This is a genomic window from Polyangium jinanense (assembly GCF_028435265.1).
GTDB classification, from domain to species: domain Bacteria; phylum Myxococcota_A; class Polyangia; order Polyangiales; family Polyangiaceae; genus Polyangium; species Polyangium jinanense.
The window spans coordinates 1-57,671 of the sequence record NZ_JAGTJK010000004.1; the positions used below are offsets into that span (position 1 = coordinate 1).

The following is a 57,671-nucleotide window of genomic DNA, read 5'->3' on the forward strand; positions in this document are numbered from 1 at the left end:
CTTCCAGGCACTCTTGCACCGGCTGAGCGGGCAGGAGGACATCGCGGTAGGCACGCCGATCGCGGGCCGCACGCAGAAGGAGCTCGAAGGGCTGATCGGGTTTTTCGTGAACACGTTGGTGCTGCGCGCCGATGTGGGCAATAATCCGCGGTTTGTCGACCTGCTGGCCGAGGTAAAAGAGACGACCCTCGACGCGTATGCCCACCAGGACATCCCCTTCGAGAAGCTGGTGGAGGAGCTCGCGCCGACGCGTGATCTTTCACGGCAGCCGCTCTTCCAGGTGATGTTTGTCCTGCAAAACACGCCGACGAGCGCGCTCGCCGCAGGCGACTTCGAGGTGGCGCCGGTCGAGCTGGAAGGCGCGGAGGCGGCCCAATTCGACCTCACGCTGAATCTGACGGAGCGAGGGGACACGCTCGAAGGGGCGCTGGTGTACGCGAAGGACCTCTTCGACGAGGATACCATTGCGCGGATGGGCGAGCGGCTCCAGCTCCTGCTGCAAGGCGCGGTGCGCTCCCCCGAGGCGCGCGTGGCGGACCTGCCGCTCGTGACGGAGCCCGAGACGCGTCAGTTCGCGCAATGGAACGACACCGGCGCGCGCTATCCGGACGACGCATGCATTCACGAGCTCTTCGAGGCGCAGGTCGATCGTACGCCTGATGCCCTGGCCCTCTTGTTCGAGGGCCAGCACGTCACCTATGCCGAGCTGGATCGCAGGGCAAACCGGTTTGCCCACGTGCTGCGCGCGCGAGGCGTCGGCGCCGAGAAGCGCGTGGCGGTGTGCTTGGAGCGCACGGTCGACCTGATCGTGGCGCTGCTCGGCATCCTCAAATCCGGCGCGGCCTACGTCCCGCTCGATCCGGCCTATCCGCGCGAGCGCCTCGAATACATGCTCGCGGACAGCGGCGCGCGCCTCCTCCTCACGTCACGTGCGCTCGTCGGGGCTTTCCCGGGAGCAGGCGCGCGCGCGTTGTGCCTGGATGACATCGTCACGGAGGACGATTCCGACGGAGGTGAGCGATTGCAGGCCGGCGCGCGCGGGGAGAACCTGGCCTACCTCATCTACACGTCCGGCTCGACGGGGCGACCGAAGGGCGTATCGATGACCCACCGGAGCGCCACGCAGTTCCTGCGCTGGGCGAACGAGGTGTTCTCGCCCGCGGAGATGCGCGGCGTGCTGGCGGCGACGTCGGTGTGCTTCGACCTGTCGATTTTCGAGATGTTCGGCCCGCTCACGATGGGCGGCGTGGTGGTGCTGGCTCCCGACGCGCTCGCATTGCCGACGCTGCCCGACCGCGACCACGTGACGCTGGTGAATACCGTCCCGTCGGCGATGGCGGAGCTCGTACGGATGCAAGGGGTGCCGGGCTCCGTGAGGACCGTGAACCTGGCGGGCGAGCCGCTGCCGCTGTCGCTCGCAGAGCGGGTTCACGAGCTCCCGTCCGTGGAGAGGCTCTACAACCTGTACGGGCCGACCGAGGATACGACGTATTCGACCTTCACGCTCGTGCAGCGAGGGGCGCGCACGGCGCCGACGATCGGCCGGCCCATCCGAGGGACGAGGGCGTACGTGCTCGATCCGCAGATGCGAATCGTGCCCGTGGGCGTGCGCGGGGAGCTTTACCTCGCGGGGGAAGGCCTCGCGCGGGGGTATCTCGATCGTCCAGGCCTCTCGGCCGAGCGATTCTTGCCCGATCCGTTCGGGCCCGAGGCCGGCGCGAGGATGTATCGCACCGGGGACATCGCGCGGTGGCTGCCCGACGGGACGCTGGAGTATTTCGGCCGAGCGGATCACCAGATCAAGCTGCGCGGCTTCCGCATCGAGCTCGGCGAGATCGAGGTGGCGATGAGGTCCCATCCGGGGGTCCGGGACGCGGTGGTCGTCGCGCGCCACGATCGGCTGGTGGCGTATCTCGTGGCCGATTCGGAGCCACCTCCCGCGCCGTCGTCGCTGCGCGAAAGCCTCCGGCGGCTGCTCCCGGAGTACATGATCCCCGCCGCTTTCGTGGCGCTCCCGGCGTTGCCGCTCTCGCCGAATGGCAAAGTGGACCGTGGGGCGTTGCCGGAGCCTTCCCACGCGCCCGTGGCGGGGAGCGAAGGTGATCCTGGGCCGAGGAGCCCGGTGGAGCAGACGCTGGCCGATGCATTCGCGGAGGTGCTGCGGCAGCCGCGGGTGGGAGTGTACGACGATTTCTTCGCGCTAGGAGGCCATTCGCTGCTGGCGACGCAGCTCGTGTCGCGGGTGCGTGCGGCGCTGGGCGTGGAAGTGCCGCTGCGCGCGCTGTTCGAGGCGCCGACGGTATCGGGCCTCGCGGAGCGTATCGAGGTGGAGCAGCGGAAGGGGGGCATGGTGCTGCCGCGGGTGACGCGGCAGGATCGAGAGGGCGAGCTGCCTCTTTCGTTCGCGCAGCAACGGCTGTGGTTTCTGGATCAACTGGCGCCGGGCAGCACGGCGTACCACATGCCGTTCGCGCTGCGGCTTTCGGGCGAGCTCGACGTGGAGGCGCTACGCAAGGCATTCGAGGCGCTGTTGCATAGGCACGAGGCGCTGCGGACGACGCTGGAAGCGGTCGAGGGTCGAGCGACGCAGAAGATTCATGCGCCGCGCGCCTTCGAGCTGGGCCTGGACGATCTGTCGACAGCTGAGGATCCCGAGTCGGCCGCGTACCGCGCCGGCGCCGAGGAGGTCCTGCGTCCGTTCGATCTCGCGGCCGGTCCCCTCATCCGGGTGCGCCTCTTCCGGCTCCGAGACAGGCATCACGTGCTGGTGATGGTGATGCACCACATCGTCTCGGACGGTTGGTCGATGGGCGTGCTGATGCGGGAGCTCGTGGCGCATTACGAGGCCGCGCGCGCCGGGCGTGCGGCAGTGCTGCCCGAGCTTCGTGTGCAGTACGCCGACTATGCGTTGTGGCAGCGGAGCTGGCTATCGGGCGACGTGCTAGAGCGGCAGCTCGGGTACTGGCGTGAGCAGCTCGCGGGCGTGGCGCCGCTGGAGCTGCCCACGGATCGACCGCGCCCTGCCGTGCCGAGCCATCGTGGAGCGAGCGTGAAGGTCTCGCTGGGCGCTGAGCTCACCGAGGGGCTGCGCGCGCTCGCGCGGCGGCAGGGCGTGACGCTGTTCATGGTGCTGCTGGCCGGGTTTCAGGCGCTCTTGCACCGGCTGAGCGGGCAGGAGGACATTGCGGTAGGCACGCCGATCGCGGGCCGCACGCAGAAGGAGCTCGAAGGGCTGATCGGGTTTTTCGTGAACACGCTGGTGCTGCGTGCCGATATGGGCAAAAACCCGCGGTTCGTCGACTTGCTCGCCGAGGTGAAAGAGACGACGCTGGACGCGTATGCCCACCAGGACATCCCCTTCGAGAAGCTGGTGGAGGAGCTCGCGCCGGCGCGTGATCTTTCACGGCAGCCGCTCTTCCAGGTGATGTTTGTCCTGCAAAACACGCCGACGAGCACGCTCGCCGCAGGCGACTTCGAGGTGGCACCGGTCGAGCTGGAAGGCGCGGAGGCGGCCCAATTCGACCTCACGCTAAACCTGACGGAGCGAGGGGACACGCTCGAAGGGGCGCTGGTGTACGCGAAGGACCTCTTCGACGAGGATACCATTGCGCGGATGGCCGAGCGGCTCCAGCTCCTGCTGCAAAGCGCGGTGCGCTCCCCGGAGGCGCGCGTGGCGGACCTGCCGCTCGTGACGGAGTCCGAAACGCGCCAGTTCGCGCAATGGAACGACACCGGCGCGCGCTACCCGGACGACGCATGCATTCACGAGCTCTTCGAGGCGCAGGTCGATCGTACGCCTGACGTGCTGGCCCTCCTGTTCGAGGGCCAGCACGTCACCTATGCCGAGCTGGATCGCAGGGCAAACCGGTTTGCCCACGTGCTGCGCGCGCGAGGCGTGGGGCCGGAGGCGCGCGTTGCGCTTTGCCTCCCGCGGTCCGTCGACCAGATCGCGGCGCTCCTCGGGATCCTGAAGGCCGGCGGGGCCTACGTCCCGCTCGATCCGGCCTATCCGCGCGAGCGCCTCGAATACATGCTGCGCGACAGCGGCGCGCGCTTGCTCATCGCCCGCGGAGAGCCCGGCGAACGCCTCGCGGCGCCGGGCTGCGCCCTGCTCGACCTCTCGCAGCTCGACGCGGCGAGCGACGCGCGAATCCAGGGCGGCGCGCGGCCGGACAACCTCGCCTACATCATTTACACCTCGGGATCGACGGGCAAACCCAAGGGGGTCTTGCTGGCTCACCGCGGGGCGTGCAACCTGGCGGAGACGCAGCGCCGCCTCTTCGGGTTGGGCGAAGGCGCGCGGGTGCTGCAATTCTCGCGGACGAGCTTCGACGCGTCCGTCTTCGAGTTGCTCTTGGCGTTGCCCGTGGGCGGTTGCCTGGTGCTGGCGCGCGCCGAGGCGCTCCAGCCAGGCGGCGGCCTCGCGTCGCTGATCGAGGAGCGTGCGATCGACGCGGCGCTTTTGCCCCCGTCCGCGCTCGCGGTGATGCCGGAGGTCGCCGCCGCGCGGCCGCGCTTGCTCTGGGTGGGCGGCGAGGCTTGTCCCCCGGAGGTCGCGCGGCGCTGGTCGCAGGGCCGCCGGCTGATCAATGCGTACGGCCCGACGGAGATCACCGTGTGCGCGACGATGTTCGCCCACGAGCCCAGCGAGGGCAGCTTGCCCATCGGGCGGCCGCTGCCGAACATGCACGTCTACGTGCTGGATCCGAGCCTGCGGCCCGCCCCGCTCGGCGTCCCGGGCGAGCTCTACATCGGCGGCGTCGGCCTCGCGCGCGGCTACGAGGGGCGTCATGGGTTGACCGCGGAGCGGTTCTTGCCGGATCCCTTCGCGCCCGGGCTCGGCGCTCGCATGTATCGCACGGGCGACCGCGCGCGGTGGCTGCCGGGCGGTGACCTCGAGTTCCTCGGCCGCGTCGACGAGCAGGTGAAGCTCCGTGGGTTCCGGATCGAGCTAGGCGAGATCGAAGCCGCGCTCGCCGCGCACCCGGGCGTGCGGGGCGCGGCGGTGAACCTGCGCGGCGACCGGCTCGTGGGGTATGTCGTGGCCGATCCGGAGCGCGCGCCGTCGCCGTCCGAGCTGCGCGACCACCTCGCGCGCCTGCTCCCCGATTACATGATCCCCGCGGCCTTCGTCACGCTGGACGCCCTGCCACTCTCGCCGAGCGGCAAGGTCGACCGACGCGCCCTGCCGGAGCCCGCCCCTGCGCTTCGTGCCGAGGCGCCGCGGCGCTCCCTCGATCGCCTCGAATTCGAGCTCGCGGCCCTCTGGGAGGAGCTGCTCGGCGTGCGCGGCGTGGGCCCCCGGGACGACTTCTTCGCCCTCGGAGGCCACTCGCTGCTCGCCGCGCGGCTCGTCGCCCGCGTCGAGAGCCAGATCGGCCGCAAATTGCCGCTCGCACGGCTGCTACGCGGCGCGACAATCGAAGAAGTGGCCGCCGTGCTCCGCGAGGACGGCGAAAGGCCGCGCTCGCCTCTCGTCACATTGCAGCCCCGTGGCGAGCGCCCCCCCCTTTATTGCGTCCACGCCATCGGCGGCTCCGCGCTCTCGTACCTGGATCTCGCGCGGGCCCTCGGGGACGAGCAACCTCTCCATGCCTTGCACGCCCGCGGGCTCGATGAGGGGGAGCCCGTCGACGACGTGGTGACGATGGCCCAGCATTATGTGGATGCTTTGCTGGAGACGCATCCCGGGGGAGCCATTCGGCTGCTCGGCTGGTCCTTCGGCGGCCTCGTGGCCTTCGAGATGGCCAGGGAGCTTTCGGCGCGCGGGGTCCCGGTCGAAGAGGTCATCCTCGTCGACACCCATTTGCCCTCGCGGATGCAGGATCCGGGCGACGTCTCGCTGGCCCTCCTCTTCGCGCGCGAGCATGGCATGACCCTGTCGAGCGAGGAGGAGTGCCGCCTGCTCGTGGCCTCTCCGGCCGAACGCGACGCCCGGCTCGCGGCGCTGGCCGTCGAGCAGGGGATCTTCCCCGCAAGCATGGCGGAGACCATCCTTCGTCGCACGCTCGGCGTCTACGAGGCGCACCTGCGGGCGCTGCGCACGTACGTGCCCCGCAATGCCGCCGTGCGGACGTCGCTCCTTCGCGCGACGGGCGCTCTGGCCGTCGAGGAGGACGTGTCCTCCTTCAAGGATCCCACCGGCGGCTGGAGCGAGCTCGTCCCGACGATTACGACGTGGGACCTGCCCTGCGATCATTTCAGCGTCCTGCGCCCGCCTCTCGTCGACCACGTCGCGAAAATCGTGCAAGGTGCACCACGGTCTTCTTGAAGGGAGGATTGACTCATGACGTATAAAGCTTACTGCCTGATGCCGCTGCTCCTCGGAGCCGTCCTGCTCGGATGCTCGGATCCGGATTCGACGCCTCCTCTTGCGGTGGGCCCGCTCGGCGACCGCGCGGATCTCCCCGTGGATGCCCGGATCCGGATCGACGGCCTTTCGGCCCCCGTGGATATCGTGCGCGACGACCAGGGCCGCCCGCACATCTATGCGTCGACCCTCGCGGACGCCATGCGCGCCGAGGGGTACATGGTCGCGCTCGATCGCACGGTCCAGCTCGATCTGTTCAGGCGTCACGCGCTCGGCACGACGGCCAAGTATTTCGCGACCATCAATCCGGCCGCCATCAACCAGGACATCGGCCTGCGGACCGTGGGCGTGAACCGTATCGCCGCCGCGCAATACGCGTCCATCCAGGATCCCCAGGCGAAGGCCCTCCTGGAGGCGTACGCCGACGGCATCACCCAGGCGTTCCGCCGCTTGCGTAGCGGAGAGATCCCCTTGCCGGCAGGCATCACCAATTACCCGCTCGAGGCGCTCGTGGATTGGACGGCCATCGATTCGCTCGCGGTCGCGCGCCTCCGCATCTATCAGCTCTCCAACCAGGGGACCGCCGAGACGTTCTACACCAACCTGTTCGCCGATCTCGGCAAGACGTTCCCCACGGACAGCCCCGATCCTTCCATCACGAAGCGCGCGGGCATGATCCAGGACCTCTGGCTTTTGGCGCCGCGCGAGCGCGTGTACACGTCCTCCTCTACACCGCAGAGCCCGAGCCCGAAGCCTGGGCCGCCCAAGCCACCCGCCAATGCGCGGGAGCGCTTGCCTGCGTCGAGTGACGCCTTCTTCCGCATTCTTACGGAGTTCAACGAGCGGCTCTCGCCCGACGGATTCGGATCGAATACCTGGGCCATCTCTCCCTCGCGCAGCGCCACGGGCCATGTCCTGCTCGCCAGCGATCCCCACCTCGGGCTCGGCGCGCCTTCGACCTTCTGGCCCGTCGCGTTGCACGTCGGCGCGACGGGCGAGGGGCTGCACGTCTCCGGTGTCGCGTTCCCCGGCGTTCCTGGGATCACGCTCGGCCACAACGAGCACATTGGCTGGGGCTCCGCCGTCGCCGGGTACGACGTCACCGACGTATACACCGAAGAGCTCACGCCCGATGGCAAGGCCGTGATGTGGAAGGGAGCGCCCGTGCCCCTCGAGTTCGTCGAGGAGATCATCGAGGTGCAGGGCAGCGAGCCGATTGTGTACAAGCTCCCGATCGTCCCGCACCACGGCCCGATCGCGCCGACCATCGAAAATGGAAAAATCCTCCCCATCGATCCTGCGGCTGGCGCCGTCTCGGTGCGCTGGACGGGGCACGCGGCGACCCACGACCTCGAGGCGCTCTTCACCCTCATGCTTGCCAAATCGGTCGACGAGGCGCGCACGTCGCTCGAGCGATTCGAGGTCGGCGCGCAGAGCTGGGTCGTCGGCGATACCACGGGCAACATTCTCTGGACCTCGCACGCGCGTGTCCCCAAGCGTGCCCCGGGCGCTCTCTCGTGGGATCCCACGACGGGCACGGGCAACCTGCCTTGCCTCGCGCTCCCCGGCGACGGGACCGCGGAGTGGGAGGACGACATCCCCGGAGACATGATGCCGTGGGGCAAGAACCCCGAGAATGGGTACATCATCGCCGCAAACAACGATTCCTGGGGCGGCACCGACGACGGCGACCCCACGAACGACAAGTTCTCGGACGGCACCCCGGCCTACCTCGGCTGCGAATTCGACATCGGCTTCCGGGCGTCACGCATCAAGACGCTCCTGGAAGGCGCCAAGGCGCCCGTCACGCCCGAGGATATGGCGACCTATCAGGGCGACGCGCGGTCGAACCTCGGCGCCCGCCTCGCGCCTTTCCTGGTCGAGGCCATCACGCGCGGCGAGGCGGAGCGCGCCACGCCCGGCACACACCCGGATCTGACGGCCGTGGTGGCGGATCCGGCCTTCGCGCCGGACCGCGTCGCCGCAATCAAGGCCGTGCTTCAGCAATGGGGGACGGAGGCAGATTACCTGGCCGCCGCGGGGATCGATCAGGACACGGGCGAAATGCTCTCCGACGCGGAGGGGGCGCCAAAGGTCGTCGAGGCGCGAGCCGCTCGGGCCACGCTGATCTTCAACGTCTGGCTCATTCGTCTCCTCCGGCGCACGTTCGGCGACGAGTACGTCCGCGCCGGTCGCGAAGAGGGCATTCCGCGGGCGATGCAGCTCGATGGCATCCTCCACCTGGTCGAGGACGACCATGCTTCCTTCGCGACGCTCGACCCCGCGACGAGCGACAGCGCCCTGTGGGACGACATCGACACCCCGGCGGTCGAATCCCGCCACGAGCGCGCGCTCCGGTCGCTGCTCGACGCCATCGCGTGGCTGGACAAGAACGCGACAGAGAGCAAGGCTGTTTGGGGCGCGCACCACAAGGTCACGTTCGCTCCGCTCACGCCGATGTGGATCGAGATGCACATTCCTTCCGCCCTCGATCCCGTCTTCAAGACGGGTTTCCCGCGCCACGGGGACCTGCTCGCCGTGGACGCGAGCGATTTCACCACGTCTTGGGCTCTCGACGACTCGCCCAATTTCACCTACGCGGTCGGCGCCGCGCAGCGCTTCGTCATGGATCTCGACCCGACCGGCCCGCGGTCTTGGAATGCCATCCCTGGCGGGAATGTCTGGGACCCCGCGAGCCCCCACTTCCGCGACGGCGCGGATCTCTGGCGCCGGAACCAGACGCGCGCCGTGCCCTTCCGCGTGGAGGACGTCGTGGCCGCCAAGGAGTCGAGGCACGTGCTTTCGACGCAGTGACGGGACCTCCCGGCCGAGCCGTTACTCCAGCTTGGGCAGGACGAGCGTCTCCCCCACGGGTGGCATCGTGATCCTCGAGAGCCGCTGGTCCTGAAAACTCAAGAATCGCAGCTTCGGATCATCCAGCGAGCGGTCGAACGTGAACCGCACGCGCACCGGGACTCCCTCCCGCGCCTCCACCACCTCTGCCTCGAACGCACCGGTGCGCACGCGCGCACCGGCGGGCACGACGGCGCGTCGCGACCGGAACACCCGCTCCTGAAAGCTCTCGAGCCACGGCCCGCGGGTCGACATTTCGAGGACGGACGGGCCCACGCGCGCGACGTCGTGCTCGTGCGGCGACAGGGAGAGGGTCCACCAGCGGTGGACGCGGGCGCCGCTGAGCATGGTCCGCGTCACGCCCCCCCAAGGGCCGATGATGGGATCGGGCGCGCGCAGGACGACGACGTCAGCGGCGGGATCGTCCTCGACCGGCGCCGATCGCAAGGCGTCGTCGCGAGATCGTCCGAAATTCGCGAATTTCGTCGTGACGTAGGGGATGAGCGCCGCCGGCACGAGGAGGTGCATGACCCCGAGCACGACGGCGACCGCCCCCCAGGCGACGCGCCGCTTCCGTGGTTCCCCGAGCGCCTCGCGCGCCACCCGGTAGCCGTAGCGAAGCACCACGGCAATGCAGGGCGCGATGCCGATGGATGGGATCAGCAGCACGCGTCCCGAGAGGACGCTGGCCAGCGAAGGGAGGATGGCGACGATCGCCCCGATGCCGAGCGCCCCGAGGAGGGCGCGCTCCTCGCGGGACACGCTCGGGAAGGCCTTCCGGCCGAGCGCGACGAAGACGGCCACCGCCGCGAAGCCGATGGCGATCAGGAGGTACGCGGCGCCGGACGCGCCCGTCGGGATCCCCGCCAGCAAATCCGAGAGCAGCAGCGGCAAGCTGTGCACGTGCCGCAGCGCATACCGGAGTGGATCGTCGACCGGATCGGCGTAGTTGCCCGATCCACGAATGCCTCGCTGGTACAGAACATAAAGGACGAAATAAGCCGCCGTGATGGCCACGGGGGCCGCGGCGCGTCGGAGCCGCGCGCGCAGCGGCGCGTCGCGCGAGAGCTCGACCGCGACCATCAAAGGCAGCATCTGAAGCGCGCCCTCGCCGGCGACGAACGATCCTGCAAAAAGAAGCAAGCTCGCGGCCCGCGCGCGGCGGGGGGCGGCCTCGGAGGGCCGCAGCGCGAGCGCGAGCGCGAGCGTCCCGAGCGTGGCGGAGATGAGCAGGTGGCGGCCGCAGACCCAGCTCACGGCCTCCCAGTGGCCCTCGTCGAGCGCGAAGAGCGCGAAGGAAAGGAGCGCGATCGATGGCTCGAAGGCGCGTCGATAGAGCGTCCAGACCGCGGCGAGCAGCGCCGCGAACCAGAGGAGCGAGTGCACGTGTGCGCCGAGGGGTTCGAGCCCGAAGAGCGTATGGTCGAGCAAGAAGGACGCGCTCGCGATCGGGCGAAAGAGCGCGAATCGGAAATCGGGCTGCGTCCACCATGGCAGCGCGCCGTCGTGGATCAACCGGCGCACGTCCTCGGCCTGCCCGCTCGACAGGCGATACAGATCCAGGGGGCGCGCGTTCGAGATGTCGTATCCCTCGAGCGCCGCCATTCCCACCCAGTCATCCTCGAAGAAACCGCCGCGCAGCGCAGGCGAATACAAGGCGAGCGCGAGCAAGGCGACGGCGAGAGGCAAGAACCGCCATCGCCAGCGTGGCCCGCGCGCGCCCTCGGACGCGGGCGGCCGTCTCGACGCGTTCATGGCTGGTCCATCGGGGGCAGGACAGGTGCGCCGGCGGCGGCCTTGGGCGTCGATCCGGCGCGGAGCGTCGCGTCGGCTGCGAGGCGGCCGTCCTCGAGCTTCACCACGCGGTCAGCCAGATCGAAGTAACGATCGTCGTGCGTGATGGCGACCACGGTTTTCCCTTGGCTGCGCAGCTCCGGCAAGAGCTCTCGATAAAATACGTCCTTGAATTGAGGATCCTGGTCCGCGGCCCACTCGTCGAACAGGTAAATGGGCCTGTCCTCCAGGTATGTCGCCAGCAAGGCCAGCCGCTTGCGCTGCCCCTGCGACAGCGCGGTGGTCGAGAGGGCGCCGCCCACCACGGCCACCTTCTTGTCGAGAAGCAGCCGCGCGAGATAATGCTTGACGCGCGTCTCCCGCTGCGCGGGCGAGAGCCCGAGCAAGACGTCGAACACGTGGAAATCGGAGAAAATCGCCGAGAAGAGCTCGCGGTAGTCTTCCCGGTCGGCGTCCGAGACGGGCCGACCGTCGAGCTGGATTTCGCCTCCCTCCGGGGTGTACAGGCCCGTGATCAGCTTGGCCAGAGTCGTCTTCCCGCTGCCGTTGCCTCCCACCACGAACACGAGCTCGCCGCGCCGCAGCGTCAGGTCGATGGGGCCGAGGGTAAAACCCCCCTCTTCATTCTCTCGGTGATACGTGTGCGTGACCTTCGACAGCTCGATGACCTCGAAGGCGCGCGGCGCCTCCGGGGGTTCGGCACGCGGCGCAAGATTTCGCTCCGTGCTGAGCGACAAGCCGAGCTTCTCGATCTTCTGCACGGCGACCTCTCCCTGCCCGATGACGGGGATCATGTCCATGATCGCCCCGAGCGGCTGCTGGATGTACAGCGTCGCCAGGGCATAGCCGGTGAGCGTCGCGCGATCGAGCGGGACCCAGCGCTGGTAGACGAACACGAGCACGCCGAGAAAAACGAAGAAAAACAAGAGCCCCCAGGCGCTCGATCCCGTGAAGAAGTTTTGGCTCTTCACACCGAGCCGCTGCATTTTTTCGATCGTCGGCACGAGGTGCTCGTCGAGGAACGCCCCGCGGCGTCGGCGGTGCAGCTTGAGCTCCTTGATGCCGCTCACGAGCGATTGAAATTGCTTGAACACCGTGTCCTGCACGTTGCGCCCTTGTTCGAGGAGGCGCATCGCGTGGATCGTCGGGATCCAGTACGTCACGAGCCCGACGACGATGCAGGCGAGCATGACGCCGAGCGCGCCCAGGGACAGCCAGGCGAGGTACGACAGCGACGCCAGGATCACGATCACGTTCGTGAAGAAGAACGGCAGGATCGAGAGCCCCGTGCCCGCCGTCACCACGCCCTCCATCAGCGCGCCGAGAACGAGGTGCGGGCCTTGCTCCTCGAGCGATCGTAATGGCGCGGCGAGGATACGCGACGCGAGGTGATGGCGCATCTCGAGCAGCGCCCTGTGGCGGACCCAGGTCAAGAGAACCTGCGAAGCCACCCGCGTGACGAGCGCCAGGGCCGCGACGGCGACGAACTTCACGCCGAGGTCCCCGAGGCGCCCCTCGTCACTGGCCAGCGCCTCGTTGAGCAGCGCCACCAGCGCCGCGAATGCGGCGCCCGAGAGGAGGCCACAAAGGACCGAGAGAACCACGAGCCCGAAGGACTGCCGGAGGAGTAGCTTGACGAGCCTCATGACGATTGCATTCTTTCCCGTGGAAATCGAGCAGCGCGGCCCGATCCCCCGGCCACGTGGTCCGCGCGCCGCGCGGGCATGGGGAGAACCTTGCGTGCCCCGCGGGGCCCGTGGTAGGTTGCGCGCATGGCGACGAGCGTGCTGGATGACGACAATTCGAACTTTATCGTGGTCGTGAACCACGAGGAGCAGTACTCGATATGGCCCGTCGAGCGTGAGATCCCTGCCGGGTGGCGCGCCGTGGGCAAGACGGGCAAGAAGAGCGAGTGCCTCGAATACATCGAGCAAGTCTGGACGGACATGCGCCCGCTCAGCTTGAGGAAGCAGATGGAGGCCGCCGCCGACAAATCGAGCTGACGCCGCCTGGGCGAGCCATGCTCACGATCCCGAGGCGTCGCGGTCGATGAAGTGCGTGACCTGCTCGGGCCAGCCACGTGGGTCCATTCCCTTTTGGCTCAGAAAACCGTAGACCCAGCGCTCGATGCCGAAGCCCATGCACGCCGTCTCCGCGGCCGTGCCGTCGTGGTGCCGGATGTCGTAGACCGACGCATAGAACTCCCGGTGCAGGTTGAACGAGGACGCAGCCACGTCCATGTCGCGGTGGGGAATCCGCAGCATCAGCTCGTATTTGACCTCCCCGAGCCGCTGGTAGACGATCTTGTTCGTGTTCTCGCTGAGGAAGAAGGGATCGTTGGCGAGCTCCAGTCGGGCCGTCAGATCCAGCGCCTCGCAGAGATCCATCGCCGCGTCCATGACCTCCTGGCGGAGCGCCTTCAGCCGGTCGAAGGCGCCCATGAACACGATATCGCGGACCTGGAAGTCCCACAGGCGAGCGAGCGCGTCGTAGGGGGTGGTCTCATGGCGGAAGACATGATTCTGCATGGTGACGCGCAGGACCTCGCCCTCCGGGATCCGCGCGCCGCGATGCTGACCATAACAAGGAAGGCAGACGGCGGGCTTGAGCGCGTGCGTGACGGTCTGGACGCGCGCGCGTAGCTCCTCGACGAGCCGCCCCTCGTTTTCGTTCGCGGAGCGCGCCACGGACTCGATGATCGGTAGATCCTCGGGCAGGTGCGTGCAGAACGTGACGTGCTGCGGGAAATGGCCGAAGTAGCCGACCTCCTCGAGAATCCGCATGGGCAAAAGGACCGGATAGTGGCTCTCCTTCGCGTGAAAGCGGCGCGAGAGGCGGAGGAAGGTGCGTTCGAAGAATCGAAAGAGCGCGAGCACATCCCCGCGGAGGGCCACGAGTCCCGGGTCCAGCGCATGGACGTCAGGGGACGCCATGAGCGCGTCGTCGCCGTCGAGGCCGATCACGCGGGACGCGGTGCATTCACGAAGGATCTTCGTCCGGTACGCGCGCGGCTTGTTCATGCGCTCCTCGATGCAGCTGCGTCGGCAGAGCCGAGCTTCGCGATCATGATCTCCAGCATCTGGGTGCTCCCCTCGATGATCTCCATGATACGCGCGTCCCGGAGGTACCGCTGGATGGGGTATTCGCTGCCGCAGCCGTTCGCGCCGTGGATCTGGAGGGCCTGGTTCGCCACCTCGTTCAGGACGGTGGACGCCTGGTACTTGGCGATCATCGCCTCGTACGACGCGGTATGCAGGCGCTCCGCGCGGGCGTGGCCGGCTCGCCAGCAGAGCATGCGCGCGCTCTGGACGCCGACGATCATCCGCGTGAGCAGCCGCTGGATGAGCTGAAAGTCCTTGAGCGGCGCGCCGAACTGCTTTCGCTGGTCGGTGTACGCGAGGCTCGCGTCGAGGCAAGCCTGGGCCTGGCCGACGCAGGACCACGCGAGGTTGTACCGCCCATTGTCGAGGCCCGCGCTCATCACGTGGGAGATGCCGAAGCCCTGCGTGCCGATCCGATGCGCCTTCGGGACGCGGCATCGATCGAGCACGAGCCTCGCCAGCATGTAGCCCCGGCAGCCGAGAATGCCTTGAATGGGCGTCCTGGAGAACCCCTCGGCGTTGGCCGGCACGAGGAACGCCGTGGGCGCGTCGCCCACGCGCGCGAAGAGGACGAACACGTCCGCGATGGCTCCGCAGGTGATCCATTGCTTGGTGCCGGTGAGCAGGTAATCGTCGCCGTCCACCTCCGCCGTGGTCTCGACGAGGGCGTCGCTCCCGACGTTCGGCTCGGTCAGCGCGAAGGCGGCAAGCAGCTCGCCTCGGGTGAACCGAGGGAGCCACGCTTGCTTTTGCGCCGCCGTGCCCCAGCGCGCGAGCGCGGACGTCGCCATGTGGTGGACGTTCACGAGCCCCTGGATCGAGGCGCTCTCGTATCCGAGCGCCTCGTGCATCAAGCCGCGCACGATGGGATCGGCGTGGCGCCCGCCGAACTCCTCGGGCAGGCCGCTCGCAAGATATCCCTCGCGCGCGAGCGCCTCGACCACCGACCTCGGGATCCGCTCCTCGCGATCGACGAGCTCCGCGTGCGGCGCGACCTCCTCCTTGGCGAAGCGCTGGAACGTACGGCGCGCGAGCTCTTGCGCCTCGGAGAGCGCGATCTTCACGCGCCCTCCGCGTTTGCCCGGGGCCCGTCGCCCGACGATTTGCGCTCCACGAGCGCGGCGATCGCGTCGATGCTGCGGAAGTTGTCCATCTCGAGGTCGTCGGGCCCGATCTCGACCTCGAAGCGCTTCTCGATGAACTCGACGAGCTGCATGGCGAACATGGAGTTCACGAGCCCCATCGTGAAGATATCGTCGCTGTCCTTCACGTCCACGCCCCGGACGTGCCGCGAGAGGAACGCCTTCACATCAACCTTGATCGTGCTTTGCGACATGTACTTGTGCTCCTTATGAATAAGCGTTTGCGTGGCCAGGATCCCGGCCTCAGACATCGTATTGGTAGAAGCCGCGGCCGCTCTTGCGGCCGAGCAGCCCTTGATCGACCATCTGCTGGAAGAGGGGGCAGGGGCGGTATTTGTCGTCCTTGAACTCTCGGTGCAGCACCTCGATGGAGTAAAGGACGGTATCGACCCCGATCAGATCCGCGGTCGCCAGCGGGCCCATCCGGTGGTTGAAGCAGGTCTGGAAGAGGCGATCGATGTCCTCAGCCGAGGCGACGCCCTCGTGGAGCAGGAACACCGCCTCGTTGACGGTCAGCATCATGACGCGGTTCGTGACGAAGCCGGGCGAGTCCTTGACGACGATGCATTGCCTCCGCATCTGCGTGGTGAGCTGCTTGGCGGCGCCGAGGGTGTCCTCGGCCGTGGCCTCGCCGCGGATGACCTCGATCATCGGCATGAGCGGGACGGGGTTCATGAAATGCATGCCGACGATGCGCCCCGGCTTCGAATAAAGGGCGGCGAAGCGCGCCATCGGGATGGCCGAGGTGTTGACGGCGACCGGCACGGGGGGCATGTCGAGCTGGTCGAGACGAGCGTGCAGCTCCTGCTTGATTTCCCATTTCTCGGTCACGTTCTCGACGATGAAATCCGCCGCGCGGAGGGGCGCGAGCTCCGTCGTGGTCTCGATCCGGCCGAGCGTCTCCGCGTCGTTCGCGTCCGGGCCTGTCGGCGCCCCCGAGGAGCGCGCCTGCAGGAGGCGGTACATGCGCAGGTTCTTCCGGATGTTCTGGCGGGCCTTCCGTAGCTGCTCCTCGCTCACGTCGTTGAGGATCACCCGGTGCCCGCTCTCGGCGAGGGCATGGGCGACACCCGTGCCCATGACGCCAGCACCCAGGACACCAATCGTCTTCATTTGCATCGAGCCTCCTCCGGGAAACGTGCCAACCACGCCGCGAACTCTGCTCGCCTCCGCGGGCCGCTGCGTGGCAGCTCGCCTTGTGGGAGGGGAATCGAAGTGGAGCCCCCAGCGCTTCGGCGCTGTTTTGTATATGAGACTACGGTTCGAGTCCAGAGGAAAATGAGGCGGTCTTCGGTGGAACCTCACGGTCGCATGCGGCGAGGGCGCGAGGAGAGAACCGGGGGTGCGGGGGTTGGAATGACAATCGCGTCGAGGTACCTCTGCACCTCTTGTGATGCGCAGTGAATGAACCTTTCGCGACGATCAGAAGCAGGATGGGGGCGGCTTTGTAGGCTTTGACGCTCGAATCGTATCCCGTCCCCTCGAGCCCAGCGACGACCGACGCGCTGGCGGTCGCTTAGAAGATGCGAGCGTCGAGCTTCTGGCCGGACGACGACGACCGCTCCTTGGAGACCGTCGCGAACAAGCTTCGCCATGCCGAACAATCTCTATCGTACCCGTCGTTTTTTGGGTCACCCGACTTCGTGGGCGGTGGGCTCGGAGCGCTCCTCTTTCAAGCACACGAGACTGGTGCCTCTCCGATCCACGCCCACGTCGTTGATCTGTTCCGTTGCGCGGTAGACCAGCCGCCGGTTCATCCCCTGCAGCACGTAGAGCTCGCGCACGCCGCCGTCCTCGGTCGCCCCCACGTGGTCGCCTACATGGTGCACGGAGCCCGACGAGCGCCGTCGCGGACACTTGCTCGAGCCCCCAGTGCCCGCCGGTGCCGTCCGTGGTCACGAGAGCCGGGCGAGAGTTCGTCTGGACGAACCGAGAGGGTTGAAAAAAACGACCGGCAGGTTCGACGGCCGAGCATTCGCCCCTTGAGTTTGACCGCGGAGGGGTGTACGAGGCAAACAGGCCTGGAGGCAGACCCGAGAGGAGTACGATCATGGCGACGTCCCGCCGGAAACCGTTCATCTTCTGGACCCGTGGTCAAACCCGCGGTTTTTCCTTCGGCCTGCGGCGAACCTCGGTGCTTCGTCGGGGAGGACCGCATGCGACCGCTTGACGTCCCGATCGGGGTCTCGGACTTCAGGGCGCTGCGCGAGGGGGGCCGGTACTACGTCGACAAGACGGAGTTGATCTGTGACGTCCTCCGGGCGCCGCCGCAGGTGCTTTTGTTTCCTCGGCCGAGGCGGTTCGGCAAGTCGCTCAACCTGTCGATGCTCAAGTACTTCCTCGAACGGAGCCCGGAGGACCGGCGGCCGTTGTTCGAGGGGCTCGCGGTCATGCGGGATTCGGACGCCCTCGCGCATTTCCAGCAGTACCCGGTCATCTACACGCGCCTCGGCACCGTGTGGGCCCGTGATCGCGAGGAGGCGCGGCAGACGCTCCGCGAGGAGGCCCGGCGGATCTACGAGGCGCATTCCTATCTCCTGACCGAGGACGCGCTCACGCCGCACGAGCGCGCGCGTTTCCTGGAGATTTTCGAGCGTCGCGCGGACGAGGCCCTTCTGTGCTCGGCGCTGGAGGATTTGTCACGGTACCTGCACCGGTATCATCGCAAGCGTGTGGTCATCCTCGTGGACGAATACGACGCGCCGCTGCACCTGTCCCAGATGCACAGATCGTTCGTCGATACGGTGGAGCTGATTCGAAAGTTCCTTCATTCGGGGATCAAGGACAATCCCCACCTGTTCAAAGGCGTCCTGACGGGCATCCTTCGGGTCTCCAACGAAAGCATCTTCTCGGGCCTCAACAACGTCGTGACGTATTCGATCCTCTGTTCGGAATGCGCGACGTCGTTCGGGTTTACCGAGGAGGAGACGACGAAGATCCTTCGCGACGCCGGAACGTATGATCAGATCGAACAGGTGCGCCAGTGGTATCAGGGGTATCTGTTTGGCGGGCAGTCGATCTTCAATCCATGGTCCGTGCTGAATTTCGTGCGCCAGAAGGACGTGCGGTTCCTCGACTACTGGGCGAGGGAGAGCCCGAACGACATCTCCGAAGAGCTGATCGTCCGGTGGTTCTCCGAATGTTACGAGGACTTCGAGAAGCTGCTGCGCGAAGAAGCCATCGAGAAACCCATCCAGGACCATATCGCGCTGCGGGACGCGACGAACCACCAAGAAACGGTGTGGAGTATCCTGGCGATGGCCGGCTACCTGCGGGCCGAGGTGATCGCGCAGCGCGAGGAAGACCAAGATGGCGAGCCCCTCTGCAAGCTCTCGTTCCCAAACCGAGAGGTCAAGGGGAGGTTCACGCGCATCTTCAAGCGGTGGATGGATGCGGGCATCAGTGGTAACCGGGGGCTTGATCAGCTCGCGCTCTCCCTCTTCGAGGGGAACGCGGAGCGGCTCGCCATTGTCTTGGAGGGCTTCCTGATCAGGTTTTCGAACCACGATCGCGCCCTCAAAGACATCGAAGCGCACTATCACATCTTCCTGATGACATTGCTCCTCCCGCTGGAAGAGCGGAGTTTCGAGGTGAGATCGAACCGCGAATCGGGGCACGGGCGATACGACGTGATGCTGACCCCGAAGAGGCCGGGTTTGCCTGGTGTGGTGATGGAGTTCAAGGTCCTGCCGGCGCGAGGCTCCAAGCTCCCCAGCAAGGAGAAGGTCGAAGCTACGCTGGAGACCGCGCTCTTGCAGATCGAGACGCTCGCGTATGCACAGGAGCTCTACGAGCGAGGCGCGAAGCCGATCCACGAGATCGCGGTCGTGTTCTCGGGCAAGCGCGCCTGGGTACGTTCGCGTCGTGCACCACCCAGGCGTTTGCCTTCACGGTAGCAGCACATCTCCGGCTTTAAAGCCGATTGCACCTCGCTCCCGCCACGAGTAATCCCACCTCATGGCATCTTCTCTCGAACAGATCCCCGTCCACACCATCGATGGCCGTCCCTCCTCGCTTGGCGTGTACACCGGCAAGGTTCGCCTCGTCGTCAACGTCGCCTCGCGGTGCGGGCTCACGCCGCAGTACGAGGCGCTCGAAGCGCTTTATCGTAAGTACAAGGACCAGGGCCTCGAGGTCCTCGCCTTTCCCGCGAACGAGTTTGGCGCGCAGGAGCCTGGAACGAACGCCGAAATCCAGTCGTTCTGCTCCACCTCGTACGGCGTCACCTTCCCGCTCTTCTCCAAGATCGTCGTCAAGGGCGAGGGCCAGCACCCGCTCTACCGCGAGCTCACCTCGGCCAAGCCCGAGGCGCGCGCGCTCCCGGGCAGCGATTTCAGGGCGAGGCTCATCGGCTACGGCATCGACCCGGGCGCGCCGCACGAGATCCTCTGGAACTTCGAGAAATTCCTCATCGATCGCAACGGCCAGGTCGTCGACCGCTTCTCGCCCGACGTCCCGCCCGACGCCGAGCTCATCGTGTCTGCGATCGAGCGAGCGCTCGCGTAGGCGTGAAAGCAAAACCCTTCTCATCGTAGGAGACGGTTTGTCATGACTCACCCCGCACTCACTCCGGGCGCTGTCGCCGTCGTCACGGGCGGCGCCTCTGGCATTGGGCTCGCTGCGGCGAAAAAGTTCGCGTCGCTCGGCCTTCGTGTCTGCATCGTCGACCTCGGCGCCGATCGCCTCGCACGGGCGCGTGAGGCGGTCGTGGCGGTGGCGAAGGGCGGCGACGCCGACGTGATGACCTCCGAGACCGACGTCAGCCGCGTGGAGGCGCTCGTCGCGCTCGAAGACGCCGTCACCGCGCGGTTTGGCGGGACGAACGTTCTCATGAACAACGCCGGCATCGGGCCTCGAAGCACCGTGCTCGGACCTTGGGAGAGCTTTTCGCGGACGCTCGAGGTGAACCTCTATGGCGTCATTCACGGCACGCAGGTGTTCGTGCCCCGGATGCTCGAGCGAGGGCTTGCGGGCCTCGTGATCAACACCGGCTCCAAGCAAGGCATCACCACGCCGCCGGGCAACCCGGCGTACAACGTCTCCAAGGCCGGCGTGAAGGTTTTCACCGAGGCGCTCGAACACGAGCTTCGCAACACGCCAGGCTGTCAGATCCGGGCGCACTTGCTCATCCCAGGCTTCGTCTTCACCGAGCTTACCGCGTCCGGTCGGACCGAGAAGCCCGCGGGGGCGTGGACGCCGGAGCAGACGATCGACTTCATGATGGAGCGTCTTGGCCAGAATGAGTTCTACATTCTGTGCCCGGACAACGAGGTGCCGCGCGAGCTCGACGAGCGCCGTATCCTCTGGGCGGCCGGCGATATCGTCGAGAACCGCCCGCCGCTCTCGCGGTGGCACCCCGACTTCGCCGAGGCATTCAAGACGTTCGCCTCGGCGAAGAAATAGCACGGTGTCGTCGAGCGCGATCGCTCGTCGAACCTTGACGGCAACTTCACCTACACCGTAACCTTACGGATGCAACGCATCGGTGTTCGGGTTTCGGGGGGCTGACATGTTGAAGGACACGCCGTCGGGGAGCTCGTCCCATTTCGCCTCGGGAGCGTGGTCTGCTCTCGATGCGCTCACGGATCCGGTGGCGCTCGTCGACGCGCGTGGGGGAATTCGTTACGCCAACCTCGCCTGGTATCGGCTCGCCGACGACGCCGAGCCGGGGCCGCGGAGCCGCGAGCTCGCCACATCCACGCCCCCGGATGCGATGCTCGACATTCACGAGACGAACCGAGAGGCCATGCGCGCTGGCATCGCCGAGGTGATCGCGGGCAGACGCGCGCGCTTCGACCTGGAGCTCGGCACGTGCGTTGCGGCGGACGAGGCCGAGCGGTGGTTTTCGCTCGTCGTCACGCCGTGCCCGGTCGACCCGGAAGGCGGGGCGCTCGTCCATCTTCGCGACGTGACCGCGCAGAAAAAGACGGAGAGCGCGCTCCGCGCGAGCGAGGAAGGTTTGCTCTGGGCCCAGGAGATCGGAAGAATGGGCAACTGGGACTGGGACATTCCCACGGGGGGCTTGACCTGGTCCGACCAGATCTTCCGCATCTTTGGCTACGAGCCGCAGAAGTTCGACGTCAGCTATCAGGCGTTCGTGAACACGATTCACCCCGACGATCGCGACATGGTCGTGGTGGCCGTGAACAAGGCCGTGAACGAGCGCGCCCCTTACAGCATCGAGCACCGCATCGTGTTGCCGACGGGCGAGGTCCGCGTCGTCCACGAGCAGGGCAAAGTCTTCTACAGCGATTCGGGCGCGCCGCTGCGAATGCTCGGCACCGTGCAAGATGTCACGGAGCGCAAACAGTCCGCCGATATCATTCGCTTCCAGGCCGTGCAGCTCGAGCAAGAGCTCGCGGCGCGCGAGGAGGCCGAGCGGGCGCGTACGGCCTTGCAGGACGAGGTGATCCGCGTGCAGCGCGCGCTCCTCGAAGAGCTGTCCACGCCCCTCATCCCCATCCGCGAGGACATCATGGTGCTGCCGCTCATCGGCGCCATCGACGCTCGCCGCGCCGATCAGATGCTGGAGACGGTGCTGCATGCGGCCGTGGCGAAGCAGACGCGCGTCGTGATCATCGACATCACCGGCGTCAGGCAGGTGGATACCCACGTCGCCAATACGCTCATGCGCACGGCGCAGGCGCTCGGGCTCGTCGGCGCGCAGGTCGTGCTGACGGGGATCCGGTCGGACGTCGCTCGGACCTTGGTCGAGCTCGATGTGCCGCTCACATCGCTGGTCGTTCGTGGCACGCTGGCGAGCGGTATCGCCTACGCCACGGGTCAGGCCGGAAAACGGCGCTGACGCCGGCCGGATCGGCTCACATCTGCCGGCGTCGTCCCTTCGCCTCACGGCACGCCGGCGCCACGCCGAGCACCTTTTCGAGGGCCGCCTCTGCGATCCGACCGAGCGCCTCGCGCTCCATCCCCGTCTTTGCGAGGAACTCCATCCCCTGATGGACCGCGAGCAAGAGCCGCCCGAGCTCGCGCGCGTCGGTGTCCGGCGCAAGGTCGCCCTCGCCCCGCGCCTGCTCCACAAGCTCGACGAAGAGGTCCTCCAGGGCTGCGAACGTCTCCCGCGCCCGCGTCCGCACCTCGGGGTCGTGTGATGCGAGCTCCGCGGTGCTGTTGACCAGCAAACACCCGCGCGTATCGCCGAGGGTGGTTTCGGGCGGTCGAGCGGCGGCCTGGAAGAGGTTTCGCAGGCGGTCGATCGCCTTCGCCTCGCTGCCGAGCGCGGCGCGCATGACCTCGAGGCGCCAGGCGGCGTAGGCGTCGAGGACGGCGAGGAAGAGCTGGCGCTTGTCGCCGAACGCCGCGTAAAGACTGCCCTTTCCGAGCCCCGTCGCCCGCATCAGGTCGTCGAGCGACGTCGCCGCGTACCCCTTCTCCCAGAACTGGTCCCGCGCGGCCTCGAGCACCTGTTCCACCTCGAACTTACGTGGACGACCCATACTTCTCTCTATGGTACTTGACCGATCGGTCCACAAGTCTCATACTGGACCGAGTGGTCAACAACGCCGACACGAACGACCTCGTCGTCGGCGACCCAACCTACCACGTCGGCGCGCGTGCCCGGCGGACCAAACCGAACAAAGAAACTGGAGAATGATCATGGGCGCACTCGAAGGAAAAGTTGCCGTCGTCACGGGCGGGAGCACGGGCATCGGATTCGCCGCGGCCAAGCGATTCGCCGCGGAAGGCGCGCGCGTTTTCATCACGGGCCGGCGTCAAGCCGAGCTCGACGCGGCGGTCACGGCGATCGGGACGAGCGCCATCGGCGTCCGCGCCGATTCGGCGAACCTCGCGGATCTCGACCGGCTTTATGCCATCGTCGGCGAGCAGGCGGGCCGCATCGACGTGGTTTTCGCGAATGCCGGCGGCGGCGAATTCGCCCCGCTCGGCGCGATCACCGAGGAGCATTACGACAAAACATTCAATACGAACGTGAAGGGCGTGCTCTTCACGGTGCAGAAGGCATTGCCACTTCTCGTCGACGGCGGCTCGGTCATCCTGAATGCCTCGACCACGGCGACGATGGGCACCGAGGCGTTCAGCGTCTACAGCGCGACGAAAGCGGCCGTGCGCAATTTCGCGCGGAGCTGGATCCTCGACCTCAAAGCGCGTCGCATTCGCGTGAACGTGATCAGCCCCGGACCCATCAAGACCCCGGGCCTCGCGGGGATCGCGCCGACGGAAGAGCAGGCGAAGGCGCTCCTCCAGGGGCTCGCGACCGCGATCCCTCTCGGCCGGCTCGGCGATCCGGACGAGGTAGGCAAGGCCGCCGTGTTCCTCGCCTCCGACGCGAGCAGCTTCGTCAACGGCGCCGAGCTCTTCGTCGACGGCGGGTACGCGCAGATCTGAACCGCGTCGAGCCGCGTCGGGACCCTGCGTCGAGCGCTTGACGCCCCTGGATGGGTGAGGTGTCGTGATGCCCTCTCCATCGCAGACGGACAGGAGTGCGAGATGAGCGATCCCTCGGCGAGCACGTATCGCGCGTTTCTCGACAGCCAGGCGCGCGATCTGGCGCTTTCGGTGGCTCGTGATGCGATGACTGCAGACGCGCTCCTCGGCAAGGCGACGACGGCGGAGGTCGCTGCGTGGTCCGAGGCCGTCGTGGACGCGACGATCGGCGCGCTCGTCGGGGAAGACGGGGCCGCCGCGCGCGTCACGGCGGCTGCGCTGGACCTCGGGCGGCGCGGGGCGCCCGTCGACGAGGTGCTCCGCGTGCTTTCGGGGGCCCGGCGTCATTTCCAGCGCGCGCTCCGCGCCGGGCCTGCATCACCGCTCGATGCCGCGGCCTACGCCGACGCGCTCGACAGGCTGCTCGCTACGCACGATGAAGCGGCAAGCGCGCTCGCGCGATGCGCCGTCTCGGCCACCGACGCGGCTCGGTGCGATGGCGAAGCGCGTTTTCGCAGCCTGGTGAACGCCGTCAAGAGCGTCGTGGTGATCATCGGCGAGGACCACACCATTCTCGAATGGAACAGCGAGGCCGAGCGCCTCTACGGTTGGTCGAGGGACGAGATCCTCGGGAAAAACTACCTCGAATGGTTCGTCCCCGCGGAGGCGCGGGCCGCGGTCGCGGTCGACATGCGCAAGGTGCTCGGGGGCGAGGAGACGCGCGGCTTCGAGAACCCGATCACGTCGCGGGACGGGACCGTCCGTGTCCTGCAATGGAACGTCGGGCGCCTGCGCGACGGCGAGGGACGAGCGATCGCGGTCGTGGCCAGCGGCATCGACATCACCGACCACAAACGGGACCGCGAGGCGCTCGACCGGAGCGAGGGGATGCTGCACGCGGTCATGACGAACGCGCCCATCATGCTCTTCGTCAAGGATCTCGAAGGACGTTATACCTTGACGAACCGCGCCTTCGACGAGGGGATGGGCTTCGAGCCCAACTTCGCGATCGGCAAGGTGGACACCAAAGTCCTTCCGCCCGCCGTCCTCGCGAAGCATCGCGCGGATGACCAGAGAGTCTTCGACGCGGGCGGGCCGATCCAGATCGAAACGAACATTCCCACGAAAAATGGCGTGCGCGTCTTTCTCGGCTCCAAGTTCCCGCTGTTCGACACGAACGGCAAGGCGTATGCGATCTGCGGCATCGCGTCCGACATCACCGATCTGCGGCGCGCCGAGGCGGAGCAGGCGACGTTCCAGGTCCGGATCATCGAGGCGCAACGCGAGACCTTGCGCGAGCTGTCGACGCCGCTCTTGCCCATTGCCTCGGGCGTCGTGCTCATGCCGCTCGTCGGCGCCATCGACGAAAGCCGGGCGGCGCTCGTACTCGAGGCGCTGCTCCAGGGCGTGGTCGCGCATCGCGCCGAGGTCGCGATCCTCGACATCACCGGCGTTCGCACGGTGGACACGCCCGTCGCGCTCGGCCTCGTGCAGGCGGCGCAGGCGGCGGGGCTCCTCGGCGCGGACGTGGTCCTGACGGGCGTGCGCCCCGCGGCCGCGCGGACGCTCGTGGAGCTCGGCATCGATATGCGCGGCATCAAGACGGTGAGCACCCTGGAGCAAGGCGTCGCGCACGCCATCGGGCGTTCGGGCCGCAGCGCCCATGCGAAGGCGCCGGCGCGGTAGAGCTCATCCGCGAGCCTCGGCTCGCTCCACCAGCGCGAGAACCTCGTACGCCGCGACCGGCTCTTCCGGCAAACCGATCGGCGCGAGATACTCTTTCCGCAGCGCCTCCCCGTCCGCCTGCTCGACCACCAAAAACCCGGCTTCCTTCACGAATGCCGGCAGCTGCTCGGGCCGGATTCCCCACCGCATCTGCTCCCCGGCGAATCGCAGCGACGTGCGGATCAACCAATCCAGCGTCCCGAGGTGCGGCCGTCCGGCGTCGTCTCCGTCCACGTGCGAGAATGCCACGCGGCTCCCCGGCCCCGTGTGCTCGTGGACCGCCCGGAAAAACGCCTTCACGTCCTTCACGTCCAGATACATGAGCAGCCCCTCGGCCACGACCACGCTCCGCGCGTCGCTCCGCCACGGGGTCGCGCGCAAGATCTCGCCGAGGGATCGCTTGGAGAGATCTGCCGCGCAGATGTGCAGGTTCGTCCTTTCAAACCCGGCTCCGCGCACCCCCGCCCGCTTCGGCGCGGCCGTCGCCGGCGCATCGATCTCCACGCACGTCACCTCCGGATGACGCCTTGCGACGATCGTCGCCAGCGGATCGAATCCTGCGCCCACCACGAGAAGCTGCGTCGCGCCCGCCGCGATGGCTTCTTCCACGGCATCCGCCATCCATCGCTTTCGCAGCCCGAACCAGATGAGCTGCCCGCGGGCCGTCCATGCCTCCGCAATCTCGTAGAACCGCTGTGTCCACGGCGCGCGCATCATGTCGATCTGCCGCCGCCCGACGGCCCCGGATGCGCGCAGGATCGCCTCCACCGTGGTTGCCGCATCCGCGGGGAGCAGGCCTGCGAAGCGGGGCACGGCGTCGATCAGGATCAGGAATCGGGCGATCTTCTTGGCCGTCAGGCTCGGGCGCTCGTGGGGCATGACGTCCCCGAGCGTAGCACCTTCACCAATCGAGCCGCAGCCGCCCGTCCGTGTAGACCTGATTCGTTTTGCCGAGCTCCGTCGACCCGTTCTCGATCGACCGGTGCACGTTCTCCGCGGGCCGGAGCAGCGCGTCGCGGCCGAGATCAAAACGTTGACCTCGAACGATCACGCGATACGCCTTGTCGAGCGCGAGCGCGCGCTCGCGCGAGGGCAGGAGCAGGAACGCGAGATCCCGATCGCCGCCGGGCGCGGCGCGCCGCAGCTCGGATTCCGCGAGGGCTCCGCCGGGGAAGAAGCGCGCGAGCATCTCCTCGTTCGCGCGGAGCTCGTCGCCTCCGCCCACGCGACGCAGATACGTCAGCACCTCGGGCTCTGCATGTCCGAGCTCCGGTACGTCTTGCATGCCGCGCAGGTCTTGCATGCGAAACCCTTCCGCTCCCGGCACCTTGCGCGCGAACGCGAACGTCTGATCGACCGTCACCCCGAGCGCGGAATGACAGCCCATGCAGAATCGATGCTCCTCGTCGGTCGCGAGCCGCAGCCGCCCCTCGGCGTCCTCGATGAACCCCTGCAATTGCCAGCCGAACGCATTCCGCAGCCCGCTCGTCGCCGACCCCGTGTACACGGGCAGGAGCCCCTCGTCCTTCTCGTCCTGTTCTTTCTCGTAGGCCCGCAGGAGCGCCCATCGATCGAGCTTCAGCACCTTGCGTGAATATCGGAGCTCCTTCATGCGCCGCGCGACGTACCCGGGCGCGTCGGGATCCAGGTAGCGGACCGAATGCAAGAACTCCACGCCGCGCGGGTAGATCCCGCGTTCGAGCGGCTCGCTCGAAGCGCCGCCCGCGTACGTGCGTGGCAAGCGCCGCACGCGCGTCACGCCCGCGGAGAGCGCACCATCGCCGTCGAGATCCTCGCCGAGCAGACGCTCGTCCACCGGCTCGATCGTGCGATCGATCCGATCCGCCGGCGCATCCGGATCCGTCGTGATCGCGGCTTCGAGCAGCGACAGGTTCAGCGTGTAGATCGCGCGTGACGGCGCGCCGCGTTCGTCCTTGCGAAACGCCTCGGGCAAACGGATGAACACGTCGTCCGTGCTCCCGTTCGTGGGCCAGAACGTCCCGGGAAACGGCTTGAATCGGACGGCACGAAAGCCGCTCCCGTCCCGCGCAAAACCCTCGTCGTCGAAGCCGCGATCGAGATCGAGATCCGGCACGTAGCCTTCGTACCCGCGTGCGCCCGCGAGCGCGCGCCGGAGCGGCGTGTAGTTGTCCTCGCGCACGTAGCGGAGGATCTCCTCGTCCGACATCCGCGCGATCTCCGCGCTTCGATCGACGAACAGGTTCTCGTAGTGGTTCGTGAGGGCCGCGTCCGAGAACGCGTATTCCTCCTGCAAATGCGCATCCGCGCGCACGTTCGACCCGTGCGCGCTCGTGTGGCAGACCCAGCACGGGTTCGAGGTCCCGCCGGTCTTCGTGTAACAGAGCGGCGGCACCGAGGCCTCGGGGTTGTGCACGACCCCGCTGGCCTCGCGGGCGCGCGCGAGCGGGTCGTAAAGGCCCTCGGCGGCCCGCTCCTCGCGTCGAGCGCAGGCGCCCGCCACGAGGCCCACCAGGAGCCCGCAGACGAGTAAGGACGCGGCCGCGCGGCGCTTCACGGAGTCCCGTGTGGCCACAGGCTCGGCGCGTGCTCGCCCGGGTGCTGCACGCTCACGAACAGCGTGCGCATGTCCGCGGCGAGCGCCGGCCCCGTGGCCTCCGCGTCGCTCGGCAGCGCAGCGATGCGGAACGCCTTGCCGAACGTCGGCGACACGATGCCCGGCGCGCCCGCGGCGTGCGCGCGATCGAGGTCGAGAAAGTACACCGCATCGGCTCGTTCGTTCGTCGTGAAGTTCCCGTCCGTCCCGAACCACACGCCGCCCGCGCGATCGATCAGGATGTTGTCGGGGTTCGACGCATCGTACGGTCCCGTAGCATTCTTGCCGGCCCACACGCGGAAGAACGTGAACGTCGTCGACGCCGCGGGGCTCTTCGGATTCGCCTCCTGCATCGCGAACACGTTGCCGATCTTGTCGGGCCGCGCCACCGCGGCCTGCTCGTGCACGGCCGGATCGATCAGCCTGCCTGCCTGATCGAGCTGCGTCTTGTGCCCGTGGTTCGTGAACGACACGTAGATCCGCGGCGTGCCGCTCGGATCTCGCGGGTTGTACTCGACGTCCTCGGGCCGGTTCAGCTCCATGATCCCGACCTTCGCGCTCGCCGTGAACAGCACGCGGCGCACGTCGTCGTCGCTCGAGAAGCCGCCGAGCCCGTTGTAATCCATGTCGGAGAGCGCATCGCCCACGGTCTTGCCCGGCTCGCCGAGCGCGTCCGCGTTCGGAGCGATCGCCGTGCTCGCCGTGCCGAGCTCGATCCACTGCCCGATCCCCGGCTGTTCTTCCGTCGGCGCCTCGCCCGTCGCGAGCATCGTCACGCCCGTCGTGTTGTCGAGCCCGGCGAAGTGCGCGGCGTACACCTTCCCCGCGTCGAGCAGCGCGCGTATCTCGGCCCGTGTCATGCCGGGCTCGTAGACGTTTTTCGAAACGAACTTGTACACCCGGCCGCTGCGCCGATCTTCGCCCGCGTAGAGGACGATCGGCTCGTTCGGCAAGAGCTTCCAGTCCGCGTCGACCACGAACGTCGTGTTCTCCCATCGCGCGCGGCCCATCGCGCCGAGCTTCTTGTGCCCCACGCCCGGCGCGTTTTTCCCCTCGTACTCGTCGGGCGCTTTGCCCGGATCGATCTCCACGAGGTAGCCGTAGAGATCCTTCGCGTGGCGCGACTTCACGTCCGGCGACATCCCGAACCAGCTCGTCGGGCTCGGCGCCGGGTCGAACGTGATCGGCCCGCCGGGGTCCGCGCCTGCACCGCGGACGAGCTTCTGCTCGCCCGTCCAGAAGACCTCCATGTCCCCGTGGAAGTCCTGCACGTTCTCCTCCGCGGTGATCACCGTGCCCCATGGCGTCTGGCCGCCCGAGCAATCGGACATGATGCCGCTCACGACGCCGGGCGGGAGCGCGTGGCCTTCGTCATCGTGATCGACTTCGAGCGGCGTGAGCCCCGTGATGCGCGCGAGCGTCTTGCTCGTCGCGTCGTATCGAACGGCCCCAGCGCTGCGATCGACGCGCCACGCGCCCGAGGCTGGGTCCTGCACCACGTGAAACCACGATCCGCCGACCTGGCGCTTGTGCTCGCGCACGTACGTCGCGAGCGCCTCGGGAGGCCACCGGTTCGACGTCACGTCGTTCGTCAGCACCTTCTCGGCCGCGAGGTATTTCGCGAGCGTGAGGTGCTGTCCCGTCGGCGCCGTCGTCGACGTCGGCGGCTCATTCGAAACCGACTCGTGGTTCACCCACATCCACGCCGACGTGCTGCTGCCGTGCCATTGCGGCGGATCGCCGGGCACGTCGTTCCAGTGGTCGCCAAAAACCGCGATGTAATCGTCGTTCACCCCGAACCGCGGCGCCGCTGGGCTCCGATCGAACGTCAGCGGATCGAGCCACGACACCACCACGTTCGGCGAAAGCCCCGCGATCGCCCGCACGCTGTCCGTCGACGTATTCGCGAGCGGAAACTCCACGCCCTTCGGCAGCGTCCCTCGCGCGACCTGATCCACACGCATCCGGACGTAGTGCGCGAGATCCGTCGCGCCCGTGCCTGCATCGTCCGTGAACGCGAATGCGACGACGCTCGAGAGCGGCCGCCCGGCGAGCACACGCGCCGTCGCCGCGGTCCGGTCCGGACCCTCGCCGCCCTCGCAGGCCACGAATGCGACCGCGATCAGGACGCCGGCAGTCCCGAGAGCCTGGAAATGACGCTGCTCCCAGTGGCCCGTTTTTCCTCTCATTCGCCGTTTCCTCGGGCGGCGCTCGCGAATGCGGAGCGCGCGCGCCCGAGGATCTTGGCATTGTCGACGTGGGACACCAGCCGTTTTGCGGATCAGGCCGCTCGCCTTGTGAGCAGCGTATACGTGGCGTCCGCGCCCATGGTTTGGGCGTGGGTCGCGGCGTCGAGGCCGGCGACGTCGCGCCGCGTGGGGTCGGCGCCGCGCTCGATCAGCGCCTCGACGACCGTGCTGCGATTGAAGGCCGCGGCCCACATGAGCGGCGTCCGCCCGTCCGGCCCCGCCGCGTCCGGCTGCGCGCCGCAATCGAGCAGTGTCTGGATCACCTCCAGATCGCCCTTGAACGCGGCCCCATCGAGCGGCGACCAGCCGCGCGGATTCCGGAGCTCCGGATCCGCCCCGAGGAGCAGCAATGCCGTCACGGTTCCCGCGTGACCGTAATACGCCGCGAGCATCAGCAGGCTATCACCCTTCGCGTCGAGCACATCCGGTGAGCGACCTCCCAGCAATTCGACGAGCGGATCGGTTTTTCCAGCGCGGGCGAGGTGAGCGGCGCGCTCGCGTTCCTCGAAGGAGAGGTCGTTCATTGTGCCCCCTCCTTCGCTCCGCGCAGCGCGGCCACGGCGTTCTGCAGCTTGCGGCCGAGCTCCTCGTCCGCCTGCGCGAAATACCCGATCGACCGCTCGCTCACGTCCTCCCGGCTCACCTGCGCGAGGCTGCCCGCGAGGGTTTGCACGAGCCGCGCCTGCTCGTCCTCCTTCATCACACGATAAAGCGCTCCGGCCTGCACGAAATCGTCGTTCTCGACGTGCCGCGGGTGCGCTTGTGGCCCGGTATGCCCCGAGAGCGCGATGCCGACGTCGTACCGCTCGCCCGTCGGCGTCGCGCCGTCATGGCTGTTCGGCTGGTAGTTCTTTTCGCGGCCGCCATTGTCGTCGAAGCGCATCGCGCCGTCCCGCCCGTAGTTCCGCGCGCCGCCCGCCACGCCTTGCGGCGCGTTCACCGGCAGCCGCGTGTGGTTGATGCCGAGGCGATACCGCTGCGCGTCGCCGTATGCGAAAAGCCGCGCCTGCAGCATGCGATCGGGCGAAGGCCCGACGCCCGGCACCATGTTCCCCGGATCGAACGCGGATTGCTCGGTCTCGGCGAAGTAATTGTCCGGCAGCCTGTCGAGCACGAGCCTCCCGATCGGGATCAGCGGATAATCCTTGTACGGCCACACCTTCGTCACGTCGAACGGATCGAACCTGTACTTCGCGGCGTCCGCCTCCGGCATGATCTGCACCTTGAACGTCCAGCTCGGGTATTCACCGCGCGTGATGGCGTCGTAGAGATCCTTGTGGTGGAAGGAGTGATCCTTGCCGCCGATCGCCGCCGCCTGCTCGCTCGTGAGGCACTGGATGCCCTGATCCGTCTTGAAATGGAACTTCACCCAGAACTTCTCGCCATCCGCGTTCACCCACAGGAACGTGTGCGAGCCGAAGCCGTCCATGTGGCGCAGCGTCGCGGGAATGCCTCGATCGCCGTGCAGCCAGATGAACTGGTGCGTCGCCTCCGGCGTGTGCGAGAAGAAGTCCCACGCATTGTTGGGCTCCTGCCGGTTCGTGTACGGGTCGTACTTCTGCGAGTGAATGAAATCGGGAAACTTGATTCCATCCCGCAGGAAGAAGATCGGCGTGTTGTTCCCGACGATGTCCCAGTTCCCGTCCTCGGTGTAGAACTTCAATGCGAAACCACGCGGATCCCGCACGGTGTCCGGCGCGCCTTTCGAGCCCGCGACGGTCGAAAAACGCAAGAAAACGCGCGTCCGTTTGCCCACGGAGGAGAAGAGCTTGGCCTTCGTCCACCGCGGCACGTCGGGGTTCGTCACCTCGAAGTAGCCATAGGCGCCCGAGCCGACGGCGTGCACCACGCGCTCGGGGATTCGTTCGCGGTTGAAGCGGGCGAGCTTTTCGAGGAGGTAGTGGTCCTGCAAGAGCGTCGGCCCGGCGGCGCCCGCGGTCTGCGAATGCGCGTTGTCGATCACCAGCGCGCCACCCTCGGTCGTGAGAATGCGTTTCGTCATGGTAGCTCCCTCCTCGTTCGTGGAATACGAGAAGCGTACGTCCGCCCCGGGCCGGGGGGCCATGACATCGTTTCTATGGTCCTGATAGGACGAGCCTATCGGAGGGCGGCCTGGGCGCGCTCCGTGAGCAAGGTGTAGGCGCTGCGGAGTGTGTCGCCCACGGGGCGCAGCGTGCTCTCCAGGGCCGATCCGCGCCGCCAGACGAGGGCGAGCGTCCGCGCCGGGCTCCGGGACGCGAAGGGACGGATCCGCAGCGCGTCGCGCCGATTCTCGAGCGGCACGGCGAGGTTCGGCAGGAGCGTCACGCCCGCGCCCCCGGCGACCATCTGCGTGAGCGTCGCGAGGCTCGTCGCGCGAAACCCCGCCTCCTCGGCCCCGGCGCGCGAGCAAAACGAGAGGGCCTGATCCCGGAAGCAATGGCCGTCGTCGAGCAAGAGCACGCGCTCGCCTTCGAGCTCCTCGGGCTTCAGCGGCCGGCGAGATCCGGCGAGCGGATGCCCTGGCGCGGCCGCGAAGACGAACGGATCCTTGCCGAGCACCACGTGCGGCCGATCCCCGATATCGGCTTCCAGCGCTACGATCGCCCCGTCGAGCGCCCCTTGCCCGAGCATCTGCACGAGCGTCGACGTTTTTTCTTCGGTCCAGACGAACGTGAGCTTCGGATATCGCTCGCGCAGAACCGGCGCGATCTCCGGCAAGAGATAGGGTCCAATCGTGGGAATCACGCCGAGGCGCAGCGTCCCGGCGAACGGATCGCCGAAACGACGCGCCGTATCGACGAGATCGTCCGCGGCGACGAGTAGCGCGCGGGCGCGCGCGACGATCTCCGCGCCGGCGGCCGTCAGCGTGACCGTGCGCCGATCCCGCTCGAACAGGAGGATCCCGAGCGCCTCCTCGGCCTGCTGGATCTGCGCCGACAGCGAGGGCTGCGACACGTGGCAATCGTCCGCGGCCTTCCGAAAGCTCTTTCGATCCGCGACCGCGACCACGTACTGGAGTTGCCGCAGGGTCACGGGGTGAGGGGAAAGGCGCATGATAGGACGATCCTATCACTGAACCCCGCCAGACGCGACGCGGCCTCTCTACTTGCCGCCTTTCCCTTTGCGGGGCGGAATCCAGATGGGATTCCAGTTCCCGCCCGGAGAGCTCGTCAGCTTCGTCATTCCGCTCCCGTCGGCCCGCACGATCCAGATCTGCTGCTCCGATCCGCGGGTCACGGTCACGGCCAGGTATTGCCCGTCGGGCGACCACGCCGGCTCACCCACGTGCCCCGTGCCTCCCGGCGCTCGCACGAACGTTTCTTTCCCGTCCTCCATGGCGACGAGCCCCACGCGAGCCGACTCTTCGGGCACGCGCAGCGCATAGGCGATTCGTTTGCCCGTCGGGGACCAGGTCGGCTTTTCCTCCACGATCCGCGGCGCAGGCCGCATCTGCGTCAAACGTCGCGCCTCCCCGCCGGACGAGGGCATGAGCCATATGCGGTCCGCGCCCTCGCGATCACTCACGAAGACGAGCACCTTGCCGTCGGGCGAATACCGCGCGCCCCATTCGTCGCGCGGCGTGTTCGTCAGGCGGACGGGATCGCTCCCGTCGGGCCGGATGCGATAGAGCTCGGCCACGCGATCGCGGCTCGAAATGAACACGATCGCGTCGCCCTTCGGCGAGAACGCCGGCTCGAAATTCCCCTCGTCGTTTTTCGTGATGCGTCGAAAGCCGCTCCCGTCGCTGTTCACCCGGTACAGATCGGAAAAATGTGCCGGGTCCACCTTCCCGCCGTTCGACTCGTAGACGACGAAGCGCCCGTCCGGTGAGAATGTGGGAAAGCGTACGCGCCCTGCCAGTGGTCCGAGGGGTTTTGGGGGGCTTCCGTCGAGGGGTTGGAGCAGGAGTTGTTGGGGCCCTTCCTCGCCTTCGACGCGGATCGCGAGCAGCGCGCTGCCGTCGGGGGAGGCGGGGCCATTGTAATCGGCGTGCGGGCTCTTCGTGAGCCGCTCTTCCCCTTTGCCATCCGCGCCGATCACGTAGATCTCGCGGTTTCCATCGCGCTCCGAGATGAACGCGACTTTTCCTGCGATTTTTGGCCGCTCTTCGGGGGGTATTTCGTCTCCCGTCGCGTTTTTCGGCCCTGCCTCCGTCCTTTCCGCCGATTCCGGCGGCAATGGTTTGTCCTTGGTTGTCGGGACATCCGAATTGTTGCCGGTTGTCGGGACAGGTGGTTTTACCTCAATCGCGCCTGCGCTCGTGCCGGTCCCTGGCATTGCAGAATGCGACGGCAATGCGTTGTCCGGTTCTTTTTCTTTTTTCGAGCAGGACGGCGCCGCCGCGAGCAGGGCGAGGAGGGCGGGTGCGAGGCGGGAGAAGCGGGGCAGAAAATGATGCGGCATGCGTATTGGGGAGGGCCCGCGGCGCGCGTGACGCCGCGGGCCATGGAGAGGGGTTCAGCGAATCTGCACGGCGTCGGCGATGACGTAATAACCGGTCGTCGTCCAGCGCGAGACGGTGACCTTGTTCCAGCCTGCCGAGAAGTTGTACGTACCGATGAGCTGCCACGAGCCGCCGCCCGTCTGCTGATTCTTGCTCACCGTGCCGAGCTTCGTGCCGCTCGCGTTGAACATGACGTACGGCGTCGTCGTCGACCGGTCGGAGGCCGAGGTCCACCACGCGTAGACCTGCTTCGAGGCCGCCGCGGACAGGTAGAACTCGAACGTCGCGCCGTCGGAGATCGCCTCCGTGGGCGCGGCATAATAGCCCGTGCCGTAATACCCGGCGACGTTCGTGGACGAAGTCCAGTTCGCCGAGGGCGCCACGATGCGCGCGACCGCGCTGTTGTTGTTCGCGTTGTTGCTGTCGACCGTGATGTACGAGGCGCCGCCGCCACCACCACCGACGCAGGTGTTGATGCGGTTCATGTAATCGGCCCAGGGGAAATCGGTCCCGGGGTCGTTCGCCCGGTTCACCGGATCCGGCTGGTAATGGCCGATGATGTGCTGCCGATCGCGGATGATGTTCTGCCGCTTCACGATGTCGCAGGAGAGCTTCGCGGACGTCGCGACCTGGCCCTCCGTCCACTTGTTCGCGCCGGCGTACGGATACCCGCCGTGCTCGATGCCGACCGATCGCGGGTTCGTGGGCAGGCCATTCCAGCTCGCGCCGACGTGGTGCGCCGTGTTTGCCTCGTCGACGAGCGCCGAGACCTCGCTGCCGCTCTCGTTGACGACGTAATGCGCGCTCGTCTTGTACGGGTTCGTCGGGTACGGCGTCGTGAGCCAGCCCCAGCAGCCCGAATACCCGCCGGCGCAGGTGTGGACGACGAGTAGCTCGGCCTTGTACCCGCTGCGGCCCGAGGTGTAGTTCGACGAGGGCGCCGGGCGCCACACGGCGCCGGCATAAACGGCGTTCGCGGGCCCGGGTTTGCCGACGAACTGGGGCATCGGGAACTTCGGCGTCGCGTCGGGGTTCGGCGCCAGGATCTCGTCGATGCCGCTGTCCTCGGGCGCCGCGATGCCCTCGCGCAGGTGGCGATAGACCTCGTCATGGACGAAATGCGCCTGCGCGTCGAGGCTCGGATGGTTGAAGTACGCCGCCACCGCGGGCGCCCACGCGCCGATGTCTGCGCGGTCGAAGCCGAGCTCCTCGGCGTAGGCGTCGAGCAGCGCCGCTGCGGCCCGGATGTTGGCCTCGGGCTCGGTCTGGACCTCTTCCTCGCTCAGGCCCGCGCGCGCGGCGCCCTTCGTGAGCGCCTCGCCACGCAATGCCATCACGCCATACGCAGCCGGGACACCGTCGAACTCCGAGGTATCGCCGGGCACGTGATAAAGCTGCGTCTCGGTGTATCCGATCGCGATGAGGAGCGACGCCGGAACGGAAAACTCCTTCGCGGCGGCGTCGAAATGGGGCTGATAAGGGTGCATACCAGCGGTCGGGCTTACGGCCGCTTCACCGGGGTTGAGTGTGGTATCCACTTCGCCGGTGCCTTCCTCGCCGCCGCAGCCGGAGAGGACAGCGGAGGCAGAAAGCACGGGCGCGAACATCAGCAGGCAAAGCAGACGTCTCATGGCGTGAACCCTTCTTCGTTTCCGGGGTGGGATCGTGTGGGCCTTCGGGACGCGATGCCGAGGCAGGGATATGAAATGGAGGCGTACGTTGATTGGTCGCCGAGCGCAAGCGCGAGTCACCGCTTGGCGCGTCGCGTCTGTCCGGAGCAACGATGACGCGGGGCGTAACGCCCGAAAATCAGGTCATTCGAACTCGTCCGATATGAACATCTGTGTGGACAGGACGACCGTCCCCTTCTGAATCTTTCCAATCATGGTGAACAGGCTCGTCTTGCCGTCGCCGTCGAGGTCACCCTCGGCCGAGACTTCGAACCCGTCCTTGCCCGGATCGGGCCCGCCGCGCTTCGGTCCTTTGTAGTTCCCGCCCACACGGTATTCGTACTGGTACCGGATCGGCTGCACGAGCGAGACCTTGAGGCAACGCCAGCCCGAAGCCTCATCGCCCTGCTCGAAATCCTGCCCCGGTTTCCCCGAAGGCACATACGTCGTATCCCGGGGCACGACGCTCGGCACCGGCGTCGCCGATTTGCACAGCTTGTGCGTCACGGCCTTGGCATCGAGCTGCTCGCGCTCGTACGCGGCCACGGCCGCGCGGGCCATCATGCCGAGCGTATGCCTGGCCTCCGCGGCTTTCACGCGCGTCGTGTACCGCTTGACGGCGTTCACCGCGAGCGCCGCGCCGATCCCCAGAAGCTCCGCCGCGCCGTCCCCGGTCGCGGAGAGCTCGAGCCCACGATCACTCGGGAACAGTACGAGCGAGAGCATCGATCCGCCCCCGACCCGCGTGCCGGGCTTCGCGCCCGAGGTCGGATCGGCGATCAGCCGGGCGAGCGCCGGATCGAAGAAAAGCAGCATATGCGACGCGGCCTTCTCCTTCGCGCGCGCCGTGAGGAACGCTGGATTCGTAGCCAGCGTATTCGTGTCTTTCCCGAACCGCCGCACGGCATCGAGCGCGACCTTCTTGTTGCCGAGCCCGATGACGGCGAACCCCGGCCGCATTTCGATGTGGAGGATGGAGCCGTCCCCCGTATCCCGCGTGTACGTATCCCCTCTGAGCGTGTCCTTCTTGTCCGGCTTTATGCCCACCTGGAAACTCGAAAATGTTTTTTTCTGCGCGTCCGCATCCTTGGTCGCAATCACCACGAGCGCCGCCATGTCCTTCGCGGGGTCGTCGCTCGCGTCGTCGAACGAAAACGGCCGCTTCGGATCCCGGTACAATCCGACAACGATCTCACCGCCGAGCGCCTTTTCGAAATCCGCGAGCTCGATCCCGATGTTACCGAGCCCCCGCTTCAACATCTGCGCGAAATCAGGCGATATCGAGCGCCCGGCCACCTCCAGAACGTCCTCCACGGTTTTGCCGGACGAACGCTGCATCGACAAACCGATGGCAGCAAGCGCGCCTTCCGGCAGCTTCGGCATGAGCACCTGCGGCGCCGCGTCGAGCACCGAGCCGAGCGCCGGGAAACCGGGCCCATACCCCGAGAATCGCAGGTCGAGCCCGAGTCCCTGCGATTGCCCCACGAGCGCGACGAAGAGGCGCGAGCCCGGCTCGGGCGGCGATTTCGTGCCGGCTCCGAGGCCATGCAAATCGACTGCGATGAACGGATCACCCGCGCGCTCCTTGACGAGCAGCGCCGATCCCTCGACCGAGGGCGCGCGCCCATGACCGACCTCGAACGCATCACGGAGGTTCTCTTTTTGCAGGCACCCGACGAGCGCGCGTGACCCTTCGATCCACGCTCCGTGCATGACTTCGAGGCCCTTCGGCGAGCGGACGACGAAGAGGCCACGCTCCTTTTTCTCGGCCCCGAGCGCGTCGAGCGCCTTCGTCACGAGCGCCCCGTCGTTCATTCGGGCCGCATAACAAAACCTGTCCATCGGCTCGGACGGACCGCCGGGCGTGGCCGGACCCGCGAACACGACGGCGCCCTCGAATGATTTGACGAGGTCCGCGACGAGCGCCGGGTCGAGCCCGAGCTTGCCCGAGAGACCGCCCGCGAGCTCGGACAGGAGCCCCGCCCGGAGGGCCGGATCCATCGCGGCGAGCGCCTTCTCGGGCGGCGGCACGTTTGCCACGAGCACGGCGTCGCGTGGCACGAGGCGGAGGAGCGAATCGATCTTCTGCGGCGGCTCGAGCGCCGCGCCCTTGGCCGGCGCCGCGGTGGTGGTGGGCGCGGGCGGCGCGACCGCGACGTCCGTTTTCGCCCCCTCGCCGGTCTCGGGTGGCGTCTGCACGGCCGCGCCGCCGCACGAAACGAGGGCCGAGAGACCGGCCCCGAAAAACAGCCCACGGACACGCCGCATCGCCATACGAAATTTCTCCTCCAGGACCATGAGAGCATGAACGCCCCCATGTCGGCAAAAGGAGAATGGCGAGAACGAAGCGCCGATCTACCCCGCGAGCGCGGCCCGCACCCCATTCTCGAAGATGCGCAGGCCGAGGCCCGCGGCCGGGAGCGTTCCCGCGTCGCGTTGCCGGATCCAGTCGGGGTGATTCTCCGGGTAGAGATACGCGTCGGGGTGCGGCATGAGCCCGAAGATGCGTCCCGTGGGATCGCAGAGCCCCGCCATGCCGCCCGGCGAGCCGTTGGGGTTGTCCGGCCAGACCTCCGTCGGCGCCCCGCTCGCGTCCGCGTAACGCACGGGCACGAGGCGCGAGGCGAGGATCTCGTCGCGGAGTGATTCATCGAGGAAGAGCAGCTTGCCCTCGCCGTGGCGGCTCGGCATCTCGATCGTGGGGCCGATCCCGCGCGTCCACACGCAGGGGCTCGCGGGGTCGACGGCGAGCTTGACCCAGGTGTCGAAATACCCGAGCCGGTCGTTGTGCACGAGCGCCGCCTGCTGCGCGGCGAGCGGCGTGCCCCGCGCGCGGCTCACGCCCGGCAGGAGCCCCAGACAAACCAGCGTCTGGAATCCATTGCAGACCCCGAGCGCGAGCCCGCCGTCGTCGACGAACCGGCAGAGCGCCTCGCCGAGCCGGAATCGGAGGCGATTGGCGAACACGCGCCCGCTCTGGATGTGATCGCCGAAGGAAAAACCGCCGATGAACGCGAGGATGTGATACCCGGCGAGCGCATCGGCCTGCCCGCCGCGCTCCAGGATCTCGCTGAGGTGCACGAGGTCGACCCTCGCGCCCGCGCGGGAAAAACCGGCGGCCGTCTCGGCCTCGCAGTTCAGCCCGTAGCCCGTGAGCACGAGGACACGCACGTCGCGCGCCTCCTTCGGCGCGGGCTTTATGACGTCAGACGGCATGGGATTCCTCCTGGAAAGCGCGGCGGAGCGCGTTCGAACCGAGCTCGGCGAGTGTTTGTCCTCCATGACGAATACGTAAATACCCCCGTCCCGACGAACCTGGCTCGACCGTGCCGAGCCGGACGAGGGCATGTGGCGAGAGGTGCGCTTCGAGCGCGGCCGCGTCCTCGGCCCGGGTGCTGAGCAGGATGCGCCCCGTCGATTCGCTGAAGAGCGCGATCGCCGGGGAAAGCCCTGCGCCCACGCCATCGAGCGAGACCGACAAACCGAGCTCGCTCGCCATCACCATGTGCGCGAGCGCGACCGCGAGCCCGCCGCGCGAGAGCACGTGCGCCGAGCGAACGAGGCCCGCCTCGTGCGCCGCGGCGAATGCCTGATATCGCGCCGCGAAGCGCTCTGGGGCCGTGCGCGGGACGCCGTCGAGGGCGAGCCCGAGGAGCCGCGAAAGCTCGCTCTCGCCGCACGCGTCTTCGGTCTCGCCGAGCAAATACACGACGTCGCCCGGCGCACGCGGTGAAAGCGTGAGCGCGTGCTTTACGTCTTTCATTTGCCCCATGACGCTGACGAGCAGGGTCGGCGGCACGGAGATCTTCACGCCGCCCATGGTGGCGTCGTTCTTCATCGAGTCCTTGCCCGAGATGAGCGGCAGCCCGTACGCGACGCACGCCTCGTACAGGCCCTCGCACGCGCGCACGAGCTGCGCGAGCTTGTGCTCGCCGTCGGGCGTGGTCGCGCTCTTGATGGGGTCGGGCCAGCAGAAATTGTCGAGCGCGGCCATTCGATCGATCCGCGCGCCGGCGCAAAGGACGCGCCGCACGCCCTCGTCCGCGCAAGCGAGGGCCATCGCGTGCGTGTCGAGGTCGCTATAATGCGGGTGAATCCCCTCGCCGAGCACCACACCCTCGTCGCGCCCGTGCCGCACGCGCATGACCGTGGCCGTGGACGGTACGTCCCGAAAAACGCCCACGAAGGGTTTGACCACCGCGAGCCCCTTCACCTCGTGATCGTAATGCCGAGCGTACCGCTCGTCGCTGCGGATGTTCGGCTGCGCGAGCATCGAGACCACGAGGTCGTCGATCGGCCGCGCGGCGAGCGCCCTGTCGCGGTCCGCGGCGCTCGCGAACGCCCGCGTGGGCGGGCTCCAGCGCGCCGTCCGCACGACCTTCGGCAGCCCGCCGTGCAGGAACGCGAGCGGGAGATCACAGGCCTTCTCCTCGCCGTAACGCACGACGAGCCTGCCCGAGCTCGTAAAGGTGCCGATCTCGGTGGCCTCCACCTCGCGCCGCGCGGCGAGCGCGAGGAACGCGTCCAGTTTGTCCGGAGGCACGGCCACCGTCATGCGCTCCTGCGCCTCGCTGACGAGGATCTCCCAGGGCGCGAGGCCCGGGTATTTGAGCGGCACGCGCGCGAGGTCGATCTCCGCGCCGCCGGATGCCTCGGCCATCTCGCCGACGCTGCTCGAGAGCCCGCCGGCGCCGTTGTCGGTGATGCCGCTGTAGAGGCCCCGATCCCGCGCCTCGGCGAGCATGTCGAACATCATCTTCTGCGTGATCGGGTCGCCGATCTGCACCGCCTGGACGGGCGAGCTCTCATTGAGCTCGACGCTGGAGAACGTGGCGCCGTGAATGCCGTCCTTGCCCACGCGCCCGCCGATCATGACGATCCGGTCCCCGGGCGCGGTGAACTTTTCATGCGTGGGCCGGTCCGCCGTCTGCACGGGCATCGCCGCGACGGTCCCGCAATACACGAGCGGTTTGCCCACGAACCGGTCGTCGAAGAGCTCGAAGCCGCGCATGTACGGAATACCGGACTGATTGCCGCCGTCGATGACGCCGTGGTGCACGCCGTCGCGAATGCGCCGCGGGTGCATGAGGCCCTTCGGCAGCGTGGCGGTATGGTTTGGTTTGCCCAAACAATACCCCCACACGTTCGCGAGCAGGTCCGCGCCGAGCCCGCAGCCGAAGCTGTCGCGGTTGACGCCCACGATGCCGGTCATCGCGCCGCCGTACGGATCGAGCGCCGAGGGCGAGTTGTGCGTCTCGACCTTGTAGACGAGATGGCATTCGTCCGTGAATCGCACGACGCCCGCGTTGTCGCTGAAGACGGAGACCAGAAAATCGCCGCTGTCCCCGTCGATCCCGGACGACGCCCGGGCCTTGCGGACGTCCTCGGTCGCGGCGACGACGTACGTCTTGAAGACGCCCCGCTCGATGCGTCGAGTATTCCCCGCGGGGTCTGTGTACTCGATCGGCGCGTTGAAGATCTTGTGCTTGCAGTGCTCGCTCCACGTCTGCGCGATGCACTCGAGCTCGGCGTCGGTGGGCTCGCGGCCTTCCTTCTCGAAATGGGCGCGGGTCGCGTGCATCTCGGGCACGGAGAGCGCGAGGAGCCGCTCGCGCGAGAGCCGTTCGAGCGCCTCGTCGGAGAGGCCGCGCAGGGGGACGATCTCGGTCCGCGGCGCCCCGGTCGCGCCGGCGCGGGGAACGCCGAGGTCGGGCTTGCGCGGCGGCTCGTCGATGCGAATGCGCTGGATGAGCGGGTTGTGCAGGACCTCGGCCGCCGCGCGCTCGATGTCGGCCCGCAGAAGGCCCCAGACGAGGTACATCGTGCCCGTGTACACCTGGCCCGTGAGCGCGCGCCCGAGCGCGTCCTCGCACGCGGTCTTGACGCTCTTGCCGACCGCGTCCGTCACGCCGGGCAGAAAGGAGACGGTGAGGAGCACGGGCGGATCGCCGGGCTCGCCGTCGGGCAGCGCGCCGAGGGCCGCGACCTCGATCACGGGGTCGGCGATGGCGGCGAGGACCTTTTTGGCCTCGGCCTCGGATATGTCGAGATCACAGAGGTATACCTTGCGCGTGCGAATCCGCGCCGGGGAGAGGCCGAGCCAGGCCGAGAGCGTCTGCGCGGTTTTCGTGGCGAGCGCGTCCGGAACGGCCGGCCGGTTCTCGATCTCGAGCCGGTAGATGGGCATGGTGGGTGGGCTCCTCGTCCGCGCAGCCGTCTAGCACAACCTGGGGGATGTGGAAGGTTTGCGGGCGTGGCTTCGTTCGCTTCGCCAGGCGCCCGCGCGAGGCCCGAGCGCTCGCGCTTGGAAGGTCCTACGCAAAAGGATAATCTGCGGCGAAGGAGCGACCTCGTGCCTCGAACGATCCGGTGGGCCGCGTGTTTGCCCGTGCTCGCCTTGCCACGCGTGGCGCGGGCGGAGGTGCTCGACAAGGTCGCGCCGCCCTGGGAGCCGTTCGTCCTCGGCTGCACGCTCGTCGCGCTCGCCGTCACGGTCGCGCTCGCCCTCTCCGGCAAGAAGACGCTCCGCGCGGCCGGCTTCGTGGTCGCGCTGCTCTGGGCCGTTTATCGGATCGGAACGGATGAATGGTTTTCGGAGGACGTCGGCCCGCACATCCGCGTGGACCTGCCCGCAGGGGAGGCGCGGGTTTGGCTGGGCACGATCGTTTTGGAGGGGCTCGTGCCGCTCGTGGCCGTGCTCGTGATCGGCGCTGTCACCACCAGCCGATATCAGCGACCAGATCGCCCACGCTCCCGTGCCTGACGATGGCGCGGTTCTTCTTGATCTCGTAGGCCTTCGGCGACGCGTCCACGATGTCCTGCTCGAAGTGGTGCGCTTCGAGCTTGTACTTGCCCTCGCCGTGCATCAGGCCGCCCTTGAGCTTGATGTAGGTGGAGTGGAACCGCGATTCGAGGTCGACGATCTGCGTCGCCGAGATCTGCATGCCGAGCTCGAGGTGGACGGTTTTCACGGCGTGCTCATGGGACGCATCGAATGCCAGCGCGAGATGGGCGCCGACCGTGAGGAGCGCTTCGATGTCGGCCTTCGTGAACGTCTCGTAGATCGTGATTTTCGCCACTGGATCTCCTCCCTGAGTTCGTTTGGAACCCAAGCATCATGACACGAGGAGACCCGGCGTGGCAACCCGCCGAGAGCGCCGAGGCTACACGTCGCGCCCCTCCGCCTTCCGCGCGTCGAACCGCCGCGCGATCATCTCGAGATCGTGCCCCTTGAGCGCCGCCTCCAGCATCGGCGGGAGCGCATTCGGCGTGCACGCGAAACAAGGCACGCCGAGCTTCGCGAGTTTTTTCGCGAGCTCCGCGTCGTACATGGGCGTCCCCGAATCGTCGAGCGCGAGGAGGCACATCGCGCGCACGCCGCTCTGCACCATCTCCTCCATGCGCTTGACCATCTGCTCTTGATTGCCGCCCTCGTAAAGATCCGTCAGCAGAATGAAGAGCGTGCGGCGCGGGTTCGAGACGAGGCCCTGGCAATAACCGACCGCTCGATTGATGTCCGTCCCGCCGCCGAGCTGGATCCCGAAGATGAGATCCACCGGATCCACGAGCCGCGGCGTCAGATCCACGACCTCCGTGTCGAAGGCCACGACGTGCGTCTCCAGGGCCGGCAAGCTCGCCAGGATCGAGCCCATCACGCCGCCGTAGACAACGCTGCTCGCCATCGAGCCGGACTGGTCCATCGCCACGATCACGTTCCATTCGCGCCGCCGGTGCTGCCGGGCAAAAAAGAAGAAACGATCGGGGACGATCGTGCGTCGGTCCTTTTGATAGTTCTTGAGGTTTTTCCCGATCGTACGGCGCCAGTCGAGGTTCGGCAGGCTCGGAATGGGCTGGTGGCGCGAGCGGTCGAGCGCGCCGCGCACCGCGCGTTCGAGCTCGCCTTGCATTCGCTTTTTGATCTCCTCCACGACGGACCGGACGATTTCCCGCGCGGCGTCCTTGGCCCGGTCCGGGATCATGTCCTTCATCGTGAGCAGCGTGCCCACGAGCTCGACGCTCGGCGTGATCTGCGCGAGCGATTCGGGCTCGAAGAGTAGCTCTTTCCAGCCCTTCTTCTCGATTGCGTCCTGCTGGATGACCGCGACGACGTCCTGCTCGAAATACTTGCGCACGTCGCCGAGCCAAGCCGCGAGCTTCGGGCGGCTCGCGCCGAGCCCGGCGCTGCGCTTGGTGCTGCTGCCGCTGCCATTGCCCGGCTCGGTCTCCTCGATGTCGTACAGCGCGCCGAGCGCGGCGTCCATTTCCGCCATCTCGCGCGTGAGGAGCCCGCCGCCGCTGCCGGCGCCCATTCCTGCGCCTCCACCGCCGCGGATTTGATCCTCCACGCGCTTGCCGAGGATGAGCCGCCAGCGCTGGTGTCTATCGAACGTCATCGGTCCGGCGGGCGCTGGCGGCGCCGCGGGCGGATTCGGGGCAGCAGGGGTGGGGGCGGGAGGCGCCTTCTTTTTGGCCATGGCTTTTACAGATCCAGATCCAGATCGCCGAGGTCGTCCTGAAGAGCCGCGAGCTCGGCGTCGTCCACCTTGGTCTCGATCGCCCGGAGAATTTCTTTTTCGCTGCCGCCCCAGAGCTCCGCGAGCAGGGCCGCGATCTTTCGCGCCTCGCTCGTCTCGAACGAGCCGAACGCGCGGCGGAGCGCGACGACGGCGCGCCGGAAATCGTCGTGGTCCATTGCCTCGACGAACGTGCTCATGGCGGCCCAGAGCGAGCGGCGTGAGAGCAATGCATACCGGTTGCGCGTGGCGAGCCCCTCGAAAAAGCCCGCACCTTCGCTCGGCGAGACACCGGGGCAGATGCGGCGCGAGATGCGGCGGTCGAGGACGTCGTCCTTGAGGATGCCGCGTTCGAGGAGAATCGCGCTTGCGACGCCCGCGACGTGCGCCGAGGCGACGTCGTCGTCGGCGATCGCGTCGAGCACGCTCGCGAAACGGTCGACGTCGAGTTTGTCGGGGAACATGTGCCCCACGCGATGCAGGTGTCCGAGCGCGACGCCGACGTTCCGCGAGGCCTCCTCGTTGCAGCGCGAGGCCTCCGGCGCGAGGAGCGCACCACGCAAGAAAAGCTGCGCTACGAGCGGTTCGAGCGGCGCGACGTCGATTTTGCGTACGTCCTTGTACGCGACGAGGTGGCTCAATTCGAGGGCGGCACCCGCCACGGCCACGAAATCACCGTCGTCGACCGCGAGCGTCGAGACGCGGGCGAGCGCCGCTGCCGTCGCGTCCGAGAGGTCGCATTCGACGCTCCTCCGTGCGAGGTTCGCCGCGGCGTGCACGTTCGCGGCTGCTTCGAGCGCCTCGCCGATGGAGCGCGCCGCGGCGATCTCGATCGTATCGCCCCGGAGGGCGTTCTCGACGAGCTGGATCTCGCAATCGGGTGTCCAGCGGGCGCCCCAGACTTCCTTGTACGTGCTTTGCGCCCGGTCCTCCTCGCTCGTCCGATTCGCCGCGAATCCGATGCCGAGCACGGTGAGCCGGTGCAGGAAGATGGAACGATTCCGATCCCGGTAGGCCGCATCCTCCGATTTCGCGAAGCGATCCTGCCGGAGGTCGAGCCAATCCTTGCTCGTCGACCCTTTGATGATCTGTTCCTTGTCCTTGAGGTATTCCTCCAGGCGCAGATCCTTCACCCAGCGATAAAAATCGTCCTGGATCGAGGTGCGCAAGACGCCCGGAGGCACCTTGCCGAGCGCGTCGCCCACCGCGACGTCGTGGATGAAACGCGCGACGTTGAGGGGTTCGCCCTGGCCGAGGCACGTCGCCGCTGCGTCTTCGAGGTCGCGCAGCGTGGGTGCGTGCGCGTCGCGCAGCGAGGCCATGCCCTCGGCAAGCCGCACGGCTTCGATGACTTCCGCGCTCGATCGCACCATGCCCGCCTTGCGCAGCTTCCCTGCGACCTCAGCGAGAAAGCGCGTCCCGAGCCGCGCGGTCGAGCCCGCTTGGGCCTCTTCGTAAAGCGCCTGGAAATACCCGGGCGCCTTGTTGCCCGCGCCGTATCCTGATTGCGAGCTCAATCGAAAGAAGCTGTACGGCATCAGCGTGCGCGTGACCGGTACAGTTGGCAGTTTTTCGATTTCCTCGTCGGTCATGGCCGGCTCTTCGGCGACGAGCACCGGCGCGTGATAGGCGCCGCAGATGACGACGATCCGGTCGGGGTCGTGCCCTTCCGCGATCGTGTCGCGGATTCGCCGGCGCATGAACGCTTCGCGCAAGAGCGTCTCTTCGCGCCGCCGCGGCGACTCGTACTCGAGCGCGCGGAGCTCGCGGCCGAGCTCGAAGATGCTCAGGCGATAGGAATCCGGCGACATCGAATGCTCGAAATGGCGCTCCCACCAGGTGTCGTGGTCCGGATCGCCCGAGAGCTCTGCGATCGCCTCGTAGGGATCACCGAGGTAGCGCTGGGTGTCCGTCTCTTGTTTTTCGTCTGCCTCTTCGGATTCGTCCTCGTCTTCGTGCGCATGCTCCGGCGCGGGCTCGCTGCGGGCGAGGTAGACCGAGGCGGCGAGGTCGATGAAGCGGGCCACCCGTTTTTTCTGGAGCGCCCAGCGAAGCGCGACCCACTCGGGCGAATAAGCGGCGAGGGGGAAAAGAACGGAGCGGACGGGCCGCTCTTGCGTGAACGCGAGCAGCGCGACCGGGGGCGTCGTACGTTTGTCGAGGAGGTGCGCGATCTCATCGGTCGCGTCGCTCGGGCCCTCGACGAGCACGGCCGTGGGATCAACCTCGTCGAGGAATCGCTCGACGTGCCAGGCGCCCATCGGCGACAGGTGGCGTACGCCGAAGATACGCGCGAGCGGCCCCGTGGTGGGCGGGGTTTTTCCCGGCACCACGGCCTTTGCCCCGGGGTTTGCCTTCCTCGCCGCCATGGCTGCCTACACGAGCTCCTTGCAGGCCGTATAAAGCGGCTCCCAGGCGCCGCCGCGCTTCTTCATGACGTTCTCGAGGTACTCGACGAACACCGCCTCGTCCTTCGAATCCTCCTTGACGACCGCGCCGAGCAGGCCCGCGGCGAGGTCGCGGTCGCTCACGCGGCCGGTTCCGAAATGGCCGGCGAGGGCCATGCCATTGCCGAGCACCGAAATGGCCTCGGCCGTGGAGAGGACGCCTGAGGGGCTCTTGAGTTTTTGCTTGCCGTCGATCGTCTGGCCCCGACGGAGCTCCTGGAAGACCTGCACCACGCGGCGCACGGCCTCCTCGGCCGGGGGCGCCGCAGGCAATTGGAGGCTCGATCCGATCTCGCGCACGCGGCGCGCCACGATCGCGACCTCGGTGTCGATGTCGCTCGGCACGGGGAGCACGACAATGTTGAAGCGGCGCTTCAAGGCGGCGCTCATGTCGTTGACGCCGCGGTCGCGGGTGTTCGCCGTGGCAATGACGTTGAAGCCGCGCTTCGCTTGCACGTGCAAGCCGAGCTCGGGTACGGCGAGGACCTTCTCGCTGAGGAGCGTGATCAACGCGTCCTGCACCTCCGAGGGGCAACGCGTGATCTCTTCGAATCGGACGAGCCTGCCCGCTTCGAGCGCGCGGTGAATGGGCGAGGGCACGAGCGCCTTCGGGCTCGGCCCTTCCGCAAGCAAGAGCGCGTAATTCCACGTGTAACGAATCTGCTCCTCGGTGGTGCCCGCCGTGCCCTGGACGAGGAGCTGCGAATCATTGCAGATGGCCGCCGCGAGGTGCTCCGAGAGCCAGCTCTTCGCCGTGCCCGGCTCGCCGATGAGCAGAAGCGCGCGGTCGGTGGCGAGCGTGGCGATCGCGATCTCCACGATGCGCGGCGCGCCCACGTATTTCGGCGTGATGTTCACGTCGCCGACCTTGCCGCCCATGATGTAGAGGAGCACGGCTTTCGGCGAGAGCCGCCAGCCCGCGGGTTTTTCGAATTTGTCGGCCGCCGCGATGGCTTCGAGCTCGCTCGCATACAGCCGCTCCGCCGGCTCGCGGAGGACATCCGATTTCACAGAGCCCTCGCCGCCGTCCGCCTTCTGGGTGTCCTTCTTCGTCGCCATGCTCTTGTCCCCGACCGTGCGTTCGATGGAAATACGTGGTTTGTCGTGTCAATCGACCGTGGGCGCCGCTGTTCGAGCTCGTTCGAGGAAGCGCAGGCATTCCTCGAAGGGCGCCGCTTCGGCGCGCGAGAGGCGCTTCCTCTTTTGCTTCGCGTCGAGCCAGCTCCGGAGCATCGGGGCCAGGGCCGGATCGTCGTACGCGGTCATGACGTTGCACGCGCGGCCATAGTCGTAGCCGCCGCGCAGAGGCTCGAGCAGTCGCAAGAACGCGTGCAGGATGCGCGGGTCGCGCTGCTTGCCGAGGCATTCGAAGACGAGCAGGGCCTCCTCGCTCGACAAACCCTCCTCGCGCGAGACCGAGAGCGCGTCCCCGAGCGTCTTCGGCGAGCGCGCATGCACGAGGAGGGTGAGCGCGGAGATCCGCAGGCTCTTGTTCCCGAGCATGGCGACCCCGAGATCGACCCAGCGCTCGTCGTTGCGGATCTTCTGGGTGGCCTCGGCGGATTCCCCATTGCCCGGTGTGCCGTCGTCCCCCTCTTCGAGATCCACGAAATGGTTTGCGACACGCGCGAGGATACGCTCCGCGAGGTCGAGGCCCTTTTTCTGCGCGAGCGCCAGAGGCTCGAAGAAACGCGCGAGGCGGTCGTGGGCCTTCGCCGGATCGAGGGCGATGACGCCACCGACGAAATCGTCCTTCGTGGTGTCGGGCGCGTCGTAGAGCGACGGCATGAGCTCTTCCCATGCGCCCGGAAAACCGATGCGGAGCAGCGCGCGCGCCGCGGCGTCGCGCACCTCCTTGACCTTGTGCTGGCGGAACGCTTCGAGCACGAGGTTCGCCCCCTCGTCCGTGCCCCGCGCCGTGAGGAGGTCGACGAGATCGACGAGGTATTCGACCTGGTTTGTATGCGCCTTCTGCTCCTTCGCGGCCGCGTCCTTTTCTTCTTTCGTCGTGGCCTTCTTGATGCGGTAATGGCCGAGCTCGCGGAGCTCGGGCGAAAAGAGCGCGATGATCCGCTCGTTCGCGCGCGGGTGCTTGCTCGCGGCGAGCGAGATCTCGGCCGCCGAGCGCAATTCGGCCGTGCCTCCGAAGGCGCGGAGGAGCACGTCGAGCGCCTCGTCGCTCGGAGCCCCGGCGAGCGCATGCACGGCCGCGACGCGCACGTCCTTCGAGCGATCCTTTTCCGAAAGCACGAGCGCGATGGGCTCGGCGGCGAGGGGGTCGATCCGGCCGAGCTCGGCGATCGCCGCGGCGCGGATGTCCGGAACGCCTTTTTCGACGGCCTCGCGGAGAAGGTCCGTGGCCTTCGCTCCCTCGATCCGCGCAATGGCGCGAAGGAGCCGCACGTCGAGCGCGCGGCCCTTCTCGAGGTCGAGGTGTTTTTGAAGGCTGGGCACGATCGCCTCGCCGAGCGCCGGCACGAGGTATTGCACGACCACCTCGGCGATGGCGCCGTCCGAGAGCGCCGGAACGACGAGCGGCAGGAGGCGCAGGTCCCGCGCCGCGCCGCGGTCCGACATCGCGTAATCGCGAATGATGCGGGAGCGCTGCCGCGCATCCGGGGCGTTCGTCAGGGCGCCGACGAGCGTATTGAGCTCCGTGGGCGTGAGCGGCGTGCCGATTTTCCGCGTCGGCGTGAGCGGCGTGAGGTCGCCGTTCGCCTCGGGCAGGGCCGGCGTCGCCTGCGCCCCGCGCACCTGCGCCATGAGCGAGGCGAGCGCGAGGAGCTCGGAGGCCGCGGCCTTGCCCGTGGCATTCTGGAGTTTTTCGATCTGCTCTGTGACCTTGCCGAGCGCGGGCGCGCGCGCGGCGAGCGGGGCGAGCGTGTCCCGCGCGGCGGCGAGGTTCGGGTCTGTCCGGGCAATCTGCGCGCCGGCGAAGAGCCAGCGGTCGACGTCGCGGTCGAGCTGCTTCAGGGTATCCTTGGCCATCGTCGTGCTTCCTCTTCGATCAAGCGCGGAGGCGCAGGTGTTCGTCGCCCACGAAGAGCGCGAGCGGATCGCCGTAGATGGCGCGCCTGAGGAGGTCGTAATAAAGGCGGACCGCGAGCGTTCCCGGGCCGAACGCCGCCGCCGCGTGGCGGAGCGCGTCGGTGCTCGGGAGCCTGCCGTCGTTCATGTTGCGGAGGACGAGCCGCATGCCCGCCTCGTCCTCGACCACGAGCTCGCCCGCCACGTCGCCGAATTTCTTCGCCGCGACCAGGAACACCGCGTCGAGCGGGTGAAGCGGGTTCTTGAGCTGATTGCGCATCGCCCGCAGCACCGGGTCGAGGGGTTTTCCGTGACGGTGCACGGCCTCGTAATCGGCCGCCTCGCGCGGCCGCTCGCGGATCACGCCTTCGGTCTTTTCGTCCCAGCGGACGCGGCGATTGACGAGGTCGCCCGGATACAGCGCAGCGTCCGCGATTTCGAGCGTGCCCAGGCGCGAGGACCGGAGCTTCGTGAAGGGCAGGGTGTGAAACGGGAGCGAGGTCACCTCGCAGACGACCGAGCCGTCGTCGAGGTCGACCAGAAAACCGATCGCCGTGGCAAACTGGGTGATTTCGTCGTCGGAGCGCTCGTGCGCGAGCTCCAAGAACCTTCGATTCTTGACCCAGTAGCCGGCTTCCCGGAGCTCGGGCAATCGCCAGGCCTTGCCGAGGATCGATTCGAGCTGCGCGTCGGCCTCGCTCTGCGTCGTGCCCTCCTCGACGAATTTGCCCTCGAGCGCCTTTTTCCCGCGGCGAACCGTGGTGTAAAGTTGCGTGAGCGTGAACGCGATGCGCGCCTCCTGCGCCTCGCCGAGGCCCCGCGCCACGTCCCGCACGCCGGGGGCGTCGTCGTCGTCCTCGTCGCCGAGCCATTCGCCGGACACGTACGACGCGAGGCGCGTGAGCACACCGGCCGTGCGCTTCATGTCCGCGTCGGCCATGCGCTTCGCCTGGTGCTCGATCGCCTCGATGCTCTTTCCGGAGAGGCCGCCGAGGCCGCCCGAGACGAGGTCGACGAGGAACGTCTCCAGGGTATCGAGGGCGTCGCTTTGCTCCTTGGCCTTCTTGGCGAGCGCGGTCTTGTTGACGCGCGGGGCCGCGGCCGCCGCGGCCGGCTTCTTTTCGGCGGCGGCTTTCTGGGCCTGCTTTTCGCGTTTCTGGACGAGGTCCTTCGGCGGCTCCTCGACGGGGAAGAGCGCGCCTTTTTGCGCGTATGCGAGCAGGAGCGCGACGCCGTGCTTGCAAGGGAAGAGGCGCGAAGGGCAGGTGCAGCGGACGGTGGGTTTGTCCGTTCCGGTCGCGAGGTCCATGGAGACCGCATAAGGCGAGCTGCCAGAGCCGTCGCAGTGGCCGAAGGCGAGGGTCCCATCGTCGTTCTTGGCGAGCTTCTTCAGCGCGCCTTTCCGCAAGAGCGACTTCGCGTCGAGGAGCACCTTCTCGTTCGGCGCCCACTCGGCGATCGATTGCTCGGTGACGACCACAGCCATGCATCGGACCGTACCAGAAGGACGCCGACGTGGGGAGGGGGAGTTTGGAGAGGTGTGACAGGAAAAGTCCGGGCCAGGACGAACCGGTTCAGGGGGCGCAACGCGGGGGAACGTCCTCGTGCGCGGGGTCGTCTCCGGCGGGCTTTCCGGCGAGGATCGTGGCGAGCAGGCCGCTCGTGAAGGCGCGCTCCTCGCAGAGGTCGAACGGCATTCCGAAGCGGCCGGCGCGGCACTGGAGGCGGGCGCGGGCGGCGCAGGGGTTTTTGCCGAGCAGATCGACGTGGCCTGCGCCGTCGAGCACGTGGGCGGCGTCCTCTTTGTCGAGGAAATGAATCGAGGCGGTCGGGCCCTTGCCCGTGGGGCTCTGGAAGTGCAGCGTGCCGTCGCTCCAGCCCGTGACGAGCCATTGGCCGTCGGGCGTGAAGGCCAGCGAAAAGAGGTTCGACGTCAGATTTTGCATGAGGTGCGCCTCGCCGGTCGCGACGTTCCAGAGCCGGAGGGGGTTGTCGAGCCCGCCCACGGCGAGAAGCTTTCCGTCGGGGGAAAACGCGAGGTCCTCGATGGACCTCGTGGTGCCGGGCTTCGTGTCGGCGAACGTTTGGCGCGACGCACCCGTCGCCGTGTCCCATACCCGCGCGCTCTTGTCTTCTGAGCCCGAGGCGAGGAGTTTTCCATCGGGGGAGAACACGACCGCGGTTACGGCGTCGGTGTGCCCCGGCAAGCGGAGCTTTTCGGCGCCCGCGGCGACGTCCCAGAGTCGCACGGTTTTGTCGCTCGATCCGGAGGCGAGGTATTTTCCATCGGGTGAAAACGCGAGGTCCTGGATCGCGCCCGTATGCCCGAGGAGAGGGCGCGCCGGCGCGTTCGTCGTCGTGAGCGAGAAGAGGAGGATCGCGTCGCCCATGTCGACGGCGGCCCACGAGCCATCGGGCGAAAGGGCGAAGGCCTGGGCGGGGTCTTTGAGTTTTTCCGCGCGGACCGTGGCGCCCGTCTGCGCGTTCCAGACGCGCATTCCATGGCCAGCCCCGCCGAGGAGCTTGCCGTCTCCCGAAAATGCGATGTTGCCTTGGTCGTCGGAGACCGACGAGGTGCGGTGCAGCGTTCCCTTTTCGAGGTCGAGCATCCGCAGCATGCCGTCCCACGGCAGCGCGGCGAGGGTTTTCCCGTCGGGGGAGATTGCAAAAGAGCTGATGCCCGGGTCCTGCAGGCCGATCCGCTTCACGAGGGCGCCGCTCGTCGCGTCGACCACGCAGACCGGGCCGGGACTGCAGTCGACCGCGAGGCGGCGGCCGTCCGGCGAGAAGGCGACATCGCCGAAATAGACGATCTCTTCGAGCTTCGTCCGGACAGACCCGGTTTTTGCATCCCACACGGAGATGCCGGCGAGGTTGTCCGCGGCGAGGAGGGAGCCATCCGGCGAGAGGGCGATCGTATGGGCGGGGTCCTCCGCGTCGACCTGGATCGTCTTTTTCAGGGCCCCGCTACGCGGGTCCCAGATCTGCACGCCGCCCTTGTCGGTGGCGACGGCGAAGGTCTTCCCATCACGCGAGAAGGCCGTCTGCCAGATCGGCCCACCTTTCCCCCCGAGGGTCGCGGTCACGCGGCGCTTTTCGATTTCCCAGAGGCGGACCTTGTCGTCGGTGAAGGGAATGGCGAGCGTCTTGCCGTCCGGCGAGAACGTCGCGCTGACGGGCCACGCCGGCTCGTCTTCGTCCTCGTAGGGCAAACCCCCCTTGATCGGGATCCGTGAAGAATACGGCGCGCTGACGTCGTGGATGAACGAGTTCTCGTTCTGGAGCGCGACGAGGCGCATGAGGTCGGGAGAAAATGCGGTGCCGTCGACGGTGGGGAGGTTCTGCAGCTCGCGCACGAGGAGCCGCGACGAGAGGTCCAGGAAAAAACCATTCGAAGAGGTCTTCACGCCGAGGAGCTTGGCGTCGCTCGACAGAGCGATCGGATCGTTCCCCGAGATCCAGGGCACGTAGAGGTGAACATACTCGCGACCCGTCTCCGCCTCGAAGAGGGAGACCTCGATGTCGCCGCCAGCCGGCCCTTGCGAGAGCGCGAGGAACCGGCCGTCGCTCGACCAGTCGAGCGAGCTCACCGTGAGGTCGCGGTTTGGCAGGACGACCAAGGGCAGTCGTCGTTCGGTCTTGTAGAGCAGCCCGAAGGCGCGATCGAAGAGCTTCTGGGCCTCGGCCGCGTCGCCGAGCCTGCGCGTCACGAGGGCCGCGCCGAGCAGGGCCTGGCCATTCGGGTGCGCCGCGAAGGCGCCGAGATACGCCACGCGGGCGGCGCGGAGCGAGGCTTCGTCGCCCTTGGCCGCGAGCGCGTCGGCCTGCTCGACGAGCGGAAGCGTCACCTTCGTGATGTTCGGCGCGAGCAGGTTCTCGAGCTTCTTGTCGCCCTTCTCGGCCGCCGCGTGGGCCGACTCCGCGCGTTTTTTCATGGCGTCGCTCGCGCCGGGCATGCGGAGCAGCTTGTTCGTGAGGTCGTATGTGTACGAATAATCGTACAGCTCGACGGCGAGCTCGGCGCTCGTCGCCAGATCCTCGGCCAGCACCTCCGGGGCCGCGCTCGGGCAGAGCTCACGCACGCGCGCGAACACGCGCAGAGCGCGGTCGAGCTTTCCTTTGCCCAGCAGCGCGGGGACCTTCTTTCGCAGCGCGTCCGCGACCTCGCAAGGGTTCGCCGGAGGCGGCGGGCTCGGGGCGGGCTTGGCGACGGGCGATGGCGGCGCGGGCGGGGGTTGCGGCGGCGCGCTTCCGCAGGCGAGGAGCCCGAGGAGGGGTGCGGCAGGAAGAACCCCAAGGAAACGGAGCGAGCGGGCAAACATGCGTGGACGGTATCACGTCGGATCCGCGGCTCGCAATGCGGCTAGAGGGAGAGGCGCGTGTCCTCCGACAAGAGCACGTTCACGCGCTCGATGTCGCGGCGGAATTCGGTCCAGCGGGCCTCGCGCTGGGTGAGGTCGTCAAAGGGGACGTCGCGGAGATCCCGGAGTGCGGCGTCGGCGACGCGGCGGAGCGCGGCGAGGCTGAGGAGGCCGACGAGGTGCGCGTCGAGCGCGTGGCCGATGTAGGTGTCATTGAAGGCGACGCCCTTCGCGCGCCACGCCGCGCGGCCTTCGGCATTCGTGTTCACGACGTCGTGAATGAATACGGCGCGCATGCCGCCGCCGGGGTGCTCCATCATGCGGGCGCCGGCGATGGCGTCGCCCTGGCCGCTGTCGCCGCAGAAGACGAACGTGTATTCGGGGAAGAGCTTGCGGTATTCGATGAAGCTCCCGTATTTCTTGTCGGCCATGAGGTCGTGCGTGGCGATGTGGCCGAAATCGCCGGTGAGGACCTTGGCATAAGGGAGGCCGAGCGCGGTGAGGTGCTTGCGCGTGATGCCTTCGCCGAGGCCGGCGCGGTCGCCGGGGCGGGCCGTGAGGAACGTGAGGTCGCCGAGACCGTCCTGCGGGGCGAAGGCGAGGTCGAGCTCGTGGTAGAAGGCGCGCACGCCGGGGTAGGGGCGCGGCTCTTTCGTGCGGGGATAACGAGTGTCTTTCCAGTTCGGGTACAGCGTGTCGTCGATGTCCGAGAGGACCTTCAAATCGGCGCGCGGTACGGCGGCGACGCGGAAATGCTCGAGGAGCCGCTCGCGGAGGAGGTCGTCGTCGAGGTCGCGATAGATGAGTTGCTGGAGATCGCGGTAATCGCCGCCGTCGTCGATGGCGTTTTTCAGCGCGGTGAGCTCCGCGCCGCGGGTGCCGAGGAGGATGGTTCCGATGGCTGCTTCGTCGGCGCTGCCCGTACGGCCCCGCTGGAGCGCGAAGACGAGTGCGGCGCGCGTGGGGATGGAGAGATCGGCGAGCCGCTCTTCGCAGAGAAGTCGGAAAAGGGGGGTGCGGTTGTCCGGACCAACGACGCGGTCGTCGATGCTGGAAAAGAGCCGTTTGAGCGGCAGGCGCCCGAGGAGATGGTCGAGCTCGCGGGGGCGGGCGCCGCGGAGGAGGTCGAGGATCCGGGCCTCTTCGGTCCGATCGGTGTGGCCCGCGAGCAGGCGCTCGATCGTCGCGATTTTGGCGTCGGCGGCGGCCTTGTCGAAGTCGTCCGGGACCATCGAGGAAACGATAGAGCCCGGGCCGTACGGTCGTCAACGGCCCGTCAAGCGGGGCCGCCCTCGTTCCCCGCGACGCCCAAGAGGCGCGGATCTTTCGGGCCTTCCGTCGTTTCCACGAGGATGCCGTGCCGGGTCAAATACTCCACGCCGTTTTCGCCCGCATATCCCTCGGCCACCACGATGACCTTCGTGATGCCCGCGTGGTGGATGAGCTTGGCGCACAGGATACACGGCTCGCCCGTGACGATGATCCACGCGCCCCGCGTGGCCACGCCGCTCGCGGCCGCGTTGCAGACGACGTTCATCTCGGCGTGATGACAGCCGACCTCCATGCGCGTGCCGCTCGGGATCTGCATGGTGTCCCGCAGGCAGACGTCGCCCCCGCAGAGGTCGCCGCCGCCGCGGGGGCCGCCGTTGTAGCCGTCCATGAGGATGACGTTGCGGTCGGGGTCGAGCAGGAGGGCGCCGAACTTGCGGCGGGGGCAGTTCGACGCCTTGGCGAGGGCCAAGCATTGCTCGATCCGGATGCGCAGGTGTTTCGCCTTCATGACGGGAGGCGAGGGTTTTACCCGGCCCGCTCGATCGGCGCAAGGACGATCCCGCCGCGAGCGATCCAGCGAGCCGGGCCCGAGAGGGGCGTCGAAATGGGCGCCGCGCGCCTCAATTCGTGCATTCGACGTTCGAAAGCATGCCCGTGCCGGTGACCTTGTTGTCGCATTTCACGATCGTGCCCGTCGTACCGGGGCCGACGTTGATGCCGAGGTTCGGGTTGGTGATGCCATTGGCCGTGTTCTTCTCGAAGACGTTGTCGTTGCCCCAGCCCATCGTCGCCTGGCGCACGACGAAGCCGTCCTTCGGGGTCTTGTCGCCGGTGTTTTCCGCGAAGAGGTACTTGTTGCCCGTGACGGCCACCCACGCGTCCTCCGAGCCGTCGGCCGTGAGGCCCTCGCCATTGAAGGTATTTCCACGGACCTCGCCGCCCTGCGTGCCTTCCTTCAGGTCGACGTGCTCGGTTTTGATGCCGGGGCCGAACTTGTTCGAGAGGATCTTCGTGCCGTCGCAGGCATCCGGCATGTCCGGAGACGGCCAGGCGCTGTCGTCGCTGCCCACGTAAATGCCCTCGGCCGAATCCGGCACGGCGAGGCCCGTGTTCGTGATCTCGGAGTACTCGATCGTGTTGCGGCTGGCCCCATTGCGAAGCTGAATGGCCATTTCGCCGACGTCGTGCACGAAGAGGTTCGAGAGGATGTTGTCGCTCGATCCGTCGACGTAAATGCCCTTGCGGCCGCCCGTGATCGTGATGCCCGAGACGACCCAGTAATTCACCTGGAGCAAGCGCAGGCCGGTGTTCGCGGGCATGGCGCTCGTGTCGAGGATCGCGTCGCGCGGGCCGCATACGATGATGGGTTTGTCCGCGGTGCCGCTCACCATCTCCAGGTCGAACGTATCGGCATAGGTGCCCGCCGCGAGGCGGATGAGCTGGCCGGGCGCGGCCTTGGAGAGCGCGTCCGTCAAAGCCGCCGCGTCGGCGACGTTGACCTCGGTGTCATGCGGCCAGTCACAAGGATCGGCCGGCGGGCCGCCGCCCGCGCCGCCCGCGCCACCCGCGCCGCCCGTGCCGCCGGTGCCGCCCGCGCCGCCCGAACCCCCGGCGGCACCCGCGCCGCCTGGCCCACTCGAGCCGTCTCCACACGCGGAAACGACGGGGAGCGCGATCAAGACGGCCGCCAAGGAGAGGACACCCGAGCCCGAAAGGAACGAACGGAACGGCGAGGAAGTGCGCAAGTTTTTAACAATCATGAAGGTTCTCCAGCGAAGAGCTTACCTGGAGGCGTGGCAGGCG

Annotated in this window: 39 protein-coding genes; 10 read left to right on the forward strand and 29 right to left on the reverse strand. The window is 67.7% G+C overall.

Annotated features, from left to right (window positions below; genetic code table 11):
- Positions 1 to 13: 13 nt before the first annotated feature.
- The gene (locus KEG38_RS10970) at positions 14 to 6,271 is read left to right on the forward strand and encodes a non-ribosomal peptide synthetase (RefSeq protein WP_272419266.1); all 6,258 of its coding nucleotides are present in this window, start codon (positions 14 to 16) and stop codon (positions 6,269 to 6,271) included.
- Positions 6,272 to 6,286: 15 nt separating this feature from the next.
- A complete protein-coding gene (locus KEG38_RS10975; RefSeq protein WP_272419268.1) occupies positions 6,287 to 9,124 on the forward strand; it encodes a penicillin acylase family protein in 2,838 nt (945 codons plus the stop codon).
- Between the two features lie 21 nt (positions 9,125 to 9,145).
- Here the strand turns inward: KEG38_RS10975 and KEG38_RS10980 are convergent, their stop codons facing one another.
- Together KEG38_RS10980 and KEG38_RS10985 are read right to left on the reverse strand one after the other, a co-directional pair.
- Positions 9,146 to 10,918 carry a hypothetical protein gene (locus tag KEG38_RS10980; RefSeq protein WP_272419270.1) on the reverse strand — a complete coding sequence of 591 codons (1,773 nt, stop codon included), beginning with the start codon at positions 10,916 to 10,918 and terminating at the stop codon, positions 9,146 to 9,148.
- Complete coding sequence (locus KEG38_RS10985; RefSeq protein WP_272419272.1) at positions 10,915 to 12,603, reverse strand: cyclic peptide export ABC transporter; 1,689 nt, start codon at positions 12,601 to 12,603, stop codon at positions 10,915 to 10,917. Before KEG38_RS10985 ends, KEG38_RS10980 begins: the two co-directional genes overlap by 4 nt.
- Before the next feature lie 126 nt (positions 12,604 to 12,729).
- On the opposite strand from KEG38_RS10985, the gene KEG38_RS10990 reads away from it, so the two are divergent.
- Positions 12,730 to 12,960: an MbtH family protein gene (locus KEG38_RS10990; RefSeq protein ID WP_272419274.1), complete on the forward strand. Its 231-nt coding sequence runs from the start codon at positions 12,730 to 12,732 to the stop codon at positions 12,958 to 12,960.
- Between the two features lie 21 nt (positions 12,961 to 12,981).
- Here KEG38_RS10990 and KEG38_RS10995 read toward each other — a convergent pair whose 3' ends face one another.
- The 5 genes from KEG38_RS10995 to KEG38_RS11015 all read right to left on the reverse strand — a co-directional run bounded on the left by KEG38_RS10995 (position 12,982) and on the right by KEG38_RS11015 (position 16,984).
- Positions 12,982 to 13,977 carry a class-II aminoacyl-tRNA synthetase family protein gene (locus KEG38_RS10995; protein WP_272419276.1) on the reverse strand — a complete coding sequence of 332 codons (996 nt, stop codon included), beginning with the start codon at positions 13,975 to 13,977 and terminating at the stop codon, positions 12,982 to 12,984.
- Entirely contained in the window at positions 13,974 to 15,122 is a 1,149-nt protein-coding gene (locus KEG38_RS55465; RefSeq protein WP_272419278.1) for an acyl-CoA dehydrogenase family protein, read from the reverse strand. The genes KEG38_RS10995 and KEG38_RS55465 overlap by 4 nt, the downstream gene beginning before the upstream one ends.
- Positions 15,119 to 15,394 (reverse strand): acyl carrier protein, encoded by a 276-nt coding sequence (locus KEG38_RS11005; protein ID WP_272419280.1) that lies wholly within the window; start codon positions 15,392 to 15,394, stop codon positions 15,119 to 15,121. Before KEG38_RS11005 ends, KEG38_RS55465 begins: the two co-directional genes overlap by 4 nt.
- A 49-nt stretch (positions 15,395 to 15,443) precedes the next feature.
- On the reverse strand, positions 15,444 to 16,319 hold the full coding sequence (locus tag KEG38_RS11010; protein WP_272419282.1) for a 3-hydroxyacyl-CoA dehydrogenase family protein: 876 nt from the start codon (positions 16,317 to 16,319) through the stop codon (positions 15,444 to 15,446).
- A 512-nt stretch (positions 16,320 to 16,831) separates the two neighbouring features.
- Positions 16,832 to 16,984 (reverse strand): hypothetical protein, encoded by a 153-nt coding sequence (locus tag KEG38_RS11015; RefSeq protein WP_272419283.1) that lies wholly within the window; start codon positions 16,982 to 16,984, stop codon positions 16,832 to 16,834.
- 372 nt (positions 16,985 to 17,356) lie between these two features.
- Between KEG38_RS11015 and KEG38_RS11020 the strand changes: the two genes are divergently transcribed.
- From KEG38_RS11020 to KEG38_RS11035, 4 genes are all read left to right on the forward strand, one after another.
- Complete coding sequence (locus KEG38_RS11020; RefSeq protein ID WP_272419284.1) at positions 17,357 to 19,096, forward strand: AAA family ATPase; 1,740 nt, start codon at positions 17,357 to 17,359, stop codon at positions 19,094 to 19,096.
- Positions 19,097 to 19,157: 61 nt separating this feature from the next.
- Complete coding sequence (locus KEG38_RS11025; RefSeq protein ID WP_272419286.1) at positions 19,158 to 19,706, forward strand: glutathione peroxidase; 549 nt, start codon at positions 19,158 to 19,160, stop codon at positions 19,704 to 19,706.
- A 42-nt stretch (positions 19,707 to 19,748) separates the two neighbouring features.
- Positions 19,749 to 20,603, forward strand: coding sequence for an SDR family NAD(P)-dependent oxidoreductase (locus KEG38_RS11030; RefSeq protein WP_272419288.1), 855 nt, complete (start codon positions 19,749 to 19,751; stop codon positions 20,601 to 20,603).
- A gap of 106 nt (positions 20,604 to 20,709) precedes the next feature.
- Positions 20,710 to 22,005 (forward strand): PAS domain-containing protein, encoded by a 1,296-nt coding sequence (locus tag KEG38_RS11035; RefSeq protein WP_272419291.1) that lies wholly within the window; start codon positions 20,710 to 20,712, stop codon positions 22,003 to 22,005.
- 16 nt (positions 22,006 to 22,021) lie between these two features.
- Here the strand turns inward: KEG38_RS11035 and KEG38_RS11040 are convergent, their stop codons facing one another.
- Positions 22,022 to 22,654 carry a TetR/AcrR family transcriptional regulator gene (locus tag KEG38_RS11040; protein ID WP_272419292.1) on the reverse strand — a complete coding sequence of 211 codons (633 nt, stop codon included), beginning with the start codon at positions 22,652 to 22,654 and terminating at the stop codon, positions 22,022 to 22,024.
- Positions 22,655 to 22,808: 154 nt separating this feature from the next.
- Between KEG38_RS11040 and KEG38_RS11045 the strand changes: the two genes are divergently transcribed.
- On the forward strand, positions 22,809 to 23,564 hold the full coding sequence (locus KEG38_RS11045; protein WP_272419294.1) for an SDR family oxidoreductase: 756 nt from the start codon (positions 22,809 to 22,811) through the stop codon (positions 23,562 to 23,564).
- Positions 23,565 to 23,666: 102 nt separating this feature from the next.
- Positions 23,667 to 25,289, forward strand: coding sequence for a PAS domain S-box protein (locus KEG38_RS11050; protein WP_272419295.1), 1,623 nt, complete (start codon positions 23,667 to 23,669; stop codon positions 25,287 to 25,289).
- Positions 25,290 to 25,292: 3 nt separating this feature from the next.
- Here KEG38_RS11050 and KEG38_RS11055 read toward each other — a convergent pair whose 3' ends face one another.
- From KEG38_RS11055 to KEG38_RS11105, 11 genes are all read right to left on the reverse strand, one after another.
- A complete protein-coding gene (locus tag KEG38_RS11055; RefSeq protein ID WP_272419296.1) occupies positions 25,293 to 26,207 on the reverse strand; it encodes a class I SAM-dependent methyltransferase in 915 nt (304 codons plus the stop codon).
- A gap of 22 nt (positions 26,208 to 26,229) precedes the next feature.
- Positions 26,230 to 27,864, reverse strand: a complete 1,635-nt coding sequence (locus KEG38_RS11060) for an Aq_1262 family (lipo)protein (protein WP_272419297.1) — start codon at positions 27,862 to 27,864, stop codon at positions 26,230 to 26,232.
- Positions 27,861 to 30,092, reverse strand: coding sequence for a PhoX family protein (locus KEG38_RS11065; protein WP_272419298.1), 2,232 nt, complete (start codon positions 30,090 to 30,092; stop codon positions 27,861 to 27,863). The genes KEG38_RS11060 and KEG38_RS11065 overlap by 4 nt, the downstream gene beginning before the upstream one ends.
- A gap of 92 nt (positions 30,093 to 30,184) precedes the next feature.
- Positions 30,185 to 30,676, reverse strand: coding sequence for an ankyrin repeat domain-containing protein (locus KEG38_RS11070; protein ID WP_272419299.1), 492 nt, complete (start codon positions 30,674 to 30,676; stop codon positions 30,185 to 30,187).
- Entirely contained in the window at positions 30,673 to 32,154 is a 1,482-nt protein-coding gene (locus KEG38_RS11075) for a catalase (protein WP_272419300.1), read from the reverse strand. The genes KEG38_RS11070 and KEG38_RS11075 overlap by 4 nt, the downstream gene beginning before the upstream one ends.
- A 95-nt stretch (positions 32,155 to 32,249) precedes the next feature.
- Entirely contained in the window at positions 32,250 to 33,188 is a 939-nt protein-coding gene (locus KEG38_RS11080) for a LysR substrate-binding domain-containing protein (protein WP_272419301.1), read from the reverse strand.
- 48 nt (positions 33,189 to 33,236) lie between these two features.
- Positions 33,237 to 34,538, reverse strand: a complete 1,302-nt coding sequence (locus tag KEG38_RS11085; protein WP_272419303.1) for a beta-propeller domain-containing protein — start codon at positions 34,536 to 34,538, stop codon at positions 33,237 to 33,239.
- 54 nt (positions 34,539 to 34,592) lie between these two features.
- Positions 34,593 to 36,209 (reverse strand): golvesin C-terminal-like domain-containing protein, encoded by a 1,617-nt coding sequence (locus tag KEG38_RS11090; protein WP_272419304.1) that lies wholly within the window; start codon positions 36,207 to 36,209, stop codon positions 34,593 to 34,595.
- Between the two features lie 183 nt (positions 36,210 to 36,392).
- The gene (locus KEG38_RS11095; RefSeq protein WP_272419305.1) at positions 36,393 to 38,522 is read right to left on the reverse strand and encodes a hypothetical protein; all 2,130 of its coding nucleotides are present in this window, start codon (positions 38,520 to 38,522) and stop codon (positions 36,393 to 36,395) included.
- Positions 38,523 to 38,603: 81 nt separating this feature from the next.
- The gene (locus KEG38_RS11100) at positions 38,604 to 39,464 is read right to left on the reverse strand and encodes a phosphoribosylformylglycinamidine synthase subunit PurQ (RefSeq protein WP_272419306.1); all 861 of its coding nucleotides are present in this window, start codon (positions 39,462 to 39,464) and stop codon (positions 38,604 to 38,606) included.
- Positions 39,454 to 42,435 carry an AIR synthase-related protein gene (locus KEG38_RS11105; protein WP_272419307.1) on the reverse strand — a complete coding sequence of 994 codons (2,982 nt, stop codon included), beginning with the start codon at positions 42,433 to 42,435 and terminating at the stop codon, positions 39,454 to 39,456. The genes KEG38_RS11100 and KEG38_RS11105 overlap by 11 nt, the downstream gene beginning before the upstream one ends.
- Before the next feature lie 165 nt (positions 42,436 to 42,600).
- Between KEG38_RS11105 and KEG38_RS11110 the strand changes: the two genes are divergently transcribed.
- Positions 42,601 to 43,011: a hypothetical protein gene (locus KEG38_RS11110; RefSeq protein WP_272419308.1), complete on the forward strand. Its 411-nt coding sequence runs from the start codon at positions 42,601 to 42,603 to the stop codon at positions 43,009 to 43,011.
- On the opposite strand, the gene KEG38_RS11115 is transcribed toward KEG38_RS11110, so the two are convergent.
- From KEG38_RS11115 to KEG38_RS11160, 10 genes are all read right to left on the reverse strand, one after another.
- Positions 42,962 to 43,327, reverse strand: a complete 366-nt coding sequence (locus tag KEG38_RS11115; protein ID WP_272419309.1) for a hypothetical protein — start codon at positions 43,325 to 43,327, stop codon at positions 42,962 to 42,964. The two genes, KEG38_RS11110 and KEG38_RS11115, sit on opposite strands and share 50 nt — an antisense overlap.
- Before the next feature lie 84 nt (positions 43,328 to 43,411).
- Positions 43,412 to 44,722, reverse strand: a complete 1,311-nt coding sequence (locus KEG38_RS11120) for a VWA domain-containing protein (protein WP_272419310.1) — start codon at positions 44,720 to 44,722, stop codon at positions 43,412 to 43,414.
- Between the two features lie 5 nt (positions 44,723 to 44,727).
- Positions 44,728 to 47,130, reverse strand: coding sequence for a DUF5682 family protein (locus tag KEG38_RS11125; RefSeq protein ID WP_272419311.1), 2,403 nt, complete (start codon positions 47,128 to 47,130; stop codon positions 44,728 to 44,730).
- Positions 47,131 to 47,136: 6 nt separating this feature from the next.
- Positions 47,137 to 48,267 carry an ATP-binding protein gene (locus KEG38_RS11130; RefSeq protein WP_272419312.1) on the reverse strand — a complete coding sequence of 377 codons (1,131 nt, stop codon included), beginning with the start codon at positions 48,265 to 48,267 and terminating at the stop codon, positions 47,137 to 47,139.
- Between the two features lie 48 nt (positions 48,268 to 48,315).
- Positions 48,316 to 50,196, reverse strand: a complete 1,881-nt coding sequence (locus tag KEG38_RS11135; protein ID WP_272419313.1) for a HEAT repeat domain-containing protein — start codon at positions 50,194 to 50,196, stop codon at positions 48,316 to 48,318.
- A gap of 19 nt (positions 50,197 to 50,215) precedes the next feature.
- Complete coding sequence (locus tag KEG38_RS11140; protein ID WP_272419314.1) at positions 50,216 to 51,721, reverse strand: SWIM zinc finger family protein; 1,506 nt, start codon at positions 51,719 to 51,721, stop codon at positions 50,216 to 50,218.
- Positions 51,722 to 51,809: 88 nt separating this feature from the next.
- The gene (locus tag KEG38_RS11145; RefSeq protein WP_272419315.1) at positions 51,810 to 54,557 is read right to left on the reverse strand and encodes a WD40 repeat domain-containing protein; all 2,748 of its coding nucleotides are present in this window, start codon (positions 54,555 to 54,557) and stop codon (positions 51,810 to 51,812) included.
- A 41-nt stretch (positions 54,558 to 54,598) separates the two neighbouring features.
- Positions 54,599 to 55,828, reverse strand: a complete 1,230-nt coding sequence (locus tag KEG38_RS11150; RefSeq protein ID WP_272419316.1) for a hypothetical protein — start codon at positions 55,826 to 55,828, stop codon at positions 54,599 to 54,601.
- 44 nt (positions 55,829 to 55,872) lie between these two features.
- Complete coding sequence (locus tag KEG38_RS11155) at positions 55,873 to 56,376, reverse strand: deoxycytidylate deaminase (protein WP_272419317.1); 504 nt, start codon at positions 56,374 to 56,376, stop codon at positions 55,873 to 55,875.
- Between the two features lie 112 nt (positions 56,377 to 56,488).
- A complete protein-coding gene (locus KEG38_RS11160) occupies positions 56,489 to 57,628 on the reverse strand; it encodes a right-handed parallel beta-helix repeat-containing protein (RefSeq protein ID WP_272419318.1) in 1,140 nt (379 codons plus the stop codon).
- Between the last annotated feature and the right edge of the window lie 43 nt (positions 57,629 to 57,671).

What these genes read in the sequence shown, in the direction of transcription:
- KEG38_RS10975 (WP_272419268.1), top strand. Translation starts at nt 6,287, where the DNA reads ATGACGTATAAAGCTTACTGCCTGATGCCGCTGCTCCTCGGAGCCGTC.
- KEG38_RS10980 (WP_272419270.1), bottom strand. Translation starts at nt 10,918, where the DNA reads ATGAACGCGTCGAGACGGCCGCCCGCGTCCGAGGGCGCGCGCGGGCCA.
- KEG38_RS10985 (WP_272419272.1), bottom strand. Translation starts at nt 12,603, where the DNA reads ATGAGGCTCGTCAAGCTACTCCTCCGGCAGTCCTTCGGGCTCGTGGTT.
- KEG38_RS10990 (WP_272419274.1), top strand. Translation starts at nt 12,730, where the DNA reads ATGGCGACGAGCGTGCTGGATGACGACAATTCGAACTTTATCGTGGTC.
- KEG38_RS10995 (WP_272419276.1), bottom strand. Translation starts at nt 13,977, where the DNA reads ATGAACAAGCCGCGCGCGTACCGGACGAAGATCCTTCGTGAATGCACC.
- KEG38_RS11005 (WP_272419280.1), bottom strand. Translation starts at nt 15,394, where the DNA reads ATGTCGCAAAGCACGATCAAGGTTGATGTGAAGGCGTTCCTCTCGCGG.
- KEG38_RS11010 (WP_272419282.1), bottom strand. Translation starts at nt 16,319, where the DNA reads ATGCAAATGAAGACGATTGGTGTCCTGGGTGCTGGCGTCATGGGCACG.
- KEG38_RS11020 (WP_272419284.1), top strand. Translation starts at nt 17,357, where the DNA reads ATGCGACCGCTTGACGTCCCGATCGGGGTCTCGGACTTCAGGGCGCTG.
- KEG38_RS11025 (WP_272419286.1), top strand. Translation starts at nt 19,158, where the DNA reads ATGGCATCTTCTCTCGAACAGATCCCCGTCCACACCATCGATGGCCGT.
- KEG38_RS11030 (WP_272419288.1), top strand. Translation starts at nt 19,749, where the DNA reads ATGACTCACCCCGCACTCACTCCGGGCGCTGTCGCCGTCGTCACGGGC.
- KEG38_RS11035 (WP_272419291.1), top strand. Translation starts at nt 20,710, where the DNA reads ATGTTGAAGGACACGCCGTCGGGGAGCTCGTCCCATTTCGCCTCGGGA.
- KEG38_RS11040 (WP_272419292.1), bottom strand. Translation starts at nt 22,654, where the DNA reads ATGGGTCGTCCACGTAAGTTCGAGGTGGAACAGGTGCTCGAGGCCGCG.
- KEG38_RS11045 (WP_272419294.1), top strand. Translation starts at nt 22,809, where the DNA reads ATGATCATGGGCGCACTCGAAGGAAAAGTTGCCGTCGTCACGGGCGGG.
- KEG38_RS11050 (WP_272419295.1), top strand. Translation starts at nt 23,667, where the DNA reads ATGAGCGATCCCTCGGCGAGCACGTATCGCGCGTTTCTCGACAGCCAG.
- KEG38_RS11055 (WP_272419296.1), bottom strand. Translation starts at nt 26,207, where the DNA reads ATGCCCCACGAGCGCCCGAGCCTGACGGCCAAGAAGATCGCCCGATTC.
- KEG38_RS11065 (WP_272419298.1), bottom strand. Translation starts at nt 30,092, where the DNA reads ATGAGAGGAAAAACGGGCCACTGGGAGCAGCGTCATTTCCAGGCTCTC.
- KEG38_RS11070 (WP_272419299.1), bottom strand. Translation starts at nt 30,676, where the DNA reads ATGAACGACCTCTCCTTCGAGGAACGCGAGCGCGCCGCTCACCTCGCC.
- KEG38_RS11075 (WP_272419300.1), bottom strand. Translation starts at nt 32,154, where the DNA reads ATGACGAAACGCATTCTCACGACCGAGGGTGGCGCGCTGGTGATCGAC.
- KEG38_RS11080 (WP_272419301.1), bottom strand. Translation starts at nt 33,188, where the DNA reads ATGCGCCTTTCCCCTCACCCCGTGACCCTGCGGCAACTCCAGTACGTG.
- KEG38_RS11085 (WP_272419303.1), bottom strand. Translation starts at nt 34,538, where the DNA reads ATGCCGCATCATTTTCTGCCCCGCTTCTCCCGCCTCGCACCCGCCCTC.
- KEG38_RS11090 (WP_272419304.1), bottom strand. Translation starts at nt 36,209, where the DNA reads ATGAGACGTCTGCTTTGCCTGCTGATGTTCGCGCCCGTGCTTTCTGCC.
- KEG38_RS11095 (WP_272419305.1), bottom strand. Translation starts at nt 38,522, where the DNA reads ATGGCGATGCGGCGTGTCCGTGGGCTGTTTTTCGGGGCCGGTCTCTCG.
- KEG38_RS11100 (WP_272419306.1), bottom strand. Translation starts at nt 39,464, where the DNA reads ATGCCGTCTGACGTCATAAAGCCCGCGCCGAAGGAGGCGCGCGACGTG.
- KEG38_RS11105 (WP_272419307.1), bottom strand. Translation starts at nt 42,435, where the DNA reads ATGCCCATCTACCGGCTCGAGATCGAGAACCGGCCGGCCGTTCCGGAC.
- KEG38_RS11120 (WP_272419310.1), bottom strand. Translation starts at nt 44,722, where the DNA reads ATGGCCAAAAAGAAGGCGCCTCCCGCCCCCACCCCTGCTGCCCCGAAT.
- KEG38_RS11125 (WP_272419311.1), bottom strand. Translation starts at nt 47,130, where the DNA reads ATGGCGGCGAGGAAGGCAAACCCCGGGGCAAAGGCCGTGGTGCCGGGA.
- KEG38_RS11130 (WP_272419312.1), bottom strand. Translation starts at nt 48,267, where the DNA reads ATGGCGACGAAGAAGGACACCCAGAAGGCGGACGGCGGCGAGGGCTCT.
- KEG38_RS11135 (WP_272419313.1), bottom strand. Translation starts at nt 50,196, where the DNA reads ATGGCCAAGGATACCCTGAAGCAGCTCGACCGCGACGTCGACCGCTGG.
- KEG38_RS11140 (WP_272419314.1), bottom strand. Translation starts at nt 51,721, where the DNA reads ATGGCTGTGGTCGTCACCGAGCAATCGATCGCCGAGTGGGCGCCGAAC.
- KEG38_RS11145 (WP_272419315.1), bottom strand. Translation starts at nt 54,557, where the DNA reads ATGTTTGCCCGCTCGCTCCGTTTCCTTGGGGTTCTTCCTGCCGCACCC.
- KEG38_RS11150 (WP_272419316.1), bottom strand. Translation starts at nt 55,828, where the DNA reads ATGGTCCCGGACGACTTCGACAAGGCCGCCGCCGACGCCAAAATCGCG.
- KEG38_RS11155 (WP_272419317.1), bottom strand. Translation starts at nt 56,376, where the DNA reads ATGAAGGCGAAACACCTGCGCATCCGGATCGAGCAATGCTTGGCCCTC.
- KEG38_RS11160 (WP_272419318.1), bottom strand. Translation starts at nt 57,628, where the DNA reads ATGATTGTTAAAAACTTGCGCACTTCCTCGCCGTTCCGTTCGTTCCTT.